This is a genomic window from Amycolatopsis sp. lyj-23, assembly GCF_046549135.1.
Taxonomy (GTDB): Bacteria; Actinomycetota; Actinomycetes; order Mycobacteriales; family Pseudonocardiaceae; genus Amycolatopsis.
Genome location: NZ_JAJPWN010000004.1, coordinates 1 through 55,140 on the forward strand (window position 1 = coordinate 1; position 55,140 = coordinate 55,140).

Genomic DNA, 55,140 nt, shown 5'->3' on the forward strand with positions numbered 1-55,140 from the left:
TCCGGTGTTCTCGATCTTCTTGGTCGTTGATCGATCTACCGGAGACCTCGCCTATTCGATCTCCGACACGCCGCACCGTCGGCACTGCTCAGCAACCTGGCTGGTCAGCACATCAAAACAGGCTCTAGCTGCCCGAGGCCACGAGGCCGGGGTCCACATCCGGAACCGCGAAGCGCAGGTTCGCGCCGGCCGCGACCACCCGCATCACGAAGCCCGCGGCCTCCTCGGCCTGCCGTGCGGCGGTGAGCCCACCCAGTACCGCCGTCCGCGCGCCGAGGGCGTCGATCAGCAGCCACACGTGTGACCCGGTCGTCGTGTCCGCCCTGCGGATGGGCCCGACCCGGCGCAGCGAGCTGCTGGACCGCATCGCCGAGGTGAGCGACAAGGTGCTGACCGAGTCGCTTCGGCGCCTGGCCTCGCGTGGCCCGGTCGCGCGGACAACCCAGGAAGGCGACCTCCGGCCCCAGCGCGTACTCGCGCAGCGCCAGCATGTGCGCTAAGCCTCAAGTCGACATAGCGGCTGTCGCCCTACTGGGTCGAGTCCGCGGTCCCGGCCGACAGTGCGACCGGCTGCGCCTTCTCCGGGTGCTCGTGCAGGAGAAAGCCCAGGTCGCCGCCCGGGTTCCGGGTGGTCGTGATGGTCAGCAGCGCCGGCCCAGTGTGGCCGGTGACCGCGCGCCCGGTTTTCCCGGGTGCGACCCTGGAACCATGAACCGCCTCGCTCGCGCGACCAGCCCGTACCTGCTCCAGCACGCGGACAACCCGGTCGACTGGTGGCCGTGGGGGCCGGAGGCGCTCGCCGAGGCGAAGCGGCGGAACGTGCCGATCCTGCTTTCCGTCGGGTACGCCGCCTGCCACTGGTGCCACGTCATGGCGCACGAGTCGTTCGAGGACGCCGGGACCGCGGCGTTGATGAACGGGAACTTCGTCAACATCAAGGTCGACCGCGAGGAGCGGCCCGACATCGACGCGGTGTACATGGCCGCTACCCAGGCGATGACCGGGCAGGGCGGCTGGCCGATGACGTGCTTCCTGACCCCGGACGGCGAGCCGTTCCACTGCGGCACCTACTACCCGCCGTCGCCGCGGCCGGGCATGCCTTCGTTCCGGCAGCTGCTGGCCGCCGTCACGCAGGCCTGGCAGGAGCGGCCGGACGAGCTGCTGGAGGGCGCCAAGCAGATCGTTGCACACCTCGACGAGCAGACCGGGCCGCTGAAGGAGTCCGTTGTGGACGAAGCGGCGCTCGCCGGCGCGGTCGGGCAGCTCCAGCAGGAGGCGGACGGTGTCAACGGCGGGTTCGGCCGCGCGCCGAAGTTCCCGCCGTCGATGGTCCTGGAGTTCCTGCTGCGCCACCACGAACGCACGGGTTCGTCGGTCGCGCTGTCTCTTGTGGACAAGACCGCCGAGGCGATGGCCCGCGGTGGCCTGTACGACCAGCTGGCCGGCGGTTTCGCACGCTACTCCGTCGATGCCGAGTGGATCGTGCCGCACTTCGAAAAGATGTTGTACGACAACGCGTTGCTCCTGCGGTTCTACGCGCACCTCTGGCGGCGCACCGGCTCGGCGACGGCGTTGCGCGTCGCCACCGGAACGGCGGAGTTCCTGTTCGAGAGCTTGCGGACGCCCGAAGGTGGCTTCGCGTCTTCGCTGGACGCGGACACCGAAGGCGTCGAAGGCCTGACGTACGTCTGGACGCCGGCGCAGCTGCGCGAGGTGGTCGGTGACGACTCCGCGGCCGAGCTGTTCGGCGTCACCGAGGAAGGCACGTTCGAAGAAGGTGCGTCGACGCTGCGCCTGTTCGGCGACCTGCCGGAAGCGCTGCGCGTCAAGCTGCTGGAAGCACGTTCGAAGCGGCCGCAGCCGGGCCGGGACGACAAGGTCATCGCGTCCTGGAACGGCCTGGCGATCACGGCGCTGGCCGAGGCGGGCGTCGCCCTGGATCGTCCACAGTGGATCGAATGGGCGCGTGACGCCGCCGGGCTGCTGCTGCGGGTGCACGTCGTCGACGGGCGGCTGCGGCGCAGCTCGCGTGACGGCGTCGTCGGCGAATCCGCCGGGGTGCTGGAGGACTACGCCTGCGTCGCCGACGGGTTCCTGGCCCTGCACCAGGCGACCGGTGACGGGCAGTGGCTCACCGAGGCGACCCGGTTGCTCGACCTGGCGCTGGCGCACTTCGCGTCCCCGGACGTCCCGGGCGCGTACTTCGACACCGCCGACGACGCCGAGGCGCTGGTCCAGCGCCCGGCCGACCCCGGCGACAACGCGAGCCCGTCGGGGGCGTCCGCGCTGGCCGGCGCGCTGCTGACGGCGTCCGCGCTGGCGGGTTACGACCGCGCGGCGCGGTACCGGGAGGCGGCCGAGCAGGCGCTGCGCCGGGCCGGCGTGCTGGCCGGGCGGGTGCCGCGGTTCGCCGGGCACTGGCTGTCGGTGGCGGAGGCGCTGCAGGCGGGGCCGGTGCAGGTCGCGGTGGTGGGCGACGACGCTGCCCTGCGCCTGGCCGCGGCCCGTCGCGTGCACGGCGGCGGGATCGTGCTGGCCGGGGCGCCGGACGCGCCGGGCGTGCCGCTGCTGGCCGAGCGGCCCCTGGTCGACGGCGCCCCGGCGGCGTACGTCTGCCGCGGGTACGTCTGCGACCGCCCGGTGACGACGGTCGAGGAGCTCGCCGCCCGGCTCTGATCGCCCTGGGTGAACGCCGTGTCGATGGCTGTGCTTTCGGCGTAGCTTCGGTAGCGATGTAATCATGTAATCCGGAGGTACGACATGGGACGCGGATGGCGCGGCGGACGTGGCTGGCAGCAGGCCGAGGTCCCGCCGGCGGACGACGCGGCGGCCTGGTTCGGCGGCCGCCTGCCCGACGGCTGGTTCACGGGCGCACCGGAGGTCACGGTCGACCGCGAAGAGATCATCGTGGTCGGTGAGCTCCCGGCCCTGACCGAGGAGTACGCGGACGACGCCGCCCGCGCGGCGGCCGAAGAGGGCCGGATCAGCCGGTACCGCGAGGAGACGCGCGACGAGCGCATCGAGATCGCCCGCCAGGCGGAGCACCGCTACCAGCGCAAGGTGTCGTGGGGCGCGCGCCTGGGCGGCACGACGGCGTTGTTCACGACGCACTCGGCACCGGTGATGACGCGCTTGCGCCAGCCGGAACGCCTGGTGCTGGACACGCTGGTGGACGCGGGCGTGGCCCGGTCCCGCTCGGACGCGCTGGCGTGGGCGGTCCGGCTGGTCGGCCAGCACGCGGACAGCTGGCTGGGCGAGCTGCGGGAAGCGATGAGCAAGGTGGACGATCTGCGGTCGAAGGGGCCTGACCTGGCCTGACCCGTGGGCTGCCGCCTCGGCGGCGGCAGCCCACAGGGTCGGTGCCAGGGTCGGGGTGCCGCCCGCTCGGTGGCACCCCGCGGCCCCGCAGGGAACCGGCGGCCCTGCCGGAACCGACGGCCCCGCCGGAACCGACCGGGTCGTCCTCCGGCCGCGAGCCGTGCCGTGGATGTCGGCCCTGCAGGGAACCGGCGGGACCGTCTCCCGACCGCGAGCCGTGCCGCGGGATGCCGTCCCTTCGACAGCACTCCCGACGCGAGTACCGGCGCCCCTTCACCCGGCCCGGGACCGAGCCGCGCGGTGCCGCCCCCTCGGTGGCACCCCGCGGCCCGGCCCCAGTCCTAATCCGCGATCAGCACCGGTTTCCGGAACCCCGCTCCCAGCTCCCGCTGCCGTCGCACGAACCACGCTCCGGGTGCTATTCCGGTTGCCCCGTGCTCCGGGTGGATCAGCCACACCGGCGCCGTGTTCTCGAAGGCCGCGATCGCCAGCCGCTCCGGGTCTTCGAGCCACGTTCCGATCCGGCACGTTCCGCGGTCCGCGACGAGCGTGTGCGGGTTGTTGCCCGCTTCGCCGCGCACCAGTTCGCGGCCTTCCTCGGGCAGCTGCCACCAGCTGCGGCGCGAAGGCACCGAGCCCAGCAACGCCAGCGGCAGCACGATCAGGTCGCCCTGGGCCTGGAGCCCGTCGATCACCGGGACGGTGACCTCGCGGTCCAGGTGGGCGAGGACGTCGAGGCCGGTCCGGTCCAGCAGTTCGGCAAGAAACATGTGATCACCTCTGGGAAGTCAAGTCCGGCGCCGCAGGCGCGCGTACTGGGCTCCGGTGAGCCCGTACGACCAGCCGGCCGCGTCGAGGGGATGGTCGAATCCGGCGGGCACGCGCAGCCCGTAGCGGCGGCGGGTGCCGTCCCGCTCCACCGAGCCGTTCACCGCCAGCAGCAGCCGCGAAGGCGCGTGCCACTTCTGCGGCGGCAGGTCGTAGAGCTGCAGTTCGCAGCCGGGGTTGCCGGGATCGGGCGCCCGGCTCAGCACCCGCAGCCCGGACTGCTCGATGTAGGCCGGCCAGCCGAGGTGTTCGACGGCGCAGCGGCGGATCTCGACGTTGTACTCCTGGTTGATCCGCGCCGCGGTCGGGTCTTCGACCACCCAGGACGGCACGCGCGTGCCGTGCCAGACGTGCACGCCCCAGCCGTCCGGGTAGACCACCGCGGGTCCGGTCGCGCTGTGCAGCCGGCCCTCCTCGTCGGTGTGGATCGCCAGCGGCCGTTCGGCGATGACGCAGACGCCGTCCCGCGGCCACCACCAGCCGCAGGAACGCACGAGCGTCGCCCACAGCGTCAGCTCGGGGTCGTCCGGATCCGGCGGCACCCAGTAGGCGTCCTGCTGGCCGTACCAGTGCAGGCCGAGCGAATGCGGGATGGCGAGCCGGATCAGGCGGGCGACGGACTCCTTGACGCTTCGGCGCGCCTCGGGCGAGACGTCACCACAGCGCCTCCGCAACACGGCCACCCGCGTCGCCAGCCGGGCTTCCACCGGCTCGGGCGAGGACGAAGGCGGTGGCACGGCGGCGTTCGGGGAACGCACCCAGACGAACCGCGGCGGCGGTTTGCCGAGCAACGCGTAGAGCCCGGCGATGGCGGCTTCGGCCGCGGGCCGATCCGCGGAATCCGTGCGGAAGGCGTGGTTCAGCCACTGGGAAATGTCAGGAGGTCGGCGGTCCGGCCGCCGCGAGGCGCTCAACGCGCGAGGGCGCGCACGCCCTTTCGAATCGACATGCCGTGATCATGGCAGCCGTTCCGCCGATCGCGCAAGCCTGGACCTGCACCTCCGGCGGCAGCTGGTCAACGCGGACAACGCCCGCTTCCCGAATGTGACGCTCGACGGCGAGCCCGAGCTGAACCTGCGGGATCGCCGGCGCTGCGGCAGGCTTACTACCAACGAGTAGGAAGCCTGCCGTTCGTCCTTTCCGGAGGTAGCCGTGGACGTCCCCGAAGTGCCATCGAAGGTGGATCCGGACGCGCTGACCGCCGTCCTCGACGGTCGCTGGGCCGAGCTGCGCCGCGGGGTGCGGGCGCAGATGGCCGATGCGGAGTTCCGGGACCCGGTGGACCTCGGCATCGAGGCGCACCGCGCCCAGGTGCTCGACCAGCTGCGCGCGCTCGCCGCGACCGACCGGCCCGGCCTGGGCTTCGACCCGGCGTACGGCGGCGGTGGCGACGTCGGCGGCTCGGTGACGTCGTTCGAGATGCTCGGCTACGGCGACCTGTCGCTGATGGTGAAGGCCGGCGTCCAATGGGGCCTGTTCGGCGGCGCGGTCCAGCTGCTCGGCACCGAGCGCCACCACGAGCGGTACCTGCGCGCGATCATGGACCTCGACCTGCTGGGCTGCTTCGCGATGACCGAGCACGGCCACGGTTCCGACGTGCAGCACCTGCGCACGACGGCGACCTTCACCGATGGCGGCTTCGTCGTCAACACCCCGGACGCCATGGCGCGCAAGGAGTACATCGGCAACGCGGCCCGCGACGGCCGGATGGCGGTCGTCTTCGCGCAGCTGGTGACCGGCGGCGAATCGCGGGGCGTGCACGCCTTCATGGTGCCGATCCGGGACGACTCCGGTGCTCCGGCGCCGGGTGTGTCCATTGAGGACTGCGGCCCCAAGGCGGGCCTCAACGGTGTCGACAACGGACGGCTGGGCTTCGACAACGTCCGGGTCCCGCGCGAGGCCCTGCTGAACCGCTTCGGCGACGTCGCCGAGGACGGGACGTACTCGAGCCCGATCGAAAGCGACAGCCGCCGGTTCTTCACGATGCTCGGCACGCTGATCCGCGGCCGGGTGAGCGTCGGCGGCAGCGCGGGGAGCGCGACCAAGCGCGCGCTGGCCCTGGCCATCCGCTACGGCGAGCAGCGCCGCCAGTTCATGACCCCGGACGGCGACGAGGTCGTCATCCTCGACTACCTCGGCCACCAGCGGAAGCTGCTGCCGGCGCTGGCGAAGACGTACGCGCTGCACTTCGCGCAGGAAGAGCTCGTGTCGAAGCTGCACGACATCGACTCGTCGGCGCCCGAAGAGGAGCAACGCGAGCTGGAAGCGCGAGCGGCCGGGCTGAAGGCGCTCAACACGTGGCACGCGACGGCGACGATCCAGGCCGCGCGCGAGGCGTGCGGCGGCGCCGGCTACCTGGCGGAGAACATCCTGCCGGGCCTGAAGGCCGACACCGACGTCTTCACGACGTTCGAAGGCGACAACACGGTGTTGCTGCAGCTGGTCGCGAAGGGCCTGCTGACCAGCTACAAGCAGGACTTCCAGGACCTGTCCCCGCTGGCGACGGCCCGGTTCTTCACCGACCAGGTGGTCAACACGATCCTGGAGCGGACTTCGGTGCGCAAGGCGCTCGAGTCGCTCACGGTGGGGTCGGACGCGGAGGTGTTCTTCCGCCGCGAGTGGCAGCTGCGGCTGTTCGAGGACCGCGAGGAGCACGTCGTCGAAGGCGTGGCGAAGCGCCTGCGCAAGGCGGCCGAGGACCCGTTCGGCGTGTTCAACGCGGCGCAGGACCACGTGCTGCGCGCCGGCCGCGTGCACGTGGAGCGGCTGGTGCTGGAGGCGTTCGCGGCGGCCATTGAGCGCTGCGAAGACCCGGACGCGCGCACGCTGCTCGAGCGCGTCTGTGACCTTTACGCGCTGTCGGCGATCGAAGAGGACCTGGCGTGGTTCCTGGGCCACGGCCGCCTGACGGCGTCGCGCGCGAAGGCCGTCACGTCGGCGGTCAACCGGTTGTGCGCGGAGCTGCGCCCGCACGCGCGCACGCTGGTGGACGCCTTCGCGATCCCGGCGCAGTTCCTCGCGGCGCCGATGCTGGTGTCCTGATCGGCCGGTTCAGGCTTCCCTTGTGGGGTGCGGGAAGGCGGTCGTCGTCCGTCGTCTAGCGTGGCGCGTCCGCTTCCCGCTCTCCCCGAAGGAATCCCCATGGGCGCCCGCCGTGAAAGACGCTTGCTCGAAACCGCCGCACCGATGATGCAACCGGGCGAAACGCCCGAAGTGATCGCCATGGCCAAGGTGGGCTCGCTGCGGAAGGTGCTGGGTCGGCACTTCGCGCTCGCCGCCGCGACCGCCGTGCTGAGCGGCGGCACGATGTTCTCGATCACCACCCAGCGCGAGCTCTACCTGCTGCTCACCGACCGGCAGCTGCTGTTCTTCGAGGCCGACGCCTACACGGGCGGCCCGGGCCGGGCGCTGTTCGGCGTGCCGCGGACGTACGTGGCGATCACCGAGCCCCGGGGCGGATTCCTGCTGAAGTTCGAGCTGTACGTCCACGGCTGGGACCAGGCGATGACGCTGTCGATGCCGCCGTTCCCGCCGTCGCTGCGCAAGAAGGGCCGGCAGCTGGTGGCCGGACTGCCGCGGCTGCCGCGCGCGGTGGGGTGAAACCCAGGCGGGTGGCCGGTATCGGGGACCGGCCACCCGCCCGGGGGCTCAGGAACGGCGGTGCTTGCGGTCGTCGTCGGTGACTTCGAACTGTTCCTTGCGCACCTTGCCGGAGACGGTCTGCTCGTCGCTGACCGTCTCGGTACGCAGACGTGCCCGCTCGACCGGCACGGTTTCCTTGCGCACCACGGGTTTCTCGGCGTGCAGGACGACGTCCTGCTCGGCCTCGCCGATCTCCGCCGTGCCGTCCGCGCGGGTGATGGGCTCGCGCTCGATGCGCACTTCTTCGTGCCGCACGGGCACGGTGACCTGCTGCTCCTCGGTGACGACGTACTTGCGCAGCCGCACTCGCCCGGTCTCGACCTGCTCGGTGCCGACGTTCAGCCGCTCCTCGGAGCGCGTCATGGCGCGGTCGTCGCGCTTGCCCGTCCCGGCCTTGCCCCGGTCCATCCGCCCGTCCGGCGACGTGCGCGGCACCGGCAGGCCGTAGTGCTGGTAGAGCTGGGTGCTCTCCTCGGGCGAGAGGTGCCCGTCGGCGTCGATGCGGGGGGCGCCCGAGACGCTGTCCTTGTCGACCTGGACGTGGACGCCGTCCTGGTCGGTGTGCGCGCCGGAAAGCGGGACGAAGCTCTCCTTGGTGCCGAACATGCCGGTCTTGACGGTGATCCACTCGGGCTGGTGCGTCGCGTCGGCGAGGTAGACGTTGCCGACCTTCCCGATCTTGTTGCCGTTCGGGTCGACCACGGCACTGTCGATGAGTTCCTGGGGCTGCAGGGTCCTGGCCATCGCGGTCGTGCTCCTTCCACACGTCGAGTCGTTTGGTCAACCCACCGTCGGCCGCCCCGGTCGGTGCGGCAACCGTCGTGGTGTCCCTGTGGGTGACCCCTGAAAGTGATCGTTTGAGGCGGTTTTCGCTGGCCAGCGCACCCGGACGCGCAGGTCGGGCGCGGTGCTCCCGGCGGTGTTCCCGGCGTGACCGACGGCCGGGGTGGGGCCGCGAACGTGTGGATCCCGATTTCGGCGTGACCGGCGTCACCGGAGCCGCTGTCACAACGCCGTCGCCCGGCTCGTCAAGGGGGTGAAGCAGACGACGGAAGGGGAACCACCGTGGAAGCCCGGCTCAACATGTTCGAGAACGAGATCACCGGCAAGTTCGTCAAGCGCCTGATCGCGGCGTCCCGCCCGGTCGAGGAGTCGTCGCTGCCGAAGGCGACCCAGGAGCTGGTGAAGATCCGCGCGAGCCAGATCAACGGCTGCGGGATGTGCCTCGACATGCACACGAAGGACGCGGCGGCGGCCGGCGAGACGGCGGTCCGCTTGGCGCTGGTGGCGGCGTGGCGCGAAGCGGTGGTGTTCACCGAGGCGGAGCGCGCGGCCCTGGCGCTGACGGAGGAGGCCACCCGCCTGGCAGACGCACACGTCGGCGTCACCGACGAGACGTGGGCGGCGGTGCGCAAGCACTACGACGAGGAGCAGATCGGGGCACTGGTCGCGCTGGTGGCGACGATCAACGCGTGGAACCGGCTGAACGTGATCGCCCGCAACCCCGCGGGGGAGTACCAGCCGGGGATGTTCGGCTGAGGAGGTTCGCCTCGCCGGCTCGAAGAGCCGTGTGTGGGTGGTCGAGTACCCGGCTCCGACCGAAAAGCGCGGCCACCGACCCGAATCCGGGTGAGCGGCCGCGCTTTTCACATCGAAGGCTCAGGCGTACATGGCCAGCCAGATCGCGATGTAGTGGGAGACCGCCGCCAGCACCGTGCACGCGTGGAAGAACTCGTGGTACCCGAAGGTCTCCGGCCAGTGGTTCGGCCACTTCACGGCGTAGAACACCGCGCCGAGCGTGTAGAACAGCCCGCCCACGCAGAGCAGCACCAGCGCCGCGACGCCCGCGTGCGTGGCCAGTTCCGGGAACACGAACACCGCGACCCAGCCCAGTGCGATGTAGATCGGCACCCCGAGCCACCGCGGTGCGTGCGGCCACAGCATCTTCAGCGCCACGCCGGCGACCGCGCCGCCCCAGACGATCGACAGGATCACGTAGCCCGTCGGCTTCGACATCGCCAGCAGGGTGAACGGGGTGTACGTGCCCGCGATGAACAGGAAGATCATCGAGTGGTCCGCGCGCTTCATCCACTTGTACGCGCGCGGGCTCCAGAACCGGCGGTGGTACAGCGCGCTCACGCCGAACAAGCCGAGCACTGTCAGGCCGTAGACCGATGTCGCCAGTGCGGCGATCGCGGACACTGTGGACGCGAAGCTGATCAGCGTGGCCACCGCGGCCAGCGCGCCGAAGAACGTCCAGAAGTGGATGTGCCCGCGCAGCCGGGGGCGGAGGTCCACTACGGGCTCGGGTGGTTCCGTCATCAGGCTCACCCTTCCAGGTTACGGGGCCGTAGGTTGTCCGGCAGCGGTCGAGTCACGCGCCTCACACCGGGTGCGTACGCTGACTCGACGTGAGTGTTCGCTCGTTCTTGTCCGACGTCGTGTACAGCGCCTACGGCAGGCGCCTCATCCAGCAGGCGGCCGGGCGGCATCCCCGGCACATCGCCATCATGCTCGACGGCAACCGCCGGTGGGCCCGGGAAGCGGGTTTCACCGACGTTTCGGACGGGCACCGCGCCGGCGCCAAGAAGATCGCGGACTTCCTCAGCTGGTGCCAGGAGGCGGACGTCGAGGTCGTCACGATGTGGCTGCTGTCCACCGACAACCTCAACCGCGACCCGGACGAGCTCACGCCCCTGCTGAAGATCATCACCGACGTCACCGACGAACTCGCCGCGCCGGGGACGCCGTGGCAGCTGCGGATCGTCGGCGCCCTCGACCTGCTCCCCGCCGATGTCGCAAAGCGACTGAGCGAAGCCGCCGCCCGGACCGAAGGGCGGACCGGGATGGAGGTCAACATCGCGGTCGGCTACGGCGGGCGCCAGGAAATCGCCGACGCCGTGCGGAAGCTGCTGCTGCAGCACGCCGACGAGGGAACGTCCATTCACGAGCTCGCGAAGATCCTCGACGTCGACCACATCTCCGAACACCTCTACACCTCGGGCCAGCCGGACCCGGACCTCATCATCCGCACCTCGGGCGAGCAACGGCTTTCCGGCTTCCTGCTGTGGCAGTCCGCGCACTCGGAGTTCTGGTTCACCGAGGCGTACTGGCCGGCGTTCCGCCGGGTGGACTTCCTGCGCGCCATGCGCGACTACGCATGGCGGCACCGCCGGTTCGGTTCGTGAACCACCGGTAAACCCCCTGGTCAAGCCGTCTTTTCGGCGCCGGAAGCGGATTTCGGACGACCGACGGTGAGGTGACGATCTGGCGAATCACCGTGTTGGCTCCCTGCGCGCCGCCGGATTCGTGGGTACCTTCCGAGGTGAGGGCACGCGTTCCGTGCGGGTCCTCGCGGGAGGCCCTGGTCGTGGCGGTGATCGAGGGGGCGGCGCAGCCGCCCACGAGACGCTCGAGGGGGCCGGCACCCGGCCCTCGTGGCCGCGCCACCTGACCCACCGGTCAGGAGGAGTGGTCCAGCCAGGGAGGTGCCCGGCCCAGCGAGTGCGGGCGTGAGGTGCACACGCCCTCGAGGGAGATGCCGTCGTGACTGCGCAGCGTTTGCCCCGCAAGGCCTCTGGCCACTCTTCGACCGGTGCCGTTCCCGGCCCGGAGAAAGCGCCCGAATCCCAGCAGCACATGTACGTGCTCGACACGTCGGTCCTCCTCTCGGACCCGTGGGCGGTCACCCGCTTCGCCGAGCATGCCGTCGTGCTTCCGCTGGTCGTCATCAGTGAACTGGAGGCGAAGCGCCACCACCCGGAGCTGGGCTGGTTCGCCCGGGAATCCCTGCGCATGCTCGACGACCTGCGCCGGCAGCACGGCAGGCTCGACGCGCCGCTCCCCATCGGGGACCACGGCGGCACGTTGCAGGTCGAGCTGAACCACTCGGACCCGTCGGTGCTCCCGTCCGGGTTCCGGACCGACTCCAACGACCACCGCATCCTCGCCTGCGCGCTCAACCTCGCGGCCGAGAACCAGGCGGTCACGCTGGTGACGAAGGACATCCCGCTGCGGGTCAAGGCGGGTGCCGTCGGTCTCGAGGCCGACGAGTACCGCGCGCAGGAAGTGACGCCGTCGGGCTGGACGGGCATGGCGGACGTGGACGTCCAGCAGGAACTGCTGGACGCGCTGTTCGGCGGCAGCACCGTCGACCCCGTCGAATGGGGCATGGACGAGCTCGCCGGGCTGCCCTGCCACACCGGGCTGCGGCTGCTCGCGGGCAGCTCCAGCGCGCTCGGGCGGATCACCGCGGACAAGCGCATCCGGCTGGTCCGGGGCGACCGCGAGGCGTTCGGCCTGCACGGCCGCAGCGCCGAGCAGCGCGTCGCGCTCGACCTGCTGCTCGACTCCGACGTCGGGATCGTGTCGTTGGGCGGCCGGGCCGGCACCGGCAAGTCGGCGCTCGCGCTGTGCGCGGGCCTCGAGGCGGTGATGGAACGCCGTCAGCACCGCAAGGTCGTGGTGTTCCGGCCGGTCTACGCGGTCGGCGGCCAGGACCTCGGCTACCTGCCGGGGTCCGAGAGCGAGAAGATGCAGCCGTGGGCGCAGGCGGTGTTCGACACGCTCGGCGCGCTGGTCAGCCAGGACGTCCTCGACGAGGTCTTCGACCGCGGCATGCTCGAGGTGCTCCCGCTGACGCACATCCGCGGCCGCTCGCTGCACGACACGTTCGTGATCGTCGACGAGGCGCAGTCGCTGGAGCGCAACGTCCTGCTCACGGTGCTCTCGCGCCTCGGCACCGCGTCCCGCGTGGTGCTCACCCACGACGTCGCCCAGCGCGACAACCTGCGGGTCGGGCGGCACGACGGCGTCTCGGCGGTGATCGAGAAGCTCAAGGGCCACCCGCTGTTCGCGCACGTCACGCTGACGCGCTCGGAGCGCTCGCCCATCGCCGCCCTGGTCACCGAGATGCTGGAGGACCACGGCTGAGGAGACCCGGGGGCGGCGTTCGCGCCGCCCCCGGCATCCGTTCCCGTCCTGGCCGGACATCCGGTGAAAAACCCGCTCGGCGCTATCCGGCCGATCCGGGGCTGGGCATAGTGGGCCGGATGGGGCCGGAAAACCTTTCTCGTCGTGAGCTTCTCGTCCGAAGTGGCGCAGCCGCCGCCGCGCTGACCGTGGCCGGGGCGGACGTCGCCCAGGCCGAGCCGGAGGCCGACGCGGACGGCGTGGTGCTGCGGGAGGGCACGAACCTGTCCGCCGCGCTGTCACCGGACGGCCGGTGGATCGCGGTCGACCTGGTCACCGGGATCTGGGTGCTGCCCGCCGCCGGCGGCCGCGCCCGGCGGCTCACCGACGACCTCCAGGACGCGACGCTGCCCAGCTGGTCGCCGGACGGGCGCCGGATCGTGTTCCAGTCCTACCGCGACGGCAACTTCCACCTGTACGTCATCGACCACGCCGGCGGCGTGCCCCGCGAGCTCACCAGCGGGCGGTTCGACCACCGGGAGCCGGTGTTCTCGCCGGACGGCACCAAGATCGCCTTCAGCAGCGACCGGGACGGCAGTTACGGCATCCACCTGCTGGACGTCGCCTCCGGAGCGATCACCACGGTCGCGTCCACCGCTGACGAGGAGGCGTCGCCGCGGTGGTCGCCCGACGGCACGAAGCTCGTCTTCACCGTGAACGACACCGCCATCGACGTCGTCACCCTCGCCACCGGCACCCGCACGCGCCTGATCACCGCCACCGGCGCCGACAAGCTGTACGGTCCCGCGTTCGGTCCCGGCGGGCAGCCGAGCTACCTGCGGCTGCGCGGCGCCGAAGCGGACCTCATGCTCGGCGACCAGCAGCTCACCAAGGGCGAGGACGTCTTCGGCTTCCCCGCGAACTGGTCCGGGTCCGTCGTGCTCTACACCGCCGACGGGCACATCCGCCGCCGCGAACTTTCCGGCGCCGTCCAGGACGTCCCGTTCGAAGCGCGCGTGTCCACGGCGGCACGCGACTACCGGAGGCGGGTCCGCGACCTGGACTCGGCCGCGCCGAAGCCCGTCCGGGGCATCGCCGGGCCAGTGGTGTCCCGGGACGGCCGGTGGATCGCGTTCCGAGCCCTCAACGCGATCTACGTCGTCGCGGCGGGCGGGGGCCGGCCACAGCGCCTGGTCGGCGACGGCTACTTCAACTCCGACCCGGACTTCCACCCGGACGGGACGAAGCTGCTCTACACGAGCGACCGGCTCGGCACCGCCGACCTGTGGCTGCACGACCTCGGCACCGGTCAGGACACCGTCCTCACCCAGCAGGCGGGCGCACAGGTCGCGCCGCGGTGGTCGCCGGACGGCGGCCGGGTGGCCTACGCCGACCAGGACGGCGCCACGTGGATCCACGACGTCGCCGCAGCCACCGCCCAGCAGGTGACGCCGCCGCTGTTCATGCCCGGACGGCCGACCTGGTCGCCGGACGGATCGGTCATCGCGCTGGCCGCTGTGAAGCCGTACTCGCGGCGCTACCGCGAAGGCACCAGCCAGATCCTCACGGTGGACCTGAAGACCCACGAACTCCGCTACGCCGAGCCGATGCCGTTCCGCTCGCTCGCCACCCGCGGCGACGACGGTCCACTGTGGTCACCCGACGGCCGGTACCTCGCGTTCACGGTCGAAAGCGTCGCCTGGATCGCCCCGGTCGACGGCACCGGACGGCTGATCGGTGCGCCGAGGCAGGTCACCCACGAGGTCACCGACTCGCTGGCCTGGCAGGGGCACGACACGCTCGTGTACCTGTCGAAGGGGCAGCTCAGGGCCCAGAGGATCACCGGCGGTGCGCCGCGCACGATCCGGCTCGACTTCACCTGGGCCCGGCCGCGCCCGCCGCGCCGGACCGTCATCCACGTCGGCGCGGCGTGGGACGGCATCGCCCGGACGCTGCGGCGGGACGTCGACATCGTCGTCGACGGCGGCCGGATCGCCGACGTCCGGCCGCACCGGGACGCACCCGGCACCGTCGACGCGCACGACCTGACCGCCATGCCGGGGCTCGTCGACATCCACAACCACTGGCACCTGCGGGGCCGGCAGTGGGGTGACCGGCAGGGCAGGCTGTGGCTGGCCTACGGCATCACCACGACCCGCTCGCCCGGCGACCCGGCGTACCAGATGCTGGAGACGCGCGAGGCCCTCGAATCCGGGAACCGGGTCGGTCCGCGGTACTTCGGTACCGGGGAAGCCGTCGACGGCTCCCGGATCTACTACAACTTCATGCGGCCGACGCTGTCGCCCGAGCAGCTGGACCTGGAGCTCGCCCGCGCGGTCGAGCTGGAGTACGACATGATCAAGACGTACGTCCGGCTTCCCGTGGCGTACCAGCAGGCCGTGGTCCGGGCCGCGCACCGGGCGGGCATCCCGCTGTCGTCGCACTACCTGTACCCGGCGGCGAACCTCGGCATGGACGCGATGGAGCACACCGGGGCCACCAACCGGCTCGGGTATTCGCACACCGTCAGCCGGATCGGCCGGTCCTACCAGGACGCGGTCGCCTTGTTCGTCCGCTCGGGGATGTCCATCACGCCGACGTTGTTCACCTCGAGGGCGTTGTACGCCGACGACAAGTCGCTGGTGACCGACGAGCGCACCGAAGTCCTGTTCCCGCCCTGGGAATACGCGCTCCTCAAGACCACGGCGGACACGGCGGGCAACCCGGAGAACGCCTACCTGCGCCAGGTCCTCGCCGGGAACGTCGACATGGTGCTGCGGATCCACCGGGCGGGCGGGTTCGTGGTCACCGGCACGGATTCCCCGCTGGACAACGTGGCCGTCTCCACCCACCAGAACCTGCGGGCGATGGTCGCGTTCGGCTTCACCCCGTACGAGGCGCTCACCACCGCCACCCGCAACCCGGCGCGGTGGCTGGGGCTCGAGGACCGGATCGGGGTGCTCAAGCCGGGGGCGTACGCCGATCTGTCGCTCGTCGGCGGCAACCCGTTGCAGGACATCAAGGCGGCCGCGAACGTCCGCAGCGTGCTGGTCGGCGGGGTGCTGCGGACGGTGGGCGAGCTGCTGGCGCCCTACCGGAACCGGCCGACCGCCCGGGCGGCGGCCACCGAAGTGGCGCCCGCCGCCCGGTCAGCGGAGAAGCAGCACTGGTGGCACGTTCCGGAGTGGTCGGAACACGTGTGCTGCGCGGGCTGAATCCACCGGCCCGGTCACCGGCCCGCGGTCACCAGCCCGCCGGAAGCGGGCGGCCCTCGGCGAACCCGGCCGCCGACTGGACGCCCAGCAGCGCGCGCTCGTGGAACTCCTCGAGGGTCCGCGCGCCGGCGTAGGTGCAGGAAGAGCGCACGCCGGAGCCGATCGAATCCAGCAGGTCCTCGACGCCCGGGCGCTGCGGGTCCAGCGACATCCGCGACGAGGAGATGCCCTCCTCGAACAGCGCCTTCCGCGCGCGGTCGAACGAGTTGTCCGTCCGCGTCCGCGCGCCCACCGCGCGCTTCGACGCCATGCCGAACGACTCCTTGTAGGGCCGCCCCTGCTCGTCGAACCGCAGGTCGCCGGGGGATTCGTAGGTGCCGGCGAACCACGAGCCGACCATCGCCGCGGACGCGCCGGCGGCCAGCGCGAGCGCGACGTCACGCGGGTGGCGGACCCCGCCGTCGGCCCAGACGTGCTTGCCCAGCTCGCGGGCGGCGGCCGCGCAGTCGGCGACCGCGGAGAACTGCGGGCGGCCCACGCCGGTCATCATCCGGGTCGTGCACATCGCGCCGGGCCCGACCCCGACCTTGACGACGTCGGCGCCGGCCTGGATCAGGTCGCGCGTGCCTTCGGCGGTGACCACGTTGCCCGCAACCACCGGGACCTGCGGCGACACCGACCGGACGGCCTTCAGTGCGGCGATCATCTTCTCCTGGTGCCCGTGCGCGGTGTCGACGACCAGCACGTCGACCCCGGCCTTCAGGACGGCGTCGGCCTTCGCGGCGACGTCGCCGTTCACGCCGATCGCGGCCGCGACGCGCAGCTTGCCCGCGTCGTCGACGGCAGGGGTGTAGATCTCCGCGCGCAGGGCGCCGACCGCGGTCAGGACGCCCGCGAGCCGGCCGTCGGCGTCGAGGCCGAGCGCCAGCGGGGCGCCGTGGCCGTTGAGCAGCTCGAACACCTCACGGGCCGGCGTGGTGAGCGGGACCACGACGGCCGGGGGCTGCGCGACGTCGGCGAGCCGCGCGAAGCGGTCGACGCCCGCGCAGGCTGCTTCGTCGACGATGCCGACCGGGCGGCCGTCACCGTCCACGACGACGACCGCGCCGTGCGCGCGCTTGTGGACCAGGTTGAGGGCGTCGGCGACGGCGTCACCGCCGGTCAGCACGAGCGGGGTGTCCCACACCGTGTGCCGGCTCTTGACCCAGCCGACGATCTCCGCGACGGCTTCGGTGTCGACGTCCTGGGGCAGCACGACCAGCCCGCCGCGGCGGGCGACGGTCTCGGCCATCCGGCGGCCGGCGACCGCGGTCATGTTGGCGACGACGATCGGGATGGTGGCGCCGGTACCGTCCGCGGTGGCGAGGTCGACGTCGAAGCGGGACTCCACGTCCGAACGGTTCGGCAGCAGGAACACGTCGTCGTAGGTCAGGTCGTGGGCGGGCCGGTGGCCGTCGAGGAAACGCACGAGTCGCCAGACTACCTGCTGGGACGCGTGGCAGGATCTACGGGTATGAGCCGCCGCGACCGGGACGCCGAGGGACGGGCACGCAACGCACGGCCGCGCGACGGTCTCGGCCGGCCGTTGCCGTACGGCTCGGACGGCGTCGAGCGCCAGCCCGAAGGCATCGCGCGGACCCCGGCGCAAACGCTTGCGGAGGCTCAGCAGCTGCTCGACGACGGCAAGCCGTTCCACGCGCACGAGGTCTTCGAGGACGCGTGGAAGACCACCGACGGGCCCGGCCGCGAGCTGTGGCGCGGCCTCGCGCAGCTCGCCGTCGGGCTGACGCACGCGGCCCGCGGCAACAACGTGGGCGCGGTGTCGCTGCTGGAGCGCGGCGCGGCGAACATCGAGCCGTTCCGCCGGGAGGCGCCGCACGGGGTCGACGTCACCGGGCTGCAGGAGTGGGCGCGCACGCTGGCGGAAGACGCCAAGCAGCACGTCCGGGTGTCACCGAGCGTGCCGCGGCTGACGCGCTGACCCGTTCGGCGAGCCTTCTCAGGGCTGTTCCCAGCCGTCCGACGCGGCCTTCTCGGCGCCGATCGTCGTGCCTTCGCCGTGTCCCGTGTGGACCTTCGTGGCTTCCGGCAGGGTGAACAGCTTCTCGCGGATGGACCGGACGATCGTCGGATAGTCCGAATAGGACCGTCCGGTGGCGCCGGGGCCGCCGTGGAACAGCGTGTCGCCGGTGAACAGCACGCCCAGGGCCGGTGCGTACAGGCACACCGCGCCGGGCGCGTGCCCCGGCGTGTGGATGACGCGCAGCTCGGTGCCGGCGGTGGTGAGCACCTGGCCGTCGGCCAGTTCGCCGTCCGGGGCGCGGTCCGGGTGCGTGAGGTCCCAGACGACGCGGTCGTCGGGGTGCAGCAGGATCGGCGCGCCGGTCGCGGCGGCGAGCTCCGGGGCGGCGTTGACGTGGTCGTTGTGCGCGTGGGTGCAGACGATCGCGGTCAGCTTCCGCTCGCCCACGACGTTTTCGATCGCCTTCGCGTCGTGCGCGGCGTCGATCACGACCACTTCGCTGTCGTCGCCCACGATCCACACGTTGTTGTCGACGTCCCAGCTGCCGCCGTCGAGCCGGAAGACGCCGGAGGTCACCAGGTTCTGCACGATCGCCGTCATGCGCCCGACCCTAGTGGTCATTCGACGGGTAGATGACATACCAGCGGTATGCTACCGTCGAGTTTTCTTACTGGGAGTAAGTTCGTGAGGTGACGCGATGACCCGGGACCTCCTGGCCGAGCCGCTGAAGCTGCGGTGCGGCGCGGTGCTGCCGAACCGGCTGGTGAAGTCGGCGCTGAGCGAGCAGCTCGGCGACCGCCGCAACGCGCCCACGCACGAACTCGCCGAGCTGTACCGCACGTGGGCGCGCGGCGGCGCGGGCGCGCTGATCACCGGGAACGTCATGGTGGACCCCACCGCGCTCGGCGAACCGCGCAACGTCGCCGCGACCGCGGACCCGGCGGCGTTCCGGGCCTGGGCGCGGGCGGTCGACGGCACGGACACGCGGCTGTGGGTGCAGCTGAACCACCCCGGCCGCCAGAGCCCGCGGTACCTCTCGCGCGAGCCGGTGGCGCCATCCGCCGTCTCGTTCGGCAACCGGGGCATCCGGACCGCCTTCGCGCCGCCGCGCGCGTTGACCGGCGAAGAGGTCGAAGCGATCATCGAGCGCTTCGGCGTCGCGGCACGGACGTTCGTCGAGGCGGGTTTCACGGGCGTGCAGATCCACGGCGCCCACGGCTACCTGGTCTCGCAGTTCCTTTCCCCGTTGACGAACCAGCGGACCGACGCCTGGGGCGGCGACGCCGTTCGCCGCCGCCGGTTCCTGCTCGAGGTGGTCCGCCGCGTCCGCGCGGCGACCGGCGACGACGTGCCGGTGTCGGTGAAGCTCAACAGCGCGGACTTCCAGCGCGGCGGCTTCACCGAGGACGAGTCCCTGGAAGTCGTGCGCGAACTCGGCGAAGCCGGCGTCGACCTGCTGGAGGTATCGGGCGGCACGTACGAGAAGGCGGCGATGATGGGCGCCGGGCGCGCGAGCACCCGGGCGCGTGAGGCGTATTTCCTGGACTACGCGGCGAAAGCGCGTTCGGTGTCGGACGTCGCGCTGATGGTCACGGGCGGCTTCACGACGCCGGAGGGAATGACCGAAGCGCTGCGTTCGGGCGAGCTGGACGCGATCGGCCTGGGCCGGCCACTGGTCGTCGACCCGGCCCTGCCGGCCCGGCTGATCGACGGCGAAGACGTCCGGGCGGAGCGGTTGTGCCCCAAGACGGGCATCCGGCTGGCCGACAGCCTCCTGGAGATCCAGTGGCACACCCGCCAGATGCACCGCATCGCCGCGGGCAAACCAGCCGACCGCCGCGGCGCGCTCCCGACCCTGGTGCAGGCCGGGCTGACCGACGGCCTCAACGCGTTCCGCCGCGTCCGCGGCTAGTGCCGCACGTCCCGAGCGCCCCAATGAGGTTTTCTCAGTAGGGCTGGCGTGGGGTGGGCGTATTGGCCTGGGCTGAGGCGTGGGGCCCCTGGTAGGACTGGATTTGCGAAGATCGAATCCTAAGTTCCAGAGGCCCCACGCGATTGATTATGCCGCCACACTCGACGTGGCACGCGGCCTGGTCTGGTTCGTTGCCCGTGTCATGCAGGCCGAACGCCGCCGGCGCGGCACCCGCCGGGGCTGGCGGGCACTGACCCCGTACCGGCAGGCGGTGCTGGTGCTGCGCTGGTTCCGTGACGCCACCCCCGTGCACCGGCTCGCCGCCGACCATCAGGTCAGCCTCGCCACCGCTTACCGCTACCTGCACGAAGCCATCACCGCCCTCGCCGCCTGCGCCTCGGATCTGCACCAGGTCCTGACGCAACGCTGAGCCGCAGGCGACACTCACGTGATCCTCGACGGCACGCTGATTCCCGCTACCCGGGTCGCAGCGACCACGACCAAAACCAAAGGCCGCAACCGCGGAGCGACCGTGCACCTGTGGTACTCCGGCAAACACCGCAACTTCGGCGGGAATGTGCAGTTTCTGGCCAGCGCCGACGGGTTCCCGCTGTGGACGTCCCCGGTGCTGCCCGGCTCCGCAACGACCTCTCCGCCGCCCGCGACCTGGGCATCACCGGCGCGCTGACCGCCGCCGCCCGCCGGGCTACCGACCCTGGCCGACAAGGCCTACCACGCCGCCGGGATCGGTATCCTCACGCCGTTCAAGAAACCGCAGGTCAGCCACCGCTGGCTATCAGACAGCGGATTTTCAACCTGCTGCACCGCCGACTGCGCTGCCGGGGAGAACGGGCTGCCTCAATCCTCAAAACCCGCTGGTCAGCGCTACGACGAGTCAGCCTCTGCCCCAAACGCATCGGCACCATCGTCCAAGCAGCCCTGGTGCTGACCCAACACGAGCACCAAGGCCGCTACTGAGAACCTCAATGTGGCCTTCGGTGCGTCTCACGCAACCAAGGCCGCCTTGGGGCGCTTGAGCCGGGCCGCCGGCAACGGACCTCAGACACGCGACACAGCTAGGCGGCTTCGAGACGTGCGAAGCGGCGGTCGTACAGGAACGCGCCCGTGGTGAGGGCGGTGAAGAACAGGCCGATGAAGACGCAGTTCAGCGTCACCTGGCCGTAGCCGAGGGCGCCCGCGTCGACGAACGGGTACGGGTAGAAGCCGGTGAGCGCGCCGCGGGGGAGGGTGAACGCCAGCCACGCCAGCGGGTAGAGCAGGGACCACCAGACCGTGCGCCACGTCAGCGCGCCGCGCGGGGCGACCAGGAGCCAGCCGAGCACGAACAGGATCGGCGTGACCTTGTGCAGCATCGTGTCCGAGAACAGCGAAAGGCCGTGCAGTTCGTACAGACCGGCCAGGGCGACCTGGTAGACGATGCCGGTCACGATGATGCCGGCCAGTGCGTCCAGCCAGAGGACCGTGAACAGCCTGCCGCGGGCCGCGCCCAGCGCGACCACGGCGGAGGTGAGCGTGACCAGCAGGTTCGAGTCGATCGTGAAGAAGCACAGCAGGTTCGCGACCCGCCCGTCCGGATCGCTCGCCGTGGCGATGACCTGGGTGACGAGGCCGGTCAGCGCGACCAGCGCGGTGATCGCGAACCAGCCGCGGGTGAGCTTCGAACCGTGCATCCCGGCAGCGTACCCGCGGGTAACTCCACAGTGGACCCCTCGAAGGTGTCGAGTTGCGTCAGCTCCCTTCCGACCGGTCGCCGTGGAGCAGGCCGCGGACCGTGTCGATCGTGTCCGCCTCGGCCGGGTCCTTGTCCGGGCGGTAGCGGACCACGCGGGCGAACCGCAGGGCCAAGCCGCCCGGGTAGCGCGTCGACACCTGGGCGCTGTCCAGCTCGATCTCGACGACGATCTCCGGCCGGACGTACACCGTCCAGTCGTCGCGGTGGGTCTCGATCTCCTGGAACGTCCTCGTCTGCCACGCCAGCAGCTCGTCGGTCATCCCCTTGAACGTCTTGCCGACCATGATCGGCGGGCCGCCGTCCGGGTCGCGGGCGCCCAGGTGCAGGTTGGACAGCGTGCCCGTGCGCCGGCCGTGGCCCCACTCCGCGGCGAGCACGACGAGGTCGATCGTGTGCACCGGCTTGACCTTCAGCCACGCCCGCCCGCGCCGCCCGGCCGCGTACGGCGACGCGAGGTCCTTGACCATCACCCCTTCGTGGCCCGCTTCCATCGCCGCCTCCAGGACCGAAGCCGCCCGCGAAGTGCCGACCTCGCCCGGGATCACGTGCGCCCCGGCGACCTTGCGCAGGGCCGCGTTGCGCTCCGAGAGCGGCGCGTCCAGCAGGTCGACGCCGTCGAGGTGGAGGCAGTCGAAGAAGTACGGGCGCAGCAGCAGAGCCTTGACCTGTTCCTCACGCGTGCTGCCGAAGCGGCTCATGGTGTCCTGGAACGGCCGCGGCCGCCCGGCGTCGGTCAGGGCCAGGGTTTCGCCGTCGAGCACCACCGACTCGCACGGCAGCCCCCGCACGAGCTCCACCAGCTCCTGCACGCTCCCGGTGATTTCCCGCAGCGTCCGCGTCCAGACGCGCACTTCGCCGCCCTGGCGGTGCACCTGGATCCGCGCACCGTCCATTTTGTACTCGACGATCGCCTCGGCGTGCTCGGCGACGGCTTCGTCCAGCGACTCCGCCGGTGACGCCAGCATCGGCTTGATCGGCGTGCCCAGCGTGAGCCGGAACTCCGCCAGCGCCGCCTGCCCGCCGGTGAGCGCCGCGACGGCGGTGATGCCGAGCTTCCCGGACAGCATGAAGGCCCGCCGCACGTCCTCGGCCGCCACCTCGGCCGCGGCCGCGATGGCGTCGACCATCACGCCCTCCAGCGCGCCCTGCCGCAGCTCGCCGGTGACCAGCCGGAAGAGGAACTGCTGCTCGTCCTCCGTCAGCCGGGTGAACAACGCGCGCAGCACCTCCTGCCGCCGCGTGTTCGACCCCGTGCCCGCCGCCACGCCCGCGGCCGCCGTCAGCGCCGCGTCCACCTCCGTGACCGTGGCCACGGACTCCCCGGACGGCGAAGCGCCCAGCGCAGCCAGGGTGCGCCACCCCGCCCCCAGCCTGTCCTGCGCCGTCTGCCCCGTCAGGTACGCGACGACGGCGGGCAGCTCGGCGACCTCCGCCGCGCGCAGCACGGCGGCCAGGACGGCGATCTTCGCCTTCCTGGACCTGGTCGCCGCCAGTTCGGCGGACGCGCGGACCAACTCGCTCAGCAACACCCGGACATCATGACCCGGACCACCGACAATTTCAGGACGGCTAGCTGTCCGGCCTGGTGCAGAGGGGGTCGAGCAGGCCGTCCTTGGTCACGCACGGGGTGTACCCGGCGTCCTGCAGCTCGGCCCGCGCGGCCGGGGCGGCCAGGTAGTCCAGGAACCGCTTCAGCACGCTCTCTTCGCCGGGTACGCCCTTCGTGTACAGGTATTCGACCGTCCAGAACCGGTAGCCGGCGGCGATCGTCGTGACGTCGGGGTAGTGGCCGTCGAGCTGGACGACGGCCACCTGCTGGTCCCGGGCCGCGGCCGCCTTCGCCGCCGGGACGTCGGCGTACCCGATCGCGCCCGGCACGGTGGCGACCTCGGTGAGCACCTCGGCGGTCGTGCCGCGCTCGCAGCGGGTGGTCGCCGCGGCCGGGTCGCGCTCGGGCCTGCGGCACGAGTCCGACGTCAGCCGGTCCTCCGCCCCGCCGAGCACCTTCCGCTCGAACGTCTTGCGCGTGCCCGACTCCTGCCCGCGCCCGACGATCCCGATCGGCACCGACGGCCCCGGCCGCAGCTGGTCCCAGTTCCGCACCCGGCCGCTGAAGATGTCCCCGACCTGCTGGGTCGTCAGCCGGTCGACGCCGGCGGCGCGGTTGACGACCAGGCTGTAGACGACGATCGCGACGGCCTTCGCCGTCAGGTCCGGTCCCGCTTCCCCGGACCGCCCGTCCGACAGCACCGCCAGCCCGTCCTTGCCCGCGGCGTCGACGGGCGCGAGCGCGCGGACGCCGGTGACGCTGCCGGTCGCGCGCGTCGTGATCGCGGCGTCGTCGCACTGGCCGTGGTACTCGGCGGCGATCCCGGCCATGATCGGGATGAACGCGCTCGACCCCTCGACCGACAGCTTCCCGGCGGCGCACTGCGCGGAGCCGCCCGGCCGGGACCACGACACCAGCAGCGTCGCCAGCAGCGCGCCGGTGAGCAGCACGCCGATCGCCGTCGTGAGCACCGGCCAGCCGAACCGGCGCTGCTTGCGGTCGTCCTTGATCCGGCCGGCGGCTAGCCGGGCGTGGTGGTCGATGTCCTTGCTGAGCTCGCCGTCGTGCCCGGCCGGCTCGCGCAGGACGAGGACCAGCTTGAACTTCTCCTTGCGCCGCAGCGAGAGCCGCGCGAACCGGACACCGTGCCACTCGGGCGCTTCCGGCGGCGGTTCGGCCGCGGCCAGCCCGGCCAGCCGCTTCGGCAGCAACGCGCGCACTCGCGAGAGCTTCACGCCTTCGACCGGCCGTTGCGGGGTCTCGCGCGTGAAGAACTCGAGGCCGTCGCGGACGTGCTGGCGGAGGCCGTCGTCGGTCGCGTCGGACACCCGGGCGTCCCAGACGATCCGGCTGCCGAAGGTGAACGACAGCGGGATCTCGAAGTCCGCGGGTGCGATGTCGAACCCGCCGGTGTTGTGGATCCGGATGACGACGATGCTCATCCGGTCGAGCAGGCGGGCCATCTGCTCGAGCTGCGGAGCCGCCTGCGCCGAGCCGTTCTCGCCGTCGTGCAGGTCGATCGGGGACAGCCCGATCTTGGAGTTGTAGAGCACCCGGAACGTCAGGCGGCGGCGCCGGATGAAGTAACGGTCGACGAACGGCGCCGCGATCGCGACCAGCGCGGCGATCCCGAGGACCAGGCTGCCCGAATCCGAGCTGAGGATCTCGGCGAGTGACTGCATGGTCGCGCCGACGCCCACCGTGCCGCTCCTCTGCCCCCGTACTCCCCAGGCGGACGAGCCTAGGCAGCGCTCAACCGGCGTGGGGGTGCGGCGACCGAGTGTTCACCGGTCGTTCATCGGCGGCGATCCAGCTGGCCAGCAGGCCGAGCGCCCGTTCGCTCTCCGACCCCGGTTCGGCGTGGTAGACCACCAGTCCCTGGTCCGGGTCGTCGGGCAGCCGCAGCGTCTCGTACCGCAGCCGCAGCTCGCCGACGACCGGGTTCCGCAGCACCTTCCACCCCTGCGCCTTCTCCCGCACCGCGTGCTCGGCCCACAGCGCGCGGAATTCGGCACTGCCCCGCGAAAGCTCGTCGACCAGCCGGGCGAACTCCGGGTCGCCGGGGTGCTTGCCGCCCTCGGTCCGCAGGTTCGCGACGACCTCGCGGGACACCGCGTCCCACTCCGGGTACAGCTCCTTCCCGCGGTCGCCGAGGAAGGACAGCTTCGCGATGTTGCGCTCTTCGAGCTCGGCGAAGGCGAACGCCACCGCGCCGCCGAGCGCGTTCCAGGCCAGCACGTCCAGGTAGCGGCCGAAGACGAACGCCGGTGCCTGGATGGCGTCCAGCAGCTGCTGCAGTTCGGGCCGGACCCGCCGCGGCGCGGGCTTCTCGCGGCGCTTCGGGGCGGCGAGGTTGTGCAGGTAGGACTCCTCGCCGGGGTCGAGCCGCAGCGCGCGGGCCAGCGCGTCGAGGATCGCGTCGGAGACGTTCTTCGCGCGGCCCTGCTCCAGCCGCGTGTAGTAGTCGACGCTGATGCCGGCCAGCTGCGCCAGTTCCTCGCGCCGCAGGCCCTTGACCCGCCGGTGGCTGATCCCGGGCGGCAGGCCGAGGTCGGCGGGGTCGAGGGCGGCGCGGCGCGCCTTCAGGAAGGCGCCCAGTTCGGCTGCGTCACTCATGCTGCCAGTATCCGCGCCGGGTCACCGGCCGCCGCGGGCCATGCGCAGCACGTCGAGGGCCTCGTCGAGCTGCTCCTCGGTGAGCTTCCCGTCGCGGACGTACCCGCGCTCGATGACGACCTCCCGGATCGTCTTCAGCTCCTTCAACGCCTGCTTCGCGACCGCGGCCGCTTCTTCGTAGCCGATGTACTTGTTCAACGGCGTCACGATCGACGGCGAACCTTCGGCGTAGGTGCGCGTGCGGTCGGTGTGCACCGTGATGCCCGCGAACACCTTGTCCGCCAGCAGCCGCGCGACGGCCGCGAGCAGCCGCGCCGATTCGAGGACGTTCCGGGCGATCACCGGCAGGTTGACGTTCAGCTGGAAGTTGCCCGCCGCGCCGGCGAACGCGACCGCCGCGTCGTTGCCGATCACCTGGGCGACCACCTGCAGCGTCGCCTCCGGGATCACCGGGTTCACCTTGCCCGGCATGATCGACGAACCCGGCTGCAGGTCCGGCAGGGCGAGCTCGGCCAGGCCGGTGCGCGGCCCGGAACCCAGCCAGCGCAGGTCGTTGGCGATCTTGTTGAGCGACACCGCGACCGTGCGCAGGTGCCCGGACGTCTCGACGACGCTGTCCTGCGTCGCCTGCGCCTCGAAGTGGTCGCGCGCTTCGGTCAGCGGCAGCCCGGTCACCGTGGCGAGTTCCGCCGCGACCGCCGAGCCGAAGCCCTCCGGCGCGTTCAGGCCGGACCCGACGGCCGTGCCGCCGATCGGCAGCTCGCCCAGCCGCGGCAGGCCCGACTTGAGCCGTTCGACGCCGAAGCGGATCTGGGACGCCCACGCGCCCGCCTCCTGGCCGAGGGTGATCGGCACGGCGTCCATCAGGTGCGTGCGGCCCGACTTCACGACGTCCGCCCACTCCGCCGCGCGGACTTCGATCGCGCCGGCGAGGTACTCCAGCGCCGGGATGACGTCCTTGGTGACGGCCTCGGTCGCGGCCACGTGGATGGTCGTCGGGAAGGTGTCGTTGGACGACTGCGACGCGTTGACGTGGTCGTTCGGGTGGACGTCCCGGCCGAGCGCGCGGGACGCCAGGGTGGCGATGACCTCGTTGGCGTTCATGTTCGACGACGTCCCGGACCCGGTCTGGAAGACGTCGATCGGGAAGTGCGCGTCGTGCGTGCCTTCGGCGACCTCGTCGGCGGCGGCCGCGATGGCGTCCGCGACGTCGGCGTCGAGCACGCCCAGCCGGCGGTTCACCCGCGCGGCGGCCGCCTTGAGCAGGCCGAGCGCGCGGATCTGGGCGCGCTCCAGGCCCCGGCCGGAAATGGGGAAGTTCTCCACGGCCCGCTGGGTCTGCGCGCGGTAGAGCGCGTCGGCAGGCACGCGGACCTCGCCCATCGTGTCGTGTTCGATCCGGTATTCCTGATCAGCCATGACACCGATTCTGGCCCTGTTCGCGCGGGACCGCGTGGTGGCGTCGCCCACCCTCGGCGTCCCGCGACGCTAGGATCGGCTGTGTTCTCGATCACTGCCATCCACCACTGGCTGGAGCGAGCATGACTGACGTTGCTGGGGACCCGTACGACCTCGTCATCATCGGCGCCGGGCCGACAGGCCTGTTCGCCGCCTACTACGCCGGGTTCCGCGGCCTTTCGATGGCGGTGGTCGACTCGCTGCCCGAGCCCGGCGGCCAGGTCACCGCGATGTACCCGGAGAAGATGATCTACGACGTCGGCGGGTTCGCCGAGGTCCGCGGCCGCGACCTCGTCGAGGGCCTGGTGAAGCAGGCCGCGCCGTTCAAGCCGAAGTACCTGCTGGGGCGCAAGGCCGAGAAGCTGGAGACGGCGGGCGACGGCGTCGAGCTGACCCTCGACGGCGGCGAAACGCTGCGCGCCCGTGCCGTGCTGATCACCGCGGGCATCGGCGAGTTCACCCCGCGCCCGCTGCCCGCCGGCGACGGCTGGCTCGGCCGCGGCATGGTCCACTTCGTCCCGTCGCTGGCCGCCCACGCGGGGCAGCACGTCGTGGTCGTCGGCGGCGGCGACTCGGCGTTCGACTGGATCCTCGCGCTGCACCCGGTCGCGGCGAGCGTGACGCTGGTGCACCGGCGCGCGAAGTTCCGCGCCGCCGAGTCGATCGTCCGGCAGGCGCGCGAGCTCGGCACCCGGATCGTCACCGACGCCGAGGTCACGCGGTTCGTCGAAGCGCCGGACGGCACGCTCGAAGCCGTCGACGTCTCGGTCAAGGGCACGGGTGAGGAGCGGCTCCCGGCCAACGCCGTCGTCGCGGCGCTGGGGTTCACCGCCGACCTGGGCCCGATCGAGAGCTGGGGCCTGGAGATCTCCCACCGCGCCATCGCCGTCGACTCCACGATGGCGACCGCGCGCGAGCGCGTCTACGCCGCGGGCGACGTCGCCGCGTACCCGGGGAAGGTGAAGCTGATCGCGACCGGCTTCGGCGAGGCCGCGACGGCGGTCAACAACATCGCCGTCGCGCTCGACCCGGAGGCCCACCTCTTCCCGGGCCACTCCAGCAACGCCGAATAGGTCACGCCTTCGTCTTCTCCGCGATCCATGGCGCATAGGCGACGACGGAGGTGTAGATCGACGGCGCCGTCGCGCACTGCGGATCGTTGTTGCCCGGCCGGCTGGTGACGCCGACGAGCAGCCAGCGGTCGCCGTCGCGCACGATTTCCGGGCCGCCGGAGTCGCCGAAGCACGCGCCGGCCTTGCCGCCCGGGTTGTCGGTGCACAGCTCGGCGGTGCCGTCGAACGCCGCCGTGCACTTGCTGCCTTCGACGATGTGCGTGTCGAGCTGCTGCAGCGCCGTGGGGATCTCGCCGCAGTTCACCTTCGGGCACGTCTGGCCCCAGCCGAGGATGCGGGTGGCCGTGCCCGGCGACGCGGCCGTCGCGAGCCCGATCGGCGCCGCCGAGGCGGGCTTGGGCAGCCGCAGCAGCGCGATGTCCCCGGCCGGGCTCTGCGTGTTGAACGCCGGGTTGACGACGATTTCGGCGGGTTGCGCGACCTCGCCGCCCTGGCCCGAGTCGTTCGACCCCGCCCGCAGCGAGATGTCGGCCGGTGTCTTGCCGTACGCGCAGTGCGCGGCCGTGACGACCCAGGTCGGCGTGATCAGCGCGGCCGCGCAGAAGAGCCTCCCGGACGCGGAGTGCAGCGACACCGTGAACGGGTACGGCTGGTCCGCGGCGACGCCCCCGACGATGCCGGGAGCGGCCGCGGCCGCGCCGGGGACCAGGACGGCGAGGATCACGGCCAGCAGGGCCGGCAGGCGCCGGGTCACGGAACTCCTTACGGCAGCGGGGGCACGACGTCGTCGTCGGGCGCGTCCAGGTGGCCGTCGAAGTTGACCGAGGAGTACGCCCGCAGCTTGTTCAGCCGGTGGTAGCCGTCGATCATTCTGACGGTCCCGGACTTGGACCGCATCACGATGGACTGCGTCGTCGCGCCGCCCTCGCGGTAGTGGACGCCGCGCAGCAGGTCGCCGTCGGTGACGCCGGTGGCGCAGAAGAACACGTTGTCGCCGCGCACGAGGTCGTCGTTGAGCAGGACCCGGTCGAGGTCGTGCCCGGCGGCGAGGGCCTTCTCGCGCTCGGCGTCGTCCTTCGGCCACAGCCGGCCCTGCAGCTCGCCGCCGAGGCACTTCATCGCGCAGGCCGCGATGATGCCCTCGGGCGTGCCGCCGATGCCGATCAGCATGTCGACGCCGGTGGTCGGGCGGGCCGCGGCGATCGCGCCCGCCACGTCGCCGTCGGAGATGAACCGGATCCGCGCGCCGGCGTCCCGGATCTCCTTGATGATCTTCTCGTGCCGGGGGCGGTCCAGGACGCACACGGTGACGTCGCTGACGCTGCTGTGCTTGGCCTTGGCGACCCGGCGGATGTTCTCCGCGATCGGCGCGCCGAGCTCCACCTTGCCCGCCGCGTCCGGCCCGACGGCCAGCTTCTCCATGTAGAACACCGCGGACGGGTCGAACATCGCGCCGCGCTCGGCGACCGCGAGCACCGCGAGGGCGTTCGGCATGCCCTTGGCCATCAGCGTGGTGCCGTCGACCGGGTCGACCGCGACGTCGCAGTCCGGCCCGTCGCCGTTGCCCACCTCTTCGCCGTTGAACAGCATCGGGGCTTCGTCCTTCTCGCCCTCGCCGATCACCACGACCCCGCGCATCGACACCGTCGAGACGAGCTGGCGCATCGCGTCGACGGCCGCGCCGTCCCCGCCGATCTTGTCGCCGCGCCCGACCCAGCGGCCGGCGGCCATGGCGGCGGCTTCGGTGACCCGGACCAGCTCCATCGCGAGGTTGCGGTCGGGCGCTTCACGACGACTCTCTGCGGCGGACATCATTGCCTCCCGGATCGTGGAACTGGCGGGAAGACAGTCTGTCAGATCGCTGTCCGGTTTCCCGGTGCCGAGAGCATGGCAAACGTCACTGACCGTCGGCGGTTTCGTCCTCCGAAGACTCCACGGAGGCCAGAGCGGCCTCGATGCGCTCGCGGGCTCCTTCGAGATGGCGCTCACAGACCTTCGCGAGCTTCTCGCCCTTCTCCCACAACGCGAGCGACTGCTCGAGGGAAAGACCGCCGGCTTCGAGCTCGCGGACGACCTCGACGAGGCGGTCGCGAGCCTGCTCGTAGCCGAGTTCCTCGCTGGTTGTCTCACTCACGCTCGGTGTTCTCCGACCTTCCGGGCTGGCACGCTGTTCGCGCACACTACCGCGCTGGCCATGGCGTGGTCGTACCCGACGAACGCCAGGGCGAACTCCTGGCCGTCACCGTCCGCGATCGCCTCTTCGAGGTTCTCCTGGGCGCCGGCGACGCGCTTGCGGTGCCCGGCTCCCTCGGCGAACCACCAGCGCGAGCCGACCTGCATCGACGTCGCCTCCGACAGCCGGCGCAGCTGCGGGCCCAGGTCGCGGCGGGCGGCGGTGCCGCAGCCGGCCAGCAGGGCCGTCCAGCACTCGGCGGCGGCCCGGTCGGTGCGCACCGCCTGGTCCAGCAGCGGACGCGCGCCCAGCTTCCGGGCCGCGTCCACGGTGAGCGGGAGGAACGTCACCTTCACTCCTGCTCTCCTTCCGCCACCGCCTTGATCGCGCCGTCGCCCACGCGCACGCGCAGCCGGGCACCGGTCTCGACATCGGAGACGGAGCGGAGTACCTGGAGGTTGCCTTCGGCGTCGACGAACTGCACGACCGCGTACCCGCGGGCCAGCGTCGCGGCCGGTCCGAGCGCGGTGAGCCGGGCGCGGGAGTTCGCGATCTCGGCCTGGTCCTTGGCGAGCAGGCTCAGCATGGCGCGGCGGGCGCGTTCGCGGTGGACGTCGACGTCGTCCTGCCGCCGCTGGACCGGGCCCAGCGGGTCGGCCAGCGACGGGCGGCTGCGGATCTGGTTGAGCAGCCGCGCCTGCGTGTCGACCCAGCCGTGCAGGGCGCGGCGCCCGCGGTCGCGCATCTGGCGGACCCGCTCGGTCTCCTCGCGGAGGTCGGGCACGATCCGCTTGCCGGCGTCGGTCGGCGTCGAACAGCGCAGGTCGGCGACGTAGTCGAGCAGGGGTGTGTCCGGTTCGTGCCCGATGGCGCTGACCACCGGCGTGCCCGCGGCCGACACCGCGCGGCAGAGCGCTTCGTCCGAGAACGGCAGCAGGTCCTCGACGCTGCCGCCACCGCGGGCGATGACGATCACGTCGATCTCCGGGTCGGCGTCGAAGATCCGCAGCGCGCGCATGACCTGCGGCACCGCCTGCGAGCCCTGCACGGCCGTGTTGAGCACCTTGATCCGGACGTGCGGCCACCGCCCCTGCGCGTTGGCCAGGACGTCCCGCTCCGCCGCCGACGCGCGGCCGGTGATCAGCCCGACACCCTTCGGCAGGAACGGGATCGGCCGCTTGCGCTGCGCCGAGAAGAGGCCTTCGGCGGTCAGGAGCTTCTTGAGCCGTTCGATCCGGGCCAGCAGCTCACCGACGCCGACCGCGCGGATCTGGTCGGCGCGCAGGCTGATCGTGCCGCGGCCGAAGAAGTACGACGGCTTCGCGTGCACGACCACGCTCGCGCCCTCCCGCAGCGGCGGCTCCATTTCGCGGATCAGCCAGTTCGGGCAGGTGACGGACATCGAGACGTCCGCCGACGGGTCACGCAGGGTCAGGAACGCCGTCTGCGTGTTCGGGCGCGAGCTGACCTGCGTGACCTGGCCTTCGACCCAGACCGTGCCGAGCCGGTGGATCCAGTCGCCGATCTTGCGCGCGACGGTCCGGACCGGCCACGGCGATTCCGCGGTGCTCGCGGGAGCCGCGGCGGACTCGGTGCTCACCGGCCGTCCGCACCGTCTTCCGTGTCGCTTTCCGGGCTGTCGTCCTCGCCCTGGTCCGACTTGCGGGCGTTCGCGATCCGGCGGGACAGCATGCCGGTGAACGACGAGCGGTCGGCGTGGGCGCGTTCGTACTCGAGGATGGTCTCGAGCTGCTCGATCGAGAACTGGCGCAGCCGGGCCCGCAGCTGCGGGAGGGTGAGCTGGTCGTAGCCGGTCAATCCGGCCGGGCCCTCGTACCCCGCGGCGCTGGTCCTCGGCGTCTCGCTCTTGGTCTTCTTGTCGATCTTGGGTGTGCCGGGCTTCGGCGTCTTCGGTGGCTCGTCCTCGCTGTCGTTCTCGCCGTCGGCGTGGTCCTCGGCGAGCGCGCGTTCTTCGTCGGCCCACGGATCGCCGAGCTCGGCCTCGAGTTCGGCCGCCGACGGGACGCGACCGTTGATCTCCGAGCGCGGTTCGGGCACTTCGGCGACCGGGCTGCGGTCCGGGCGGGCCGGCGGCACGTCGGCGTCCTCGTCGAACGTCGCCCAGCTGGGGGTGTCCTCGACCGGGCGAAGGCTCGACAGGGCGCTGTCGCCCTTGATCGCCAGCTCGGTGACGTGCTGCTGCACGCGCATGGAGGCCTGCAGCACCTGGCTGACCACGGTGACCGGGAGCCCGGCCAGCTGCCGGGGAAGTTCGCGAACCCGCTCGGCGGTGGAGACGGCGAGGCCCGCGGCGACCCGGAGGGGGAGCGGGAATGGCTTCATGGGTCCCAGCCTGCCGCATGACCGGACGTTCTGCCCAACCGGAAGGGTGCAGCGCGTGACCGGCGGCACAGCCCGACGGGGGGACGAAGCTCACCCGAAAGGGACTTCGAGTTCGTCTCGAGGCTGCCCGTACCCTGGGTGGCATGAGTGCAGCGAGTCCCGGAATCGAGCCCGCGGGTACCCCCACGATCACCGGAACCGCTTCCGGCAAGCGGGTGCTGCTCGCCAAACCCCGTGGTTACTGCGCGGGTGTCGACCGCGCGGTGATCGCCGTCGAGAAGGCCCTCGAGGTCTACGGCGCCCCGGTGTACGTCCGCAAGGAGATCGTGCACAACAAGCACGTCGTGGAAACGCTGCGTGAGCGCGGCGCGATCTTCGTCGACGAGACGTCCGAGGTGCCCGAAGGCGCGCTGGTGGTGTTCTCCGCCCACGGCGTCTCGCCGATGGTGCACGCGGAGGCGGCCGAGCGGAACCTGCGCACGATCGACGCGACCTGCCCCCTGGTGACGAAGGTGCACAAGGAGGTCAACCGGTTCGCCAACGACGACTACGACATCCTCCTGATCGGCCACGAAGGCCACGAAGAGGTCGAGGGCACCGCCGGCGAGGCTCCGGACAAGGTCCAGCTCGTCGACAAGGCCGAGGACGTCGGCAAGGTCGAGGTGCGCGACCCGTCGAAGGTGATCTGGCTCTCCCAGACGACGCTGTCGGTCGACGAGACGATGGAGCGCGTCGACCAGCTCCGCGAGCGCTTCCCGAACCTGCTGGACCCGCCGAGCGACGACATCTGTTACGCGACCACGAACCGCCAGGTGGCGGTCAAGGCGATGGCCGCCGAGTGCGACCTGGTGCTGGTGGTCGGCTCGACGAACTCGTCCAACTCGAAGCGCCTGGTCGAGGTGGCCCTGAAGGCCGGCGCCCGCGCGTCGTACCTGGTGGACTTCGCGCACGAGGTCGACGAGGCGTGGCTGTCCGGCGTGACGACGGTCGGGGTGACTTCGGGCGCATCGGTCCCGGACGTCCTGGTGATGGAACTCCTGGACTGGCTGGCCGAGCGCGGCTACGCCGACGTCAACGAGGTCACCACGGCCAACGAGAAGATCTCGTTCGCGCCGCCGAAGGAACTCCGCAAGGTCTGAGACCGTGATGCCCCTCTGATCACGCGTGATGCCCCTCTGATCACGCGTGATGCCGGTCTGGTCACGCGTGATGCCTTTCGGCGCACGAAAACGGCGGTCACCTCGGGTGAGGTGACCGCCGGTTCGTCAGCGTTCTTCTTCGTCCCAGGGACGTTTTTGCCGGGGCTGAGCGCTCCGGCCGCCGGACGGGCGGCGAGGCGGCGGGGTGTCCCGGCCGTCCTCGGGCGGGCGCGGACGGCGTCGCGGAGCGTCACCGCGCGGCTCGCGCCGGCGTGGGTCACCCTCTTCCGGACGCGGCGTGCGACGGTTGGCCGGCGGCGGCTTGCGCGTGCCGCGGGTACCCGGGTCGCGTTCGGCGGGAGCGCGGGGCGTGCGGCGTTCGCCGTCGGCGGGGGGACGCGGCCGCCGCGGCGGTTCGCCGTCCCGTTTCGGCCGGGCGCCCGACGGGAGCGGGGTCTGGCCGGTCCGGTTCGAACCGGCGGGCCGCGGACGCCCCCCGGCCGCCGCGCGCTGCGACGGCTTTTCGTCGTCTTCGTCCGGCCGACTGGCTTTTTTGATCTTCTTCGGGGCGTCCGGGTCGCGTTCGCGGAAGATCCGGACGAAGCCGATCAGCAGGGTGATGCCGGTGGTGATGGCCATCGTGGGGAAGGCGTTGATCAGCGGGGTGCCGATGTTCAGCGCCTTCGACAGCATGTCGTCGCCCTGCGAGCCGGACGTCAGCAGGATGACGCCGGGCACGGTCACGGCCAGCACGAGCGGCGGCATCACCATGGGCCCGAACAGGCCGCGCCGCTTCACCGCGCAGACCGCGATGACGGCCCCGGCGATGTAGCAGACGGTGAAGATCAGCGGAAGGCTGCCCTGACTGGGCTTGCCGAGGACGGCGCCGACGATCGCCAGGCCGAGGCCGACGAGGACCGCGGCCCACCAGGGCAGTCCACGCCTCGAACCGACGACAGGACGCTCGTCCCACGCAACGGGGACGTCGTCGGCATCTGGATCGCTCTGGCGATCGCGAATCGCGGTCACAGGGCAACACCGTATCTCGTGGTTGTGAAGATCTTGCCAGCACCGCCGCCGACGTGGGCCGACAGCCACCCGCGGGCACGAACCGGTGGCGCGCGGTAACGCCCCCGGACGAGCCGGCGGCCCGTAGAGCCAAGAGTCCTCCGCGAGCGGCGCGCACGCCAACCCGCCGCATCACGGCACCGCGGATCTCCACCACGCGCGCTCGCCGCAAGGGTTCAACAGCGATCAGGCGCGCGGCTTCAGACTGACGATCACCGCAGGTCAAACGTGCGCTCGACTCGCCACCGACCCCGCAGGTACGCAACCCGCGCACCCAGGTACGCAACCCGCCCGCCCAGGTACGCCGCCTGACCGTCCAGGTACGCGGCTCGACCGTCCAGGTACGCGGCCCGACCGCCAGGTGTGTGGCCCGACTGTCTAGGTGCGCGAGCCGACCGTCCAGGTACGCGGCCCGACCGTCTGGGTACGCCGCCCGACCGTCCAGGTACGCGAGCCGACCGTCTGGGTCCGCGGCCCGACCGTCTGGGTCCGCGGCCCGACCGCCGAGGTACGCGGTCCGACCGCCAAGGTACGCGAGCCGCTGGTTTCACACCCCTGCCCCGTCGCGGACCCGGCCGAACTCGCCCCGCCCTCGGGACCTTAACCCGACCGACCCTCAACTAGCCGCCAGCTCATCCCCCTTCCGCACCGACGGCAACGCCGCCGGGCTTCCCGACGCCTCCGTCAGCGGGGCCACCGTCGCCCGGAACGTCTCCAACGCCTCCAGCTCCCGGCGTCGCGCCGACAGGAACCGCTGCAAGTGCGTGCTCGACAGGTTCAGCGCCTCCACCGCGCCGCCCGCTGCCCGGTGTGCTGCCGCTGCTCCCGTGCGGACCTGCTCCACGTCCGCCTCCAGCGTCCGGTCGCTCGCCGCGAACAACGCCGCCGAGGCCAGTACCCCGAAGCCCGTCGGGCCGCACAGGAACACCCGGCGGTCGATCAGCCAGCGCAGCAGCTCCGGGTCCGTGTCCAGCGCCGCGACCACCGCCGCGTCCGAGGGGACGAACATGATCGTTCCGTAGATCGCGTCCGCCCAGCGCTGGTAGCCCTTGCCCGCCAGCTCCGCCGCCCGGGACCGGATCTGCCGCACGTGCGCGCGCAACGCGTCCAGCCGCTCGTCCGGGTCGTCCGTCTCCACCGCTTCGGACCACGTCGCCATGCTCGCCTTCGCGTCGACCGGGACCGTGCGGTCGCCGCCCACCCGCAGCACCATGTCCGGCTTCGCCGAGCCGCCGCCCCCCAGGTCCGTCTGCAGCGTGAAGTGGAGGTCTTCGCGCAGCCCCAGCGCCCGCGCCGTCTCGACCAGGACCTGCTCGCCCAGCTCGCCGCGCCCGCTGATCGAGGCGAACGCCACCTCGTAGCGCCGCAGCGCGAGCTGCTGCTGGTCCGCCTTGGCCCGCTCGGCCGCCACCAGCCGGGCCGCCGCGTCCGCCCGGCGCATCCCGTCCTGGTACAGCCGCCACAGCAGCGCGACGGCGAACAGCAGCAGGACCGCCAGCACGATCGCCGCCGTGGTCAGCACTGTCGCCACTTCATCCCCTCCCGCCGAACACCGAACCCCGGACTCCGAGCTCGCAGACATCATGGCGGACCGCACCGACAAAAAACGCACCCGATCCGTCGCTCTGGGTAGCTGACCTGCGAACACTTCGATTCCACGCAGGGCGTGTCCGATCTTGCCCGCTCGTGTTAGTACACACGTTCGAGTGAGCCGGCGGCGTGCCTGCGCGATTTCGTCGGAGCCGGGTCGTACCTTGGCCCCCGTGAGATTCCTGCACACCTCCGACTGGCACGTCGGCCGCACGTTCCACGGCGCCGACCTGCTCGCGGAACAGGAAGCGGTGCTCGGGCACCTCGCCGACCTCGTGGCCGGCGAGGCGATCGACGCCGTCCTCGTGGCAGGCGACATCTACGACCGCGCGGTCCCCTCCGCCGAAGCCGTGCGGGTCGCCACGAAAGCCGTGGCCCGCATCCGCGCGGCCGGCGCGCAACTCGTGGTGACACCGGGAAACCACGACTCGGCGCCCCGCCTGGGCGCCTTCGCGGAGTTCGCCGCGGCGGGCGGTCTCCACCTGCGCACCACCGTCGCCGGGCTCGCCGAACCGGTGCTGCTCGAAGACACCCACGGCCCGGTCGCCGTCTACGGCATCCCTTACCTGGAACCGGAACCGGCGCGGCACGCGCTGGGCGTTCCCGACGCCCGCGGCCACACCGGCGTGCTCACCGAGGCCATGCGCCGGATCCGCGCGGACCTGGAAACCCGGCCCGGCGTCCGGTCCGTGGTCCTCGCGCACGCCTTCGTCACCGGCGGCGAACCCACCGACAGCGAACGCACCATCGCGGTCGGCGGGGTCGAGCAGGTGCCCGGCTCGGTCTTCGACGGCGTCGACTACGCGGCCCTCGGCCACCTCCACGGCCCGCAGACGCTCGCCGAGCACCTGCGCTACTCCGGCAGCCCGCTGGCGTACTCGTTTTCCGAAGCGCGCCAACGCAAATCGGTCTGGCTGGTCGACCTCGACGAACACGGCCTCGCCGAGGTCCGGCGCCACGAGCTGCCGGTGCCGAGAGCCCTCGCGACGCTCACCGGCGAGATCGACGACCTCCTGCAGGACCCGGCCCACGACATTTACCTCGGCCACTTCCTCTCGGTCACGGTCACCGACCGGGTGCGCCCGGTCGACGCGATGCGGCGGCTGCGCGAGCGGTTCCCGTACGCGGTCCACCTGGAATGGGCGCCCACCGGCGGGCACGGCGCCCCGCTGCGCTACTCCGACGCCGTCCGCGGCCGGTCGGACATCGAGGTGTCGCGCAGCTTCCTCGACGACTGCCGGGGCGCCCCGCCGAGCGAGCGCGAAGAGCGGCTCCTGTCCCAAGCACTGGAGGCGGCCGACCGGGGGGCCCTCGCGAAATGAGGCTGCACAGGCTGGAGGTCGAAGCCTTCGGGCCGTACTGCGCACGCGAAGTGGTCGACTTCGACGTGCTCGGCGCCGACGGTCTCTTCCTCCTGCACGGCGAAACCGGCGCGGGCAAGACCACGCTGCTGGACGCGATCGCGTTCGCGCTCTTCGGCGTGGTTCCCGGCGTCCGCAACGAGGCCAAACGGCTGCGCTGCGACCTCGCCGAGCTCGACCAGGTCACCGAGGTCTCGCTCGAGCTCACCGTGCAGGGGCACCGGCTGAAGATCGTGCGCAACCCGGAGTACCAGCGGCCGAAGCGGCGCGGCGAGGGCACGACCACCCAGCAGGCGAAGGTGTCGCTGAGCTGGATCGGCACCGCGCCCGCCGGGCTGGCGCCGGAGGGCCTGATCCGGATCGAAGAGGTCGCGCGCACCGTCGAGCGGCTGCTCGGGATGACCGCGGCCCAGTTCTTCCAGGTGGTCCTGCTGCCCCAGGGCGAATTCGCGCGCTTCCTGCGGTCGGACACCGCCGAGCGCGAAAAGCTGCTGGAACGCCTGTTCGGCACCGAACGCTTCGCCGACGTCGAACGCTGGTTCGCCGAGCTGCGCGCCGAGCGCGGCCGCGAACTGGAGGCGAGGCAGCGGGACGTGCGGGAGCTGCTGGCCCGGTACGCGCAGGAAGCCCAGCAGGAGCCGCCCGAGGTGGACGTCGCCGAGTGGGTCGACGCGGTGCTCGCCGAGTCGGCCGCACGCGTCGGGCAGGCGACGGCCGAGGAGGAGCGGGCGCGGTCGGCCGCTCAGCGGGCGGACGCCTACCTGCAGGAAGAACGCGCGGGTGCGGAGAAGATCCGCCGGGTCCGCACCGCGCACCTGCGCCTGCTCGAGATCACCGAGCAGGCGCCGCAGCGGGCCGAGTGGGCGCAGGAGGTCGCGGCCGCGCGGCGGGCGGCGGGTGTCGCGGTGGAGGCCGACCTGCTGGACCGGCGGACCGCCGAACTGACCGAAGCCGAACAGGCGGAGAAGGCCCGCGGTGTCCGGCTGCGGGAGTTGGGCACCCGGGCCACCGGCGACCTGAAGGCGCGGGCGGCCGCCGCGCGCGAAGAGGCCGGTGCGGTCGCGGAGCTGGTGGCCGAGGCCGAGCAGCAAGCGCTCGACGTCATGCGGCGAGACGACCGGAAGCTGGCGGCCGTCACCGCGCAACAGCAGGTCGAGGCCCTGACCGCCGAGCTGGCCGCGCTCCCCGGCCAGCTGGCGAAACTCCGCGCGGACACCGTCGAAGCCGCCGAAGCGGAGGCCAAGCTCGACGGCGCCAAGGCGAAGGTGGACGAGCTGCGCGCCTTCGCGCGCGACGCCGCCGAACTGCCCGAGGCGCAGGCCAAGGTGCAGCGGGGCGAGGCGAAGCTGCGCGAAGTCGTCGACGCGCACCAGGCGGCCCGGCAGCGCCGGCTCGACCTGCGCGAGCGGCGGCTGGACGGCATGGCGGCCGAGCTGGCCGCCGCGTTGGGCGACGGCGCGCCGTGCCCGGTGTGCGGATCGGCCGAGCACCCGGCCAAGGCGAGCCGGGACGTCGAGCTGGTCGACCCGGCCGAGGAACGCGCGGCCGAGGAAGCCGAGCAGGCAGCGGACGCGCTGCGGCAGCGGGTCGTCGTCGCGCTGGAAGAGGCGAAGGCGCGGCTGGCCGGGTTGCTCGAGCGGCTCGCCGGGCACACGGCCGAGTCGATCACCGCCGAGCTGGCGCAAGCCCGCGCGACCGTGGCCGCGCTGGCCGAGCAGGCCGCCGGCAAGGCGAAGCTGAGCCAGCAGGTCGTCCTCCTGGAGCGCGATCTGGAAGCGCGCACCGAGCGACTGCGCCGGGCCGAACAGGCGGCGACCGAAGCCACCACCGACGTCCGCGCCCTGGAGGAGCGGCTGGCGGAGCGCGAGCGGCGGCTGGTCGCGGGCCGGGGCGAGTTCGCCGACGTCGGTGCGCGGCGGCTGCACCTCCTCGGCTTGGCCGAAGCCCTGGAGGCGGTCGCCGAGGCCCGTATGGCGGTCGTCGGTGCCCGGGAACGGGTGGCCGAGCAGAAAACTCTCGTCGAGGCGGCGGTGCAGGCGAAGGGGTTCACGTCGCTGAAGAAGGCGCGGGCCGCGATGCTGCCGGACGAGCAGATCGAGAAGCTCGAGCAGGGCATCGCCGAGGCCGAAGCGGCCGCCGCGGGCGCGCGGGCGCTGCTGGCCGAGCCAGACCTGTTCGGGATCTCGCCGGACGACGTCGCGGACGTCGGCCGCGCAGCCGACGCGGCCCAGCTGGCCCGGGCGCGCGCGGATTCCGCCTACGCAGCGCTGCGGGTGGCCACCGCGCAGCACGAGGAGCTGACCCGGCTGGCCGGACTGCTGCGCAAGGCGCTGGCCGGGCTAGCGCCGGCCGAAGCGGAGTACGCCGAGCTGCGAGCGCTCTCGGAGGTCGTCAACGGGCGCGGCCAGAACAGCCGCAAGATGTCGCTGCGGTCGTACGTGCTGGCGGCGCGGCTCGAGGAAGTAGCCGTCGCCGCCACGCACCGGCTGCGCACGATGAGCCAGGGCCGGTACTCGTTCGTGCACTCGGACGCGGCCGGGGCGCGCGGCACCCGCGGCGGGCTCGGCATCGACGTGCTCGACGACTACTCGGGCACCATCCGCCCGGCGAAGACCCTGTCCGGTGGCGAGTCCTTCCTCGCGTCGCTGGCTCTCGCGCTGGGGCTGGCCGACGTCGTCGCGGGAGAGACCGGTGGCGCGCTCCTGGACACGCTGTTCGTCGACGAGGGCTTCGGCACGCTGGACGCCGAAACGCTCGACGTCGTGATGAACATCCTCGACGAGCTCCGCGCCGGTGGCCGCGTGGTCGGGCTCGTGTCGCACGTCGAGGAGCTGCGGCAGCGCATCCCGACGCGGCTGCGGGTCCGCAAGTCCCGCACGGGCTCGACCCTGGAGGTGCGTGCCGGCTGACGATTCGGAGAAGATGACGGCATGACCGACCAGCCGCCGAACGGCCTGCCCCGCTACCGCCTGCTGACCGGCCCGGACGACGCCGCGTTCTGCCACCGGGTCAGCGAGGCACTGGACCTCGGCTACCGCCTGCACGGCTCACCGGCGGCGACGTTCGACGGCGACCAGGTCATCGTCGCCCAGGCCGTGCTCTGGCCGGGAGAACCGGGCTAGCAGGTACATCCCGGCGTAGGAGCACCACGGCGTCCACGCGCGTGCGCGCTCCGGCAGCGAGTCCGGCGCGATGCCCAGCGCCTCGGCGCCGCGGCGGACCACGGGGTCCTCGGCGAGCAGGACGTCCGGCGCGCCGAGGACGCGCATGACGACGTAGTCGGCCGTCGACGGGTCGACGCCCGGGGTCGCGAGCAGCTCGGCCCGCAGCTCCGCCGCGTCCCGGCCGACGTGCAGGTCGAGCCGGCCCTCCGCCAGCGCGGCGATCCCCGCGTGCCCCGGCACGGCCTCGGCGACCTGGGCCGCGGTCGGGAACAGCCGCGACACGCCCCACTCACCCGGCACCTCGTCGCCGGGTGGCAACAAGCCGCCGGCCAGGGCGCGCAGCAGCAGCTCCTCGCCGTCGATCGCACCCGGCACCCGGATCCCCGGCACCGCCGCGACCACCGGCGCCAGCGCCGGGTCCGCGCCGAGGACGCGGGTGACCGCCGCGGGGTCGGCGTCGAGGTCGAGCAGCCGCCGCACCCGGCTGACCGCGCTGCCGAGGTCGCGCAGGTCGGTGAGCATCAGCTCGCACCGCACGTGGTCCGATGACGGCGTCAACCGCACGACACCCGTGCCGTGGGCGAGCCGCAGAGTGCGCGCGTAGGCCTCCGAAGTGACTTCCTCGACGCCCGCCACGGCGTGGTCCGCGAAAAAGCGAAGCAACCCCGAAGCGTCGAACGGCGGCCGGAACGGCAGCCGCAGGCTGAGCCGGGTTCCGGTCACGTCGGCCTGGCGCCCACGTCGTGAAGCGGCGAACGCGCGAAGCTGCGAAGGCGTTGTCGCGAACACTTCGCGGATCGTCTCGTTGAACTGCCGCACGCTCGAGAAGCCCGCCGCGAAGGCGACGTCCGTCAGCGGCAGCTCGGACACCTCGATGAGCAGCCGCGCCGAGTGCGCCCGGTGCGCACGGGCCAGCGCGAGCGGGCCCGCGCCCAGCTCGGCGGTGAGCACCCGGCCGAGCTGGCGTTCCGAATACCCGAGCCGCCGGGCGAGGCCGGGGACGCCTTCGCGTTCCACGGTCCCGTCGGAGATCAGCCGCATCGCCCGCGCGGCCAGGTCGGCGCGCACGTTCCAGTCCGGCGAGCCGGGCACGGCGTCCGGGAGGCAGCGGCGGCAGGCGCGGAAGCCGTTGGCCTGCGCGGCCGCCGACGTCGGGAAGAAGCGGACGTTCTGCACCTTCGGCGTCGACGCCGGGCACGACGGCCGGCAGTAGATGCCGGTGGTGCGGACCGCCATGATGAACTGGCCGTCGAAGCGCGGGTCGCGGGCGGTGACCACGCGGTAGCAGCGTTCGGCGTCGCGCCAGAGCGCGAGCGTGTCGGTGACCATGGATCCGAGCATGTCAGCAGCTCAGCGACCCTGCTGGCGGAAATCCGCCACGGCGTTGGGTGCGTGGGGCCCGGCCGGGTGAGCCACGTAGACTGCGGGGTCGTGAGCCTCACCCTCGGTATCGTCGGCCTGCCCAACGTCGGCAAGTCCACCCTGTTCAACGCGCTGACCCGCAACGACGTGCTCGCCGCGAACTACCCGTTCGCGACGATCGAGCCGAACGTCGGTGTCGTGCCGCTGCCGGACCCCCGGCTGGACAAGCTGGCCGAGCTGTACAAGTCGGAGAAGACGGTCCCCGCCGTGGTGTCCTTTGTGGACATCGCGGGCATCGTGAAGGGCGCGTCCGAGGGCGCCGGGCTGGGCAACAAGTTCCTGGCGAACATCCGTGAGGCCAATGCGATCTGCCAGGTCATCCGCGTGTTCGACGACCCGGACGTGGTGCACGTCGACGGCCGGATCGACCCGTCGAGCGACATCGAGACGATCAACACCGAGCTGATCCTCGCCGACCTGCAGACCCTCGACAAGGCGCTGCCGCGGCTGGAGAAGGAAGCGCGGACGAAGAAGGAGAACAAGCCCGCGCTGGACAACGCCCAGAAGGCGAAGGAAATCCTCGACGCCGGGCGCACGCTTTTCCAGGCGCAGAAGGAAGTCGACTTCGAGGCGCTGCGCGAACTGAGCCTGCTGACGACGAAGCCGTTCCTGTACGTCTTCAACGCCGACGAGTCGGTGCTCACCGACGAAGCCCGCCGCGCGGAGCTGACGAAGCTGGTCGCGCCGGCGGACGCGGTGTTCCTCGACGCGAAGGTCGAGGCGGAGCTGCTGGAACTGGACGACGAGGAGTCGGTGCGCGAGCTGCTCGAGTCGGTCGGCCAGCCGGAGCCGGGCCTGTATTCGCTGGCCCGCGCGGGCTTCCACACGCTCGGCCTGCAGACGTACCTGACGGCGGGCCCGAAGGAGTCCCGCGCCTGGACGATCCCCCAGGGCGCCACGGCCCCCCAGGCGGCGGGCGTGATCCACACGGACTTCGAGCGCGGCTTCATCAAGGCGGAAATCGTCTCGTACGACGACCTGATGGAGGCGGGCTCCATGGCGGCCGCCCGTGCGGCGGGCAAGGTCCGCATGGAGGGCAAGGACTACGTCATGGCCGACGGCGACGTGGTCGAGTTCCGCTTCAACGTCTGATCCGGCTCAACTACTGACTGTTGTTTTCATTGGACGCAGGATATGCTGCGTCCAATGAAAGCTTCGCCGAGCTTGCTGCCGCTGCTGCGTTCGCGCATGCAGGGTGAGCTGCTCGCGCTGGTCCTGCTGCACCCGGAGCGCGAGTACTCCATCACCGAGCTCGCCGACGCCTGTGGCGTCACGCCGACGGCCGCGCTGCGCGAGGTCGAACGGCTGGTCGGCGGCGGCATCCTGGAAGACCGGCGGGTGGGCCGCAGCCGGCTCGTCAAAGCCCGGACGGACACGCCGCTCTACCGGCCGCTGAGCGAAGTCCTCGCGGTCACCTTCGGGCCGCTGCCGCTGCTCGTCGAGGCCCTGTCCGGCCTGCCCGGCGTGCTGGAGGCCTACATCTACGGGTCGTGGGCCGCGCGCTACCGCGGCGAACCGGGGCCGCCACCCGGTGACGTCGACGTCCTCGTCGTCGGCTCGCCCGATCCGGACGAGCTCTTCGACCTGGCCGAGGGCGTCTCACGACGGCTGGGCCGGGAGGTCAACGTCCACCGCATCACGTCCTCGGCGTGGGCGGCGGACAGCACGGATCCGTTCCTGACCAGCGTGCGTGCGCGTCCGCTGGTCCCGTTGCCACTCGATCGGGAGACCTGATGACCCGGTGGAACCAGGGCCGCGCCACGATCGACGCGCTCATCGCGCGCGGCTCCCTCGAGCACGTCCCGGCTTCGCGGGAGGCCGCGGAGGCGGAACTCGCCCGGGCCCGCACGCACGTCGTTTCGGCGCGGCAGCTGCTGGCTTCGGACCCGGAAGGCGCCTACACGCTGGCGTACGACGGCGCCCGCCGTGCGCTGGCCGCCGTGCTGCAGAACCAGGGCCTGCGCGCGACGAGCCGGGGTGGCCACATCGCCGTCTACGAAGCGGTGCTCGCGCAGCTCGACCCGCCGCTGGGGCCGCTCCTGCGGCCCTTCAACCGGATGCGGGCCCGGCGCAACGAGGTCGCCTACCGGTCTTCCGAGGCACCGCCGGTGACCGCCGAAGACGTGACGGCCGACGTGGCGAAGGTCGAAGACCTCATCGGCCTCGCGGAAAAGACCATCCCGAACATGTCCCGGTACTGATGGCGACGGCGAAGTCCCGCCCGCTCACACCGGACGAGCGCACGACACTGGACACGGTGCTCGCCGGCGACTTCCCGGGAGCCGCCGAACTGCGGGCGCAGGCCGCGACGGCCCGCGTGACCGGGCGGTGCGGCTGCGGGTGCCCGAGCATCAACCTGGAAGTCGACCGGAGCCTGCCGACCGCGGTGGTCGCCGACGCCCCGGTCGCGGTCGAAGCCGACGCGCCCGGCGGCGGGCTCATCGTCTTCGCCGAGGAGGGGCGCCTGTCCTGCCTGGAGTACTGGACGACGGCCGACGAGCCGCCGGCCGCGTTCCCGCCGCCCGGGCGAATCGCCCGGTAGTCGGCGGGCTACCTAGCCGAGCAGGCCCAGCAGGGCGATCGCGAGCAGCACCACCGCCGGGGCGAGTGCGTTGATCCAGGCGCGCTGGGCGGCGGTCAGAGTGCTGTTCATGGCGCTGTTCCCCACGGCCGGACCGATGCTTCCGCTCCGATCAGCGCGCTGATCATGGTCCGCGTTAACAGCTGTGATCGAACTCTCAGCCGTCCAGGTGACGGCGGTTGCGGGCGGTGAACCAGAGCACTCCGCCCGCCGCCGCCACCATCGTTGCGAACGCCGTCGTCCCGACTACGATTGCCTGAGTCATCTCGTCTCCTTCCCGAAGGTTCCGGTGACTGAGAGACGTCGAAGTCGAGGAAAAGTGCACTCAGCGTTACCGAGATCACACGGCGGCGAGCACCGAGTCGATCTGGGACGCCAGGTCGAAGTCCTTCGCCGTCAGGCCGCCCGCCGAATGCGTCGAGAGCCGGAACGTCAGGGTGCGCCAGCGGATGTCGATGTCCGGGTGGTGGTCGGCGGCTTCGGCGAGCACCGCCACCCGGTCCACCACCTCGATCGCCTGCGGAAAGCTCGCCAGTTCCACTTCGCGGGCGATCACCGCGCCGGACCGCGTCCAGCCCGGGCCCAGCCGTCCGTCGGCCTCGGCGTCGCTCAAGATTTCCGTCATGTCTCCATGGTCGTCCGTCCTCGGCTACGCTGCACGGTTGCCACGGGAGTCCGGCCGGTGCCGGGCTGAGAGGCGGGTAACCGCGACCGTTCGCACCTGAGACGGATCATGCCGGCGAAGGGAGGGCTTCCCCTTCCTCGCCCGGCGAAGTGCAGGAGGGTAGATGAAACGCAGGGCTGTTCGCGCCGCGACGGCCGTCGCCGCCGTCAGCGCCGTCGCCGCGGCGTGCTCGCTGTCGAACGGTGACGGTGGCACGCAGCAGACGCCCACCGTCACCCTCGTGACGCACGATTCCTTCACCGCCCCGCAGGAGGTGCTCGACGCCTTCCAGAAGCAGTCGGGCATCAAGGTCTCCGTGCTCAAGCAGGGCGACGCCGGATCGCTGACCAACAAGCTCGTGCTGACCAAGGCCAACCCGATTGGCGACGTCGCGTACGGCGTCGACTCGACCTTCGCCTCCCGCGCGCTCGGTGAAGGCGTCTTCGACCCGTACACCAGCCCGGAGGCCGACCGCGGGCCCCAGCGCTACGCCGTCGACCCCGAACACCGGCTCTCCGCGGTCGACGTCGGCGACGTCTGCGTCAACGTCGACACGAACTACTTCACCGCCAAGGGGATCCCGGCGCCGTCGACCTACGACGACCTGGCCGACCCGAAGTACAAGGACCTGCTGGTCGCCGAGGACCCGGCGACGGCATCACCCGGGCTGGCCTTCCTCCTCGGCACCATCGCCAAGTACGGCGACACCGGCTGGAAGGACTACTGGACGAAGCTGAAGGCCAACGGCGTCAAGGTGGTCAGCGGCTGGGAAGAGGCCTACACCAAGCAGTTCTCCGGCTCGTCCGGCAAGGGGCCGCGGCCGATCGTCGTCTCGTACGCGTCGTCGCCGGCCGCCGAAGTCGGCGACGACGGCAAGCCGCGCACCAAGGCGCTGCTCGACACCTGCTACCGGCAGGTCGAGTACGCCGGCGTGCTGGCGAACGGCAAGCAGGCCGAGAACGCGCGCAAGGTCGTCGACTTCCTGCTCTCCCAGCAGTTCCAGGCGACGGTCGCGGCCAACATGTACGTCTACCCGGCGCGCCAGGGCGTCGACCTGCCGCCGGGCTGGGCGCAGGTCGCGCCGCTGCCGCAGAAGCCGGAGACGCTGCCCGCGGACCAGGTGCAGGCCGGACGCGAGAAGTGGATCGGCGAATGGCGCACGCTCGTGCAGTGACATCCGAGGCGCCGCCTCGGGCCGGGGGCTCCGCCACCCGGAGCCCCCGGAAGCTCGGGCGATGACGTCCGAAGCCGTCCGGCGCACCACCGCCCCGCCGCGGACCGCCCGCGGGCTCGGCCTGGCGCTGCTCGGGCTGGCGCCGATCGGGTTCCTGGTGGTCTTCTTCGCCTGGCCGGTCCTGGCGATCGCCGGCCGCGGGTTCGCCGCCGGCGGCCTCGACGTCGTCCTCGGCGACGCGCGGACCTGGCAGCTGGCCGGGTTCACCGTCGGGAGCGCGGCCGCGTCGACGGCGGTCGCGGTGCTGGCCGGCCTGCCGGTGGCGTTCCTGCTGGCGCGGGTGCGCCTGCCCGGCGTCGGCCTGGCCCGGACGCTGGTGCTGGTGCCGTTCGTGCTGCCGACCGTGGTGGTCGGGCTCGCGTTCCGGGCGCTGTGGCCGGACGGCGGTGTGCTGCCGATCGTGCTGGCCAACGCCTTCTTCAACGTCGCCGTCGTCGCGCGGACCGTCGCCGGGCTGTGGGCGCGGCTCGACCCGCGGACGGCCGACGCCGCCCGCGCGCTCGGCGCCTCGCCGTGGCGGGCCTTCCGGTCGGTGACGCTGCCCGCGCTGGCCCCGGCGATCGCGTCGGCGGCCGCCGTGGTGTTCCTCTTCTGCGCCACCAGCTTCGGGGTCGTCCTGATCCTCGGCGGTGCCCGCTACCGGACCCTGGAAACCGAAATCTACCTGCGGACGGTCGATCTCCTGGACCTCTCCGGAGCGGCGGCGCTGTCGCTGGTCCAGTTCGCCGCCGTCGTCGCCGCGCTGGTGCTCGGCGGGCTCGCCCGGCGGCGCAAGGAAGGCGCCCGGATCGGCTCCGGCCGGGCCCGGCGGCCGAGGGGTGGCGAGTGGTGGGTCGTCGGCGTCGCGGGCTTCGTGCTGGCGTTGCTGGTGACGCCGATCGTCGCGCTCCTCGCCGAGTCGGTGTCCACCGAGGACGGCTGGAGCCTCGCCGGGTACCGGGCGCTGACGGGCACCGGCGAGAAGGGCGCGCTGCAGGTGTCCGGCTGGGACGCCGCGCTGAACTCGCTGAAGGTGGCCGTCGACGCGACGCTGCTCGCGATGGTCGTCGGCGTGCTCGCGTCCGTCGTGCTGGTGGCGCTGCGCCGGTCGCCCGCGCGAGCCGCGCGGGGTCTCGGCGAGACGATGGACGCCGTCCTGATGCTGCCGCTCGGGGTGTCGGCGGTGACCGTCGGGTTCGGCTACCTGGTGACGCTCGACGCGCTGCCCGGCGACCTCCGGACGTCGCCCTACCTCGTCCCGCTGGCCCAGGCGCTGGTCATCATCCCGCTGGTCGTGCGGATGGTCCTGCCGGTGCTGCGCTCGGTCGACGTCCGGCTGCGGCAGGCCGCGTCGACGCTCGGCGCGAGCCCGCTGCGGGTGTGGCGGGAGATCGACCTGCCGCTGACCCTGCGGCCGCTGGTCGCCGCGGCGGGCTTCGGGTTCGTCGTGGCCCTCGGCGAGTTCGGCGCGACGAGCTTCCTCGCCCGGCCGGCGGCGCCGACGCTGCCGGTCGCGATCGCGTCGCTGATGGCGCGCCCGGGGGAGCTGAACAACCAGATGGCGTACGCCGCGTGCGCGTTGCTGATGCTCGTGACGGTGCTGGCGGTCGCCCTGATCGACCGGCTCGGCCGCGGCGGGGTGGGGGAGTTCTGATGGCGCTGTCGGTGCGGGAGCTGACTGTCCACTACGGAACCTTCGCGGCCGTCCGCGACGCCCGGCTGGACATCGCCGACGGCGAGGTGCTGGCCCTGCTCGGCCCGTCCGGTTCGGGCAAGTCGACGCTGCTGCGCGCGATCACCGGCCTCGAGCCGTCGGCCCGCGGCTCGGTGAGCTGGGACGGCGAGGACCTCGGCGCGGTCCCGGTCCACCGGCGCGGCTTCGGCCTGGTCTTCCAGGACGGCCAGCTGTTCACCCACCGCGACGTCGCCGCGAACATCGCGTTCGGCCTGCGGATGCACGGCGTGCCCCGCGCGCAGTGGGCGCCACGGGTGGCCGAGCTGCTGGAGCTGGTGGGTTTGTCGGGCTTCGAGCGCCGCCGGGTGACGCAGCTGTCCGGCGGCCAGGCGCAGCGGGTCGCGCTGGCCCGGGCGCTGGCGCCGAAGCCGCGGTTGCTCCTGCTGGACGAGCCACTGTCCGGATTGGACGCCGGGTTGCGCGAACAGCTGGCGATCGACCTGGCGGAGCTGTTGCGGCGCAGCAAGATCACGGCGCTGCTGGTCACGCACGACCAGGAGGAGGCGTTCACGCTGGCCGACCGGGTGGCGGTGCTGGACGCGGGACAGGTCCGCCAGGAGGGTGCGGTCCGGCGCGTGTGGCGCAACCCGGCGGACGACGACGTGGCCCGGTTCCTGGGCGTGACGACGTTCGCCGACGGCGTGGCGACGGGCGGAGTGGTCGGCACGGACTTCGGCGAAGTGTCGCTGCCGGACGTCGGCGACGGCCCGGTGCGGCTGGGGTTGCGCCCGCACGCGCTGCGGGTGGCCGCGGCCGGAGTGCCGGGCGAGGTCGTCGCGGCGGTCCACCGCCGGGAACACGTGCGGCTGGTGGTCAAGCTGCACGGGTCCACTGTGGACGCCGTCGCCCCGGCGGCGTCGGACCTGCGCGCCGGGGACGCGGTGAACCTGCGGCTGGACCCGGACGGCATCGCGCTCGTCGGCTGACCTACGCGGCCCAGTGGGCGAGGAGGTCCAACGCGGACTCCGACGGGCTGCCGGGCTCCGCGGTGAACGTCACCAGCCGCTGGCCGGAGGAGTCCGGCAGCTCGAAGTTCTCGAACTGCAGCGTGAGTTCGCCCGCCACGGGGTGGCGGAAGCGCTTGCGCCCGTGCGTGCGCTGCTGGACGAACCGGCCCGCCCACAACGTCCGGAACGTCTCGCTGCGCAGCGTCAGCTCGCCGACGAGCGCCGCGAGCGCCGGGTCCGTCGCGTACCGGGCGGCGACGAGCCGCAGCTGGCCGACGGTGGCCCGGGCGACGTCGTGCCAATCCGGGAACACCTCGCGGCTCGCCGGGTCCAACAGGCAGAACCGGGCGAGGTTGGCCGTCGCGAACCCGCGGAACAGCTGCGCGGACAGCGGGTTCCCGGCGAGGACGTCGAGCCGGTGGTCGACGACCAGCGCCGGCACGCGGTCCAGTTTCGCCAGCAGCTGCGCCAGCTCCGGGCGCGCCCGGCGGGCCGACGGCGGCCGGGTGGGCCGCGCCGACGCGAGGTCGTCGAGGTGACGGCGTTCGACGTCGTCCAGCCGCAGCGTCCGGGCCAGCGCGTCGAGGACCTCGGGCGACGGCGCGCGGGCGCGGCCCTGCTCCAGGCGGACGTAGTACTCGACGCTGATCCCGGCCAGCTGCGCGACCTCCTCGCGCCGCAGGCCCGGCACCCGCCGCCGCGGTCCGGTGAGCACGCCGCACTCGGCCGGCGTGGCCGCCTCGCGGCGTGACTTGAGGAAGCGGCCCAGTTCCCGGTCCATGCCGTCGAGTGTGCTGCTTCCGGCGCCCGCGAACCTGGCCCTGCCGGTACCAGGACCGGCGGACCACCCCACCGGCGGGGATCTGGGCGCCGGCCGCGGGGCGCGGCAGGCTCGGCCGGGACGAAAGGGAATGCCATGTGCCACAGCACCGACAGCCGCCCGCCCGCGCCGCCGATCCGCGGGGCGGTCGCTGCCGAGGGACCGGTGACGTTGACGTCCGACGTCGAGTTCCTCGCCCACCACGCGGTGCCCGCCGCGCCGAACGGCCGGAAGGTCGTCCTGCTGCCGGACGTCCGCGGGGTGCACGAGTTCTACCGCGCTCTCACCCGCAGCTTCGCCGAGGCGGGGTTCGAGACGGTCGCGGTCGACTACTACGGCCGCACCGCCGGTCTCAGCGCGCGGGACGACAGGTTCGACTGGGAGCGCCACCTGCCGTCGGTTTCGCCCGCCGACGTGGCTTCGGACGTCGCCGCGGCCCGCGACTTCCTCGGCGGCGGGCCGGTCTACACGGTCGGCTTCTGCTTCGGCGCGGGCCAGTCGTGGCGGCTCTCGGCGGCCGGGCTCGGCCTGGCCGGGGTGATCGGCTTCTACGGCCTGCCGAAGCTGGTCGAGGACGTCGTCGCCGACCTGCGGGCGCCGATGCTGCTGCTACTGGCCGGTGCGGACGTCGCCACGAGCCGGGCCGAGTTCGACGCCTTCACCGCGCGGCTGGCCGCGACCGGCGTCCGGTACGAGCGGCACGTGTACGAAGGCGCGCCGCACTCGTTCTTCGACCGGGCGTACGCGGAGTGGGGCGAGGCCTGCGACGACGCGTGGCGCCGCATCCTCGCCTTCACTCAGCCGTCGCGAGTGGACAGTCGTGCGTAGGCCAGCGACAGCCCGATCACGGTGTAGCAGACCGCCCGCAGCGCGCCCTCACCCAGCATCTGCGTGCCCATCGGGTCCTGGAGGACCTCCGCCGGGGCCAGTGACCAGTTCTGCGTCAGCAGGAACGGGTGCAGCCACTTCAGCGAGCTCAGGAACCCGAGGATGGTGAACACGATGTCCGCCGCCAGCACGGACGCCACCACCAGCATCGGGTGCTCGGTCCAGCTGGAGATCGCCAGCGCCACCGCGCCGACCGCCCACAGCTGGAGCACCACCCAGCCCGCCACCAGCAGGATCCGCGCCAGCGCACCGCCGAGCGACAACGTCGTGCCCGACAGCGTGAACAGCGAATCCGTGCCGTTGATGATCAGCCCGGTCACCACACCCGTCACGCACATCGCCAGCACCGCGGCCACCGACACGGTCGCGACGCCGAACGCCTTGACCGCGAGCAGCCGGCCCCGGCCGACCGGGGCGATCAGCCAGCCGCGCAGCGTGCCGTGCGCGGTCTCGCCCGCGATCGCGTCCGCGCCGGCCATCGCCGACGCCAGCGGCAGCAGCAACGCCAGCGACAGCACGATGGCCGCGATCGGCAGCACGAACGCGTTGTTGACCGCGGACGCCAGCAGGGCTCCGCCGCCGTCGTTCGGGCCGCCGCCGGTGTCCGCCTGGTCGCTCACCAGCGTCAGGCCGATGCCGATCACGATCGGGATCAGCGCCAGCAGGCCGAGGACGGCCAGCGTCCGCGGCCGCCGGAAGATCCAGCGCAGCTCCGCGGCCAGCAGCCGCGGCAACGGCACCGTGTCGTGGCCCGTGCGGACCGCCGGTGCGTCGAGAACCGCCGTCGTCATTCCGCCCCCTCGGTCAGCCGCGCGAACAGGTCTTCCAGCCCGGTGCGGGCCCGCGTCGCCTCGTGGACCGCGACCCCCGCGCCCACCAGGACCTGCAGCACCCGCGGTGCTTCCGCCGCGGTGAGGTCGGCCCGGACGCCGTCCGGCGTCAGCCGGGCACCGATCCGGTTCTCCCGCAGCACTTCCACCGCCTGTTCCGCGTCCGGCGTGCGGACCAGCAGGGCCGCGTTCCCGGACTCCAGCAGTTCCGCCAGCTCGCCCTGGGCGACGACGTTCCCGCTCTGCAGCACGGCCACGTGCGTGCAGGTCGCCTCCACTTCGGCCAGCAGGTGCGACGACACCAGCACGGTGACGCCGTCGGCGTGCAGCTCGGCCACGATCCTGCGGATCTCCCTGGTACCCGCGGGGTCGAGACCGTTGGTCGGCTCGTCGAGCACGACCATCTTGCGCGGCACCAGCAACGCCGAAGCGAGCCCGAGCCGCTGCTTCATGCCGAGCGAATACCCCTTGTACCGCCGCCGAGCCGCCGCGGTCAGCCCGACGCGCTCCAGCGCCGAATCCACCGCGGCCGGAATTCCCGCCGACGTCAGCCGCGGTTCCGCCGCGGCGAAACGCAGCAGGTTGTCGCGCCCGGACAGGAACGGGTGGAAGCCCGGCCCCTCGACCAGCGCGCCGACGTCGGGCAGCGCGTGCGCGGCCGCGTCCGGCATCGGCCGGCCGAGCAGCTCGACCTCGCCCTCGGTCGGCCGGACCAGGCCGAGCAGCATCCGGATCGTGGTCGTCTTGCCCGAGCCGTTCGGCCCGAGCATCCCGACGACCGCCCCCTGCGGGATGTCGAGGTCGACGTGGTCCACCGCGACGGTGCTGCCGTAGACCTTGCGCAGGCCCCGGGTCCGCGCGGCGAGCGGGACCGCCGGGGCGGACGCCTCCGCAGAGACGTCCGCCCCGGACTCGACAGCCGTGCTGGTCACTTCTGACCCAGCGCTTCGTACAGGACCTGCTCCGGCACCGCACCGGCGGCGAAGCGGCCGTCGTCGGTCAGCACCGCGCTGCCCACCTTCGTGGTGAACAGGTAGCCGCTGCCCCAGGCACCGTTGACCTTCTTGCCGAACCGCTCGAGCAGCGCCTTCGGGTCCGCGTTGGCGCCGCGGCCTTCACGCCCGGACTGCTGCTTCGGGGCCGCTTTCAGCGCGTCCGCCGGGACCTTGCCGGTGACGACGGTGTCCCAGCCGTCGCCGACGACCTTGACGTCCTGCTTGGCCTGCTCGGCCAGGTCCTTGTGCTGCTGGTCGACCGTCGGCGTCTTTTCCTGCACCTTGGCGCCCTTCGGCGGGGTGAAGGCGAAGAGGTCGGCGGGCTGCTGGGTGAACTCGATCTGGGTGAACGCGACCTCCAGCGCCGGCGTCGCCGTGCCGTTGCTCAGCACCGACACGCGCAGCGGCAGCCGCGTCTGCGAGTCGACCGCGACGCGGATCTCGCGCAGCAGCGTCCGCTCGGACGGCTTCGGCGTCAGGACCAGCTCGTAGGCCGGGCGGTCCGCGACCGTCGCGGTGCCGTCGACCGACACCGTGCTGCTCTCGCGCACCTTCGCGAGCAGTTCCGTCGACGCCGCCACCGGGTCGGCGGTCTTGTCGCTGCCCGCGCCGTGCTGCTTCGCCACGTCGGCCGGGATGGTGACCTTGGTCGCGGTGTTCGTCTTGGAGCTGTAGTCCCAGACGGTGGTGCCGTCGTGGACGACGGTCTCCTGGCTGGCCCCCTGGGTGACGGCCAAGCGGCTCTTGCCCGCGCCGTCGGTGAAGATGTGTGCGGAGTCCATGTTGAGCGCCGACGCCCCCGGCAGCGCGTTCCCCACCGCGGGCAGGCCCAGGTCGTTGCTGACCTTCAGCGTGCCGTCGAATGCGCCCGGCTTGGCCTGCACGACCGACTGCACGAGGTCTTCGGCGCTGATCTGCGGCAGCGCCGGCTTGTCGTCCGCGCTGGCCGGCATCGCGACGAACGCGAGCCCGCCGGCACCGAGCGCGGTCCCGACGACCGCGGCGGTGATGCCCTTCGTCTTCGGTTTCATGCGTCTCTCCCTGTGGTGTTCCCGGACTCGAGTGTGCCCGGCTCCCTGGCACCGACGCTTCCCTCTCGAGGCTGAGATACCCCTGAAGGTTCTCCCCCTCAGGCTGAGATCGCGCTGAGAACCCACGCACGACCTGCGCAAACCGGCCATGATGAGTCTCGTGAAACCTCGGGTGCTGGTGGTCGACGACGAACCGGGCGTGCGGAAGGCCCTGCAGCGCGGCCTGCGCGCGGAGGGCATGGACGTGGTCACCGCCGCGGACGGGCCGACCGGCCTGCAGCTGGCGGGCACGGGCTCGTTCGACGTCGTCCTCCTCGACATCATGCTGCCGGGCCTGTCCGGCTACCGCGTGCTGGAACGGCTGCGCAAGGACGGCGTCACCACGCCGGTGCTGCTCGTCTCGGCCAAGGACGGCGAGATCGACCAGGCCGACGGCCTCGACCTCGGCGCCGACGGCTACCTCGTCAAGCCGTTCTCGTTCGTGGTGCTGGTCGCGCAGGTCCGGGCGGTGCTGCGCCGGGCCGGGCCCGAGGCCGGCCGCGGCACGCTGCGGCTCGGTGCGCTGGCGGTCGACCGCGGGCTGCGGCAGGTGCACTGGCACGACGAAGAGGTCGCGCTGAGCCCGCGGGAGTTCGCGCTGCTGGAGGTCCTCGTCGGCCGCGCGGGCACGGTCGTCACGAAGGACGAGCTGCTGCGCGCGGTCTGGGGCGAGGAGCAGGCGGTGACGCGCAACCTGGTCGAGGTCTACGTCGGGTACGTGCGCCGCAAGCTCGACGCCGTCGGGGCCGGCGCGTTGCTGAGGACCGTGCGCGGGCACGGCTACCTGGCCTCCGACGCGCAGCTCGACGAGGTCATCACCCCGTGACGTCCTGGTGGCG

Annotated in this window: 52 protein-coding genes, 2 pseudogenes and 1 riboswitch (1 of these 55 only partly in view); of the genes and pseudogenes, 28 read left to right on the top strand and 26 right to left on the bottom strand. The window is 72.3% G+C overall.

All coding sequences use genetic code 11. The annotated features are described in order from the left end of the window. Both ACLJPY_RS09360 and ACLJPY_RS09365 read left to right on the top strand, forming a co-directional pair. Positions 1–304, top strand: a 304-nt coding sequence (locus tag ACLJPY_RS09360) for a hypothetical protein (RefSeq protein ID WP_410587639.1), incomplete at its 5' end; no start/stop codon positions are given. Between the two features lie 10 nt (positions 305–314). Beyond that, entirely contained in the window at positions 315–500 is a 186-nt protein-coding gene (locus ACLJPY_RS09365; RefSeq protein WP_410587640.1) for a winged helix-turn-helix transcriptional regulator, read from the top strand. A gap of 43 nt (positions 501–543) precedes the next feature. Here ACLJPY_RS09365 and ACLJPY_RS09370 read toward each other — a convergent pair. Beyond that, positions 544–648 (bottom strand): annotated as a pseudogene (locus ACLJPY_RS09370) (hypothetical protein); the annotation flags it as partial. Positions 649–708: 60 nt separating this feature from the next. Between ACLJPY_RS09370 and ACLJPY_RS09375 the strand changes: the two are divergent. Continuing rightward, positions 709–2,676 carry a thioredoxin domain-containing protein gene (locus ACLJPY_RS09375; RefSeq protein ID WP_410587641.1) on the top strand — a complete coding sequence of 656 codons (1,968 nt, stop codon included), beginning with the start codon at positions 709–711 and terminating at the stop codon, positions 2,674–2,676. Positions 2,677–2,760: 84 nt separating this feature from the next. Further along, on the top strand, positions 2,761–3,318 hold the full coding sequence (locus ACLJPY_RS09380; RefSeq protein WP_410572707.1) for a hypothetical protein: 558 nt from the start codon (positions 2,761–2,763) through the stop codon (positions 3,316–3,318). A 341-nt stretch (positions 3,319–3,659) separates the two neighbouring features. Here ACLJPY_RS09380 and ACLJPY_RS09385 read toward each other — a convergent pair whose 3' ends face one another. Beyond that, complete coding sequence (locus tag ACLJPY_RS09385) at positions 3,660–4,088, bottom strand: hypothetical protein (protein WP_410587642.1); 429 nt, start codon at positions 4,086–4,088, stop codon at positions 3,660–3,662. A gap of 18 nt (positions 4,089–4,106) precedes the next feature. After that, positions 4,107–5,060 carry a DUF6745 domain-containing protein gene (locus ACLJPY_RS09390; protein ID WP_410587643.1) on the bottom strand — a complete coding sequence of 318 codons (954 nt, stop codon included), beginning with the start codon at positions 5,058–5,060 and terminating at the stop codon, positions 4,107–4,109. A gap of 238 nt (positions 5,061–5,298) precedes the next feature. On the opposite strand from ACLJPY_RS09390, the gene ACLJPY_RS09395 reads away from it, so the two are divergent. After that, entirely contained in the window at positions 5,299–7,188 is a 1,890-nt protein-coding gene (locus tag ACLJPY_RS09395) for an acyl-CoA dehydrogenase (protein WP_410587644.1), read from the top strand. 99 nt (positions 7,189–7,287) lie between these two features. Then, a complete protein-coding gene (locus ACLJPY_RS09400) occupies positions 7,288–7,746 on the top strand; it encodes a hypothetical protein (protein WP_410587645.1) in 459 nt (152 codons plus the stop codon). Positions 7,747–7,794: 48 nt separating this feature from the next. Here the strand turns inward: ACLJPY_RS09400 and ACLJPY_RS09405 are convergent, their stop codons facing one another. Beyond that, positions 7,795–8,532, bottom strand: coding sequence for a DUF2382 domain-containing protein (locus ACLJPY_RS09405; RefSeq protein ID WP_410587646.1), 738 nt, complete (start codon positions 8,530–8,532; stop codon positions 7,795–7,797). Between the two features lie 321 nt (positions 8,533–8,853). Between ACLJPY_RS09405 and ACLJPY_RS09410 the strand changes: the two genes are divergently transcribed. Then, the gene (locus tag ACLJPY_RS09410; RefSeq protein ID WP_410587647.1) at positions 8,854–9,327 is read left to right on the top strand and encodes a carboxymuconolactone decarboxylase family protein; all 474 of its coding nucleotides are present in this window, start codon (positions 8,854–8,856) and stop codon (positions 9,325–9,327) included. Between the two features lie 120 nt (positions 9,328–9,447). Here the strand turns inward: ACLJPY_RS09410 and trhA are convergent, their stop codons facing one another. Beyond that, complete coding sequence (gene trhA / locus ACLJPY_RS09415) at positions 9,448–10,110, bottom strand: PAQR family membrane homeostasis protein TrhA (protein WP_410587648.1); 663 nt, start codon at positions 10,108–10,110, stop codon at positions 9,448–9,450. 89 nt (positions 10,111–10,199) lie between these two features. Between trhA and ACLJPY_RS09420 the strand changes: the two genes are divergently transcribed. From ACLJPY_RS09420 to ACLJPY_RS09430, 3 genes are all read left to right on the top strand, one after another. After that, positions 10,200–10,976 carry an isoprenyl transferase gene (locus ACLJPY_RS09420; RefSeq protein ID WP_410587649.1) on the top strand — a complete coding sequence of 259 codons (777 nt, stop codon included), beginning with the start codon at positions 10,200–10,202 and terminating at the stop codon, positions 10,974–10,976. Positions 10,977–11,427: 451 nt separating this feature from the next. Then, entirely contained in the window at positions 11,428–12,720 is a 1,293-nt protein-coding gene (locus tag ACLJPY_RS09425; protein WP_410588259.1) for a PhoH family protein, read from the top strand. 119 nt (positions 12,721–12,839) lie between these two features. Continuing rightward, the gene (locus ACLJPY_RS09430; RefSeq protein WP_410587650.1) at positions 12,840–15,914 is read left to right on the top strand and encodes an amidohydrolase family protein; all 3,075 of its coding nucleotides are present in this window, start codon (positions 12,840–12,842) and stop codon (positions 15,912–15,914) included. Between the two features lie 28 nt (positions 15,915–15,942). Here ACLJPY_RS09430 and ACLJPY_RS09435 read toward each other — a convergent pair whose 3' ends face one another. After that, complete coding sequence (locus ACLJPY_RS09435; RefSeq protein WP_410587651.1) at positions 15,943–17,382, bottom strand: GuaB1 family IMP dehydrogenase-related protein; 1,440 nt, start codon at positions 17,380–17,382, stop codon at positions 15,943–15,945. 45 nt (positions 17,383–17,427) lie between these two features. On the opposite strand from ACLJPY_RS09435, the gene ACLJPY_RS09440 reads away from it, so the two are divergent. After that, positions 17,428–17,895 (top strand): DUF309 domain-containing protein, encoded by a 468-nt coding sequence (locus ACLJPY_RS09440; protein WP_410587652.1) that lies wholly within the window; start codon positions 17,428–17,430, stop codon positions 17,893–17,895. An 18-nt stretch (positions 17,896–17,913) separates the two neighbouring features. Here the strand turns inward: ACLJPY_RS09440 and ACLJPY_RS09445 are convergent, their stop codons facing one another. Next, on the bottom strand, positions 17,914–18,537 hold the full coding sequence (locus tag ACLJPY_RS09445; RefSeq protein ID WP_410587653.1) for an MBL fold metallo-hydrolase: 624 nt from the start codon (positions 18,535–18,537) through the stop codon (positions 17,914–17,916). A gap of 97 nt (positions 18,538–18,634) precedes the next feature. Here ACLJPY_RS09445 and ACLJPY_RS09450 point away from each other — a divergent pair, with 97 nt between their 5' ends. Both ACLJPY_RS09450 and ACLJPY_RS09455 read left to right on the top strand, forming a co-directional pair. Beyond that, entirely contained in the window at positions 18,635–19,849 is a 1,215-nt protein-coding gene (locus ACLJPY_RS09450; protein ID WP_410587654.1) for an NADH:flavin oxidoreductase/NADH oxidase family protein, read from the top strand. A gap of 202 nt (positions 19,850–20,051) precedes the next feature. After that, a pseudogene (locus ACLJPY_RS09455) lies at positions 20,052–20,827 on the top strand (transposase family protein). Between the two features lie 98 nt (positions 20,828–20,925). On the opposite strand, the gene ACLJPY_RS09460 reads toward ACLJPY_RS09455, so the two are convergent. Genes ACLJPY_RS09460 through ACLJPY_RS09480 form a run of 5 tightly spaced genes read right to left on the bottom strand, consistent with a single transcriptional unit; the run spans position 20,926 to position 27,186 of the window. Then, complete coding sequence (locus ACLJPY_RS09460; RefSeq protein WP_410587655.1) at positions 20,926–21,540, bottom strand: Pr6Pr family membrane protein; 615 nt, start codon at positions 21,538–21,540, stop codon at positions 20,926–20,928. Positions 21,541–21,598: 58 nt separating this feature from the next. Beyond that, the gene (locus ACLJPY_RS09465; protein WP_410587656.1) at positions 21,599–23,131 is read right to left on the bottom strand and encodes an ATP-dependent DNA ligase; all 1,533 of its coding nucleotides are present in this window, start codon (positions 23,129–23,131) and stop codon (positions 21,599–21,601) included. A gap of 40 nt (positions 23,132–23,171) precedes the next feature. Then, positions 23,172–24,851, bottom strand: a complete 1,680-nt coding sequence (locus ACLJPY_RS09470) for a PstS family phosphate ABC transporter substrate-binding protein (protein WP_410587657.1) — start codon at positions 24,849–24,851, stop codon at positions 23,172–23,174. Between the two features lie 52 nt (positions 24,852–24,903). Next, positions 24,904–25,767, bottom strand: coding sequence for a helix-turn-helix domain-containing protein (locus ACLJPY_RS09475; protein WP_410587658.1), 864 nt, complete (start codon positions 25,765–25,767; stop codon positions 24,904–24,906). Between the two features lie 21 nt (positions 25,768–25,788). Then, positions 25,789–27,186, bottom strand: coding sequence for a class II fumarate hydratase (locus tag ACLJPY_RS09480; RefSeq protein ID WP_410587659.1), 1,398 nt, complete (start codon positions 27,184–27,186; stop codon positions 25,789–25,791). 122 nt (positions 27,187–27,308) lie between these two features. Between ACLJPY_RS09480 and ACLJPY_RS09485 the strand changes: the two genes are divergently transcribed. Then, positions 27,309–28,298 carry an NAD(P)/FAD-dependent oxidoreductase gene (locus ACLJPY_RS09485; protein ID WP_410587660.1) on the top strand — a complete coding sequence of 330 codons (990 nt, stop codon included), beginning with the start codon at positions 27,309–27,311 and terminating at the stop codon, positions 28,296–28,298. A gap of 1 nt (position 28,299) precedes the next feature. Here ACLJPY_RS09485 and ACLJPY_RS09490 read toward each other — a convergent pair whose 3' ends face one another. The 6 genes from ACLJPY_RS09490 to ACLJPY_RS09515 all read right to left on the bottom strand — a co-directional run bounded on the left by ACLJPY_RS09490 (position 28,300) and on the right by ACLJPY_RS09515 (position 32,814). After that, positions 28,300–29,052: a S1 family peptidase gene (locus ACLJPY_RS09490; RefSeq protein ID WP_410587661.1), complete on the bottom strand. Its 753-nt coding sequence runs from the start codon at positions 29,050–29,052 to the stop codon at positions 28,300–28,302. Between the two features lie 8 nt (positions 29,053–29,060). Continuing rightward, positions 29,061–30,113 (bottom strand): class II fructose-bisphosphatase, encoded by a 1,053-nt coding sequence (gene glpX / locus ACLJPY_RS09495; protein ID WP_410587662.1) that lies wholly within the window; start codon positions 30,111–30,113, stop codon positions 29,061–29,063. Between the two features lie 82 nt (positions 30,114–30,195). After that, the gene (locus tag ACLJPY_RS09500) at positions 30,196–30,432 is read right to left on the bottom strand and encodes an exodeoxyribonuclease VII small subunit (protein ID WP_410587663.1); all 237 of its coding nucleotides are present in this window, start codon (positions 30,430–30,432) and stop codon (positions 30,196–30,198) included. Beyond that, positions 30,429–30,827 (bottom strand): hypothetical protein, encoded by a 399-nt coding sequence (locus ACLJPY_RS09505; RefSeq protein ID WP_410587664.1) that lies wholly within the window; start codon positions 30,825–30,827, stop codon positions 30,429–30,431. Before ACLJPY_RS09505 ends, ACLJPY_RS09500 begins: the two co-directional genes overlap by 4 nt. After that, a complete protein-coding gene (gene xseA, locus ACLJPY_RS09510) occupies positions 30,824–32,071 on the bottom strand; it encodes an exodeoxyribonuclease VII large subunit (RefSeq protein ID WP_410587665.1) in 1,248 nt (415 codons plus the stop codon). Before xseA ends, ACLJPY_RS09505 begins: the two co-directional genes overlap by 4 nt. Beyond that, on the bottom strand, positions 32,068–32,814 hold the full coding sequence (locus ACLJPY_RS09515; protein ID WP_410587666.1) for a lipid droplet-associated protein: 747 nt from the start codon (positions 32,812–32,814) through the stop codon (positions 32,068–32,070). Before ACLJPY_RS09515 ends, xseA begins: the two co-directional genes overlap by 4 nt. A gap of 143 nt (positions 32,815–32,957) precedes the next feature. Between ACLJPY_RS09515 and ACLJPY_RS09520 the strand changes: the two genes are divergently transcribed. Then, the gene (locus ACLJPY_RS09520) at positions 32,958–33,953 is read left to right on the top strand and encodes a 4-hydroxy-3-methylbut-2-enyl diphosphate reductase (protein ID WP_410587667.1); all 996 of its coding nucleotides are present in this window, start codon (positions 32,958–32,960) and stop codon (positions 33,951–33,953) included. A 126-nt stretch (positions 33,954–34,079) separates the two neighbouring features. Here the strand turns inward: ACLJPY_RS09520 and ACLJPY_RS09525 are convergent, their stop codons facing one another. Beyond that, entirely contained in the window at positions 34,080–34,982 is a 903-nt protein-coding gene (locus tag ACLJPY_RS09525; protein WP_410587668.1) for a DUF6542 domain-containing protein, read from the bottom strand. Between the two features lie 655 nt (positions 34,983–35,637). Next, positions 35,638–36,552, bottom strand: a complete 915-nt coding sequence (locus ACLJPY_RS09530) for a DNA recombination protein RmuC (RefSeq protein WP_410587669.1) — start codon at positions 36,550–36,552, stop codon at positions 35,638–35,640. A gap of 232 nt (positions 36,553–36,784) precedes the next feature. Between ACLJPY_RS09530 and ACLJPY_RS09535 the strand changes: the two genes are divergently transcribed. The 3 genes from ACLJPY_RS09535 to ACLJPY_RS09545 are packed head-to-tail and all read left to right on the top strand — an operon-like array spanning position 36,785 to position 41,094. Continuing rightward, positions 36,785–37,933, top strand: a complete 1,149-nt coding sequence (locus ACLJPY_RS09535; RefSeq protein WP_410587670.1) for an exonuclease SbcCD subunit D — start codon at positions 36,785–36,787, stop codon at positions 37,931–37,933. Further along, positions 37,930–40,881: an AAA family ATPase gene (locus ACLJPY_RS09540; protein ID WP_410587671.1), complete on the top strand. Its 2,952-nt coding sequence runs from the start codon at positions 37,930–37,932 to the stop codon at positions 40,879–40,881. The genes ACLJPY_RS09535 and ACLJPY_RS09540 overlap by 4 nt, the downstream gene beginning before the upstream one ends. A gap of 21 nt (positions 40,882–40,902) precedes the next feature. Then, positions 40,903–41,094: a DUF1737 domain-containing protein gene (locus tag ACLJPY_RS09545; protein ID WP_410587672.1), complete on the top strand. Its 192-nt coding sequence runs from the start codon at positions 40,903–40,905 to the stop codon at positions 41,092–41,094. Here ACLJPY_RS09545 and ACLJPY_RS09550 read toward each other — a convergent pair. Continuing rightward, a complete protein-coding gene (locus tag ACLJPY_RS09550; protein ID WP_410587673.1) occupies positions 41,020–42,477 on the bottom strand; it encodes a DNA-3-methyladenine glycosylase 2 family protein in 1,458 nt (485 codons plus the stop codon). The genes ACLJPY_RS09545 and ACLJPY_RS09550 overlap by 75 nt on opposite strands. 90 nt (positions 42,478–42,567) lie before the next feature. Between ACLJPY_RS09550 and ychF the strand changes: the two genes are divergently transcribed. Genes ychF through ACLJPY_RS09570 form a run of 4 tightly spaced genes read left to right on the top strand, consistent with a single transcriptional unit; the run spans position 42,568 to position 45,100 of the window. Then, complete coding sequence (gene ychF, locus ACLJPY_RS09555) at positions 42,568–43,650, top strand: redox-regulated ATPase YchF (RefSeq protein WP_191314861.1); 1,083 nt, start codon at positions 42,568–42,570, stop codon at positions 43,648–43,650. Between the two features lie 54 nt (positions 43,651–43,704). Further along, on the top strand, positions 43,705–44,292 hold the full coding sequence (locus tag ACLJPY_RS09560) for an ArsR family transcriptional regulator (RefSeq protein WP_410587674.1): 588 nt from the start codon (positions 43,705–43,707) through the stop codon (positions 44,290–44,292). After that, positions 44,292–44,759, top strand: coding sequence for a hypothetical protein (locus ACLJPY_RS09565; protein ID WP_410587675.1), 468 nt, complete (start codon positions 44,292–44,294; stop codon positions 44,757–44,759). The genes ACLJPY_RS09560 and ACLJPY_RS09565 overlap by 1 nt, the downstream gene beginning before the upstream one ends. Beyond that, positions 44,759–45,100 carry a hypothetical protein gene (locus tag ACLJPY_RS09570; RefSeq protein ID WP_410587676.1) on the top strand — a complete coding sequence of 114 codons (342 nt, stop codon included), beginning with the start codon at positions 44,759–44,761 and terminating at the stop codon, positions 45,098–45,100. Before ACLJPY_RS09565 ends, ACLJPY_RS09570 begins: the two co-directional genes overlap by 1 nt. Before the next feature lie 379 nt (positions 45,101–45,479). Here ACLJPY_RS09570 and ACLJPY_RS09575 read toward each other — a convergent pair whose 3' ends face one another. Then, complete coding sequence (locus tag ACLJPY_RS09575; protein WP_410587677.1) at positions 45,480–45,764, bottom strand: 4a-hydroxytetrahydrobiopterin dehydratase; 285 nt, start codon at positions 45,762–45,764, stop codon at positions 45,480–45,482. A gap of 32 nt (positions 45,765–45,796) precedes the next feature. After that, positions 45,797–45,905, top strand: a riboswitch (TPP riboswitch). 22 nt (positions 45,906–45,927) lie between these two features. On the opposite strand from ACLJPY_RS09575, the gene ACLJPY_RS09580 reads away from it, so the two are divergent. From ACLJPY_RS09580 to ACLJPY_RS09590, 3 genes are all read left to right on the top strand, one after another. Beyond that, complete coding sequence (locus ACLJPY_RS09580; RefSeq protein WP_410587678.1) at positions 45,928–46,977, top strand: thiamine ABC transporter substrate binding subunit; 1,050 nt, start codon at positions 45,928–45,930, stop codon at positions 46,975–46,977. 136 nt (positions 46,978–47,113) lie between these two features. Next, on the top strand, positions 47,114–48,670 hold the full coding sequence (locus tag ACLJPY_RS09585; protein ID WP_410588261.1) for an ABC transporter permease: 1,557 nt from the start codon (positions 47,114–47,116) through the stop codon (positions 48,668–48,670). Further along, positions 48,670–49,677 (top strand): ABC transporter ATP-binding protein, encoded by a 1,008-nt coding sequence (locus tag ACLJPY_RS09590; RefSeq protein ID WP_410587679.1) that lies wholly within the window; start codon positions 48,670–48,672, stop codon positions 49,675–49,677. Before ACLJPY_RS09585 ends, ACLJPY_RS09590 begins: the two co-directional genes overlap by 1 nt. Position 49,678: 1 nt before the next feature. Here the strand turns inward: ACLJPY_RS09590 and ACLJPY_RS09595 are convergent, their stop codons facing one another. Continuing rightward, positions 49,679–50,479 carry a helix-turn-helix transcriptional regulator gene (locus ACLJPY_RS09595; protein WP_410587680.1) on the bottom strand — a complete coding sequence of 267 codons (801 nt, stop codon included), beginning with the start codon at positions 50,477–50,479 and terminating at the stop codon, positions 49,679–49,681. 135 nt (positions 50,480–50,614) lie between these two features. Here ACLJPY_RS09595 and ACLJPY_RS09600 point away from each other — a divergent pair, with 135 nt between their 5' ends. Beyond that, positions 50,615–51,346 (top strand): dienelactone hydrolase family protein, encoded by a 732-nt coding sequence (locus tag ACLJPY_RS09600; protein WP_410587681.1) that lies wholly within the window; start codon positions 50,615–50,617, stop codon positions 51,344–51,346. Here ACLJPY_RS09600 and ACLJPY_RS09605 read toward each other — a convergent pair. The 3 genes from ACLJPY_RS09605 to ACLJPY_RS09615 are packed head-to-tail and all read right to left on the bottom strand — an operon-like array spanning position 51,316 to position 54,262. Next, entirely contained in the window at positions 51,316–52,197 is an 882-nt protein-coding gene (locus ACLJPY_RS09605; RefSeq protein ID WP_410587682.1) for an ABC transporter permease, read from the bottom strand. The genes ACLJPY_RS09600 and ACLJPY_RS09605 overlap by 31 nt on opposite strands. Continuing rightward, positions 52,194–53,168, bottom strand: a complete 975-nt coding sequence (locus ACLJPY_RS09610) for an ABC transporter ATP-binding protein (RefSeq protein WP_410587683.1) — start codon at positions 53,166–53,168, stop codon at positions 52,194–52,196. The genes ACLJPY_RS09605 and ACLJPY_RS09610 overlap by 4 nt, the downstream gene beginning before the upstream one ends. Further along, positions 53,165–54,262, bottom strand: coding sequence for a LolA family protein (locus ACLJPY_RS09615; RefSeq protein WP_410587684.1), 1,098 nt, complete (start codon positions 54,260–54,262; stop codon positions 53,165–53,167). Before ACLJPY_RS09615 ends, ACLJPY_RS09610 begins: the two co-directional genes overlap by 4 nt. 148 nt (positions 54,263–54,410) lie before the next feature. Here ACLJPY_RS09615 and ACLJPY_RS09620 point away from each other — a divergent pair, with 148 nt between their 5' ends. Both ACLJPY_RS09620 and ACLJPY_RS09625 read left to right on the top strand, forming a co-directional pair. Next, positions 54,411–55,127: a response regulator transcription factor gene (locus ACLJPY_RS09620; RefSeq protein ID WP_191314849.1), complete on the top strand. Its 717-nt coding sequence runs from the start codon at positions 54,411–54,413 to the stop codon at positions 55,125–55,127. Further along, positions 55,124–55,140: the 5' end (the start) of a sensor histidine kinase gene (locus ACLJPY_RS09625; RefSeq protein ID WP_410587685.1), read on the top strand. The gene runs 1,318 nt beyond the window's last position; 17 of the gene's 1,335 nt are visible here — the first part of the coding sequence; the start codon lies at positions 55,124–55,126; the stop codon falls past the right edge of the window. Before ACLJPY_RS09620 ends, ACLJPY_RS09625 begins: the two co-directional genes overlap by 4 nt.

What these genes read in the sequence shown, in the direction of transcription:
- ACLJPY_RS09575 (WP_410587677.1), bottom strand. Translation starts at nt 45,764, where the DNA reads ATGACGGAAATCTTGAGCGACGCCGAGGCCGACGGACGGCTGGGCCCG.
- ACLJPY_RS09550 (WP_410587673.1), bottom strand. Translation starts at nt 42,477, where the DNA reads ATGCTCGGATCCATGGTCACCGACACGCTCGCGCTCTGGCGCGACGCC.
- ACLJPY_RS09430 (WP_410587650.1), top strand. Translation starts at nt 12,840, where the DNA reads ATGGGGCCGGAAAACCTTTCTCGTCGTGAGCTTCTCGTCCGAAGTGGC.
- ACLJPY_RS09620 (WP_191314849.1), top strand. Translation starts at nt 54,411, where the DNA reads ATGATGAGTCTCGTGAAACCTCGGGTGCTGGTGGTCGACGACGAACCG.
- ACLJPY_RS09615 (WP_410587684.1), bottom strand. Translation starts at nt 54,262, where the DNA reads ATGAAACCGAAGACGAAGGGCATCACCGCCGCGGTCGTCGGGACCGCG.
- glpX (WP_410587662.1), bottom strand. Translation starts at nt 30,113, where the DNA reads ATGATGTCCGCCGCAGAGAGTCGTCGTGAAGCGCCCGACCGCAACCTC.
- ACLJPY_RS09445 (WP_410587653.1), bottom strand. Translation starts at nt 18,537, where the DNA reads ATGACGGCGATCGTGCAGAACCTGGTGACCTCCGGCGTCTTCCGGCTC.
- ACLJPY_RS09460 (WP_410587655.1), bottom strand. Translation starts at nt 21,540, where the DNA reads ATGCACGGTTCGAAGCTCACCCGCGGCTGGTTCGCGATCACCGCGCTG.
- ACLJPY_RS09565 (WP_410587675.1), top strand. Translation starts at nt 44,292, where the DNA reads ATGACCCGGTGGAACCAGGGCCGCGCCACGATCGACGCGCTCATCGCG.
- ACLJPY_RS09380 (WP_410572707.1), top strand. Translation starts at nt 2,761, where the DNA reads ATGGGACGCGGATGGCGCGGCGGACGTGGCTGGCAGCAGGCCGAGGTC.
- ACLJPY_RS09580 (WP_410587678.1), top strand. Translation starts at nt 45,928, where the DNA reads ATGAAACGCAGGGCTGTTCGCGCCGCGACGGCCGTCGCCGCCGTCAGC.
- ACLJPY_RS09405 (WP_410587646.1), bottom strand. Translation starts at nt 8,532, where the DNA reads ATGGCCAGGACCCTGCAGCCCCAGGAACTCATCGACAGTGCCGTGGTC.
- ACLJPY_RS09450 (WP_410587654.1), top strand. Translation starts at nt 18,635, where the DNA reads ATGACCCGGGACCTCCTGGCCGAGCCGCTGAAGCTGCGGTGCGGCGCG.
- ACLJPY_RS09400 (WP_410587645.1), top strand. Translation starts at nt 7,288, where the DNA reads ATGGGCGCCCGCCGTGAAAGACGCTTGCTCGAAACCGCCGCACCGATG.
- ACLJPY_RS09480 (WP_410587659.1), bottom strand. Translation starts at nt 27,186, where the DNA reads ATGGCTGATCAGGAATACCGGATCGAACACGACACGATGGGCGAGGTC.
- ACLJPY_RS09600 (WP_410587681.1), top strand. Translation starts at nt 50,615, where the DNA reads ATGTGCCACAGCACCGACAGCCGCCCGCCCGCGCCGCCGATCCGCGGG.
- ACLJPY_RS09540 (WP_410587671.1), top strand. Translation starts at nt 37,930, where the DNA reads ATGAGGCTGCACAGGCTGGAGGTCGAAGCCTTCGGGCCGTACTGCGCA.
- ACLJPY_RS09425 (WP_410588259.1), top strand. Translation starts at nt 11,428, where the DNA reads ATGTACGTGCTCGACACGTCGGTCCTCCTCTCGGACCCGTGGGCGGTC.
- ACLJPY_RS09560 (WP_410587674.1), top strand. Translation starts at nt 43,705, where the DNA reads ATGAAAGCTTCGCCGAGCTTGCTGCCGCTGCTGCGTTCGCGCATGCAG.
- ACLJPY_RS09545 (WP_410587672.1), top strand. Translation starts at nt 40,903, where the DNA reads ATGACCGACCAGCCGCCGAACGGCCTGCCCCGCTACCGCCTGCTGACC.
- ACLJPY_RS09385 (WP_410587642.1), bottom strand. Translation starts at nt 4,088, where the DNA reads ATGTTTCTTGCCGAACTGCTGGACCGGACCGGCCTCGACGTCCTCGCC.
- ACLJPY_RS09375 (WP_410587641.1), top strand. Translation starts at nt 709, where the DNA reads ATGAACCGCCTCGCTCGCGCGACCAGCCCGTACCTGCTCCAGCACGCG.
- ACLJPY_RS09595 (WP_410587680.1), bottom strand. Translation starts at nt 50,479, where the DNA reads ATGGACCGGGAACTGGGCCGCTTCCTCAAGTCACGCCGCGAGGCGGCC.
- trhA (WP_410587648.1), bottom strand. Translation starts at nt 10,110, where the DNA reads ATGACGGAACCACCCGAGCCCGTAGTGGACCTCCGCCCCCGGCTGCGC.
- ACLJPY_RS09590 (WP_410587679.1), top strand. Translation starts at nt 48,670, where the DNA reads ATGGCGCTGTCGGTGCGGGAGCTGACTGTCCACTACGGAACCTTCGCG.
- ACLJPY_RS09570 (WP_410587676.1), top strand. Translation starts at nt 44,759, where the DNA reads ATGGCGACGGCGAAGTCCCGCCCGCTCACACCGGACGAGCGCACGACA.
- ACLJPY_RS09515 (WP_410587666.1), bottom strand. Translation starts at nt 32,814, where the DNA reads ATGAAGCCATTCCCGCTCCCCCTCCGGGTCGCCGCGGGCCTCGCCGTC.
- ACLJPY_RS09605 (WP_410587682.1), bottom strand. Translation starts at nt 52,197, where the DNA reads ATGACGACGGCGGTTCTCGACGCACCGGCGGTCCGCACGGGCCACGAC.
- ACLJPY_RS09485 (WP_410587660.1), top strand. Translation starts at nt 27,309, where the DNA reads ATGACTGACGTTGCTGGGGACCCGTACGACCTCGTCATCATCGGCGCC.
- ACLJPY_RS09520 (WP_410587667.1), top strand. Translation starts at nt 32,958, where the DNA reads ATGAGTGCAGCGAGTCCCGGAATCGAGCCCGCGGGTACCCCCACGATC.
- ACLJPY_RS09475 (WP_410587658.1), bottom strand. Translation starts at nt 25,767, where the DNA reads ATGAGTGACGCAGCCGAACTGGGCGCCTTCCTGAAGGCGCGCCGCGCC.
- ACLJPY_RS09440 (WP_410587652.1), top strand. Translation starts at nt 17,428, where the DNA reads ATGAGCCGCCGCGACCGGGACGCCGAGGGACGGGCACGCAACGCACGG.